Origin of the sequence: Staphylococcus simulans (genome assembly GCF_003043455.1) — a bacterium.
In the GTDB taxonomy this organism is placed as follows: domain Bacteria; phylum Bacillota; class Bacilli; order Staphylococcales; family Staphylococcaceae; genus Staphylococcus; species Staphylococcus simulans_A.
Map to the genome: position 1 here is coordinate 1 of NZ_PZGG01000005.1, position 57,671 is coordinate 57,671.

Genomic DNA, 57,671 nt, shown 5'->3' on the forward strand with positions numbered 1-57,671 from the left:
TAACAAAACTTACCTTAAATATAAGAAAAGAACTGAAATCAGTGTTCATTTTCTGATTCCAGTTCTTGTGATTTATTCTATTTATTTATCTTTTTTACTGAGCCCCATTGTTTTAATGATTTCATCAGATAATGCTTTAACACCTGGATACTCTAAATGAATACCATCATATGCAAAGTACTCAGGATGTCCTGCTGAACGTTTATACCAATCGACGAGTTTAACGTTTTTATGTTCTTTAGCCGCTTCTTTCATCAATTGATTCACGTGTCCTTCATAAGAACGTGGTACACGTGTATTGACTAAATAGATGTCAGCTTTACCAAATGAAGCAATAACATCATCTAATTGTTCTTTATTGAAGTCACCGTTGGTACCTAATTCAATAATGACTTGGTCACCTTTTTTATTATAGTGACTGTAATTTTGTTCAATTAATGGTTTCGCTTGATACATATTACGTCCAACTTTACCATCTATGACTGAATGCGGTACTTGTTCTTTAAAGCGTTCACCGATATCTACCATGACAGAGTCACCGATTAATAAAGGTTTCACTTTATTGTAAACTTCAACTTGTTCTTCTGGCTGCTTACCGCCGCCATTGCCTAAGAAGTCAATTTTGCCATATGGAACAGGACGTACCACATATTTATCAATCGCATTTGTATTGAATTGAGTGGCTTTATCCGCTGTTTTATCTTTACCATAATGATCAAAGACACCGGCTAAAATCACCGCAAATGGAATCGCAATGACTAATAATGCCAGCCAATGAACCCAAATACGTTTTGATTTCGTTCTAAATGACAACATTTTGAAGCCTTGCTTTCTAAATGGTGTCTCAACATAACGATAAGACACTTCGGCCATAATGAACGTTAAAACTACATCTACGACATACACCCACACTGGAATTTGCCCAGCTACAAAGTAGCGGTGCAATAAGACGATAATTGGGAAATGCCATAAATATAAACTATATGAGCGTTGTCCAATATATACAAATAATGGATTTCCCATAAAGCGTGCTAATAATCCGCTTGGATGCACAACACTCGCAATTAAGAAGAGTGTAATCCCTGAAATCAAGTAGAAACCACCATTGTAAATCCAATAACTTTGGTCTTCTACTACTACAAATAAAGTCATTAAAATCGCTAATGAGATTACTCCCATTAAATCAACTGACATACGTACCGCTAGCGGCGGGTCTTTTCTCAAACGGTTCGGCGGCCATAAGAATGCGAGAATCACACCGAGTAATAACGTTTGTAAACGTGTATCTGTACCGAAGTACACACGAGAAAAATTCATGCCGGGATGTGTTATTAAGACCATTGCTAATAATGAAGCTAATGAGATAATCCAAAATATCAATACAATTTGTTTATGTTTCTTAACTTTAGCCAGTAATAAAATCAGAACTAAAGGAAAGAATAAATAGAATTGTTCTTCAATCGCAAGAGACCATAAATGTTTCAAAGGTTCAAATGAAAATTGGTCGAAATAATTGACGTCTTTAGCAATATACCACCAGTTAGAGACGTAAAAAATTGCCGCAATCGCATCTTGTTTAACACGAAGTATTTCATCTCTTTGGAATAACAACGTAAATATCGTAGTTACACTGACCACAAACAACATGGCTGGAATTAAACGTTTAACACGTCTATACCAGAAGCGTTTTAAACTGATCGTTCCTGTTTGATGATGTTCTATTAATAAAAGACTTGTGATTAAATATCCAGAAATAACAAAGAACGTATCTACACCAAGAAATCCGCCTGATAGCCATTGTTTATTTAAATGATAGATAAGAATACCGAGCACCGCGATTGCTCTTAATCCATCTAAACCAGGCATATAGTTCATTTTTTTAGGTTTTACAGGTGATGCACTGTTCTGAGTTGAACTGCGTTTCAAATTAGTCATGCATATACCTTTCTTTCTGATTTAAGATTTTGCGTGGTTCATTGTGCTCTATGTATATGACAGAACACGTGAGTGTCATAATTACCAATTGTAATATTAATGTAATAATCTTGCAATATCAAGATATTTTATAGTAATTTGAATAAATCTTTTATTTAGCATGAGTCGCACAACTCATTTGTAACAATTTTGTGAACAAGTACAATTAGAACAAAAAAACGACTTACCGTCTTCAGCTATTTTTCATAAGCTTTAAACAGATAAGTCGTTTCTCTTCTTATATCATTGGCATGATATCTCTTAGCTCACGCCTAAAGCGATTTTCGCGTAGCGTGACATCATATCTTTATTCCATGGCGGATTCCAAACAACATTCACTTCAGTATCTTGAATTTCTGGAATTTCTGCAAGCGCCATTTTGATTTGTTCAATAATTTGCGGTCCTAAAGGACAACCCATTGATGTTAATGTCATCTCTACTTTACATAAACCATCGTCTTCGAGATTGACTTTATATACTAAACCTAAGTTGACGATATCAATGCCGAGCTCAGGGTCAATTACGTTCTCTAATGCACCTAAGATATTATCTTTTAATGCTTCATCCATTTTTTTCACCTCTTTATGCAATTATGGTTATTATCAATATATCAAATATCCGACAAAACTCCAATAAAATGCTATTATAGGAATACATTCACGAAAAATGAATCAGCCTATTTATAGACAATGTTTCATATAAGAAGATTGAGTCGTTTAACTACTCAATCATCCATTTTATGCGTGTACACGCATTCAGATTTAATTATCAACTTAAGCACAAGGAGATTTTATTATGGAACCTTATTTAATTTGTTTAGATTTAGACGGAACATTATTAAATGACGAAAAAGAAATTTCACCTTATACATTCAAAGTTTTACAAACATTAAAAGAACAAGGTCACCATATCATGATTGCGACAGGCAGACCTTTCAGAGCGAGCCGCCCTTATTATGACCAATTGGGTTTAGATACTCCGATTGTCAATTTCAATGGTGCCTATGTGCATAATCCTACAGATGCAGACTTCCCAGTCACACACGAAACGTTGGATCCGGATTTAGCTTCAAGCATTATTGAAGCGCTACGTAATATGCATGTTAAAAATATTATTGCTGAAGTGAAAGACCATGTCTTTATCGATACGTACGATGAACACTTATTCGAAGGTTTCTCTATGGGTAATCCTAAAATCGAAACTGGAGATATTGTCAGCCAATTAAATGAATCACCCACTTCTATTTTAATTGAAGCAGAAGAACACATGATTCCAAGAGTAAAACAAATGCTGTCACGTTTCTTCGCAGAAAGTATCGAACATCGCCGCTGGGGCGCACCGTTTCCAGTTATAGAGATTGTTAAACGGGGTATAAGTAAAGCAAGAGGTATAGATAGTGTGAAAGACGTACTTGGTGTCGACCGTAATCACATTATTGCCTTTGGAGATGAAGATAACGATACCGAAATGATTAAATATGCCAAACACGGTGTAGCCATGGACAATGGCTTAGAAGAACTTAAACACATTGCAAAAGAAACGACGCATTCTAACAACCAAGACGGTATCGGTCGCTATTTAAATGACTTTTTCAGTTTAAATATTCCTTATCAAGAAAGCGCAAATGTGCATTCTTGTTAATATAAATCTTATCAATTCAAGGTTTGCAAGTGTTTTAAAGACAATCTATTATGACACTTTGTATGAACCTTGTTTTTTTATATAACACAACAATGGAGGTAAATTCATGACGCATATTATTATTGTCGGCGGTGTCGCTGGCGGCGCAACAGTCGCAAGCCAATTACGTCGATTAAATTCAGAGTATAAGATAACAGTGTACGAGAAAGACCGCGATGTAACATTTGCGAACTGTGGTTTGCCTTATTATTTAGGCGGCATTATTCCAGATCGTTCTCAATTGCTCAATTACACACCTCAAGCCTTGAAAGACCAAAAAGACATCGATGCACATGTCTATCATGAAGTCACACATGTTGACCCTTCTAAAAAAGAAGTGACAGTCAAAAATAGAGAGACCGGCGAAACATTTACAGATGCTTACGACAAATTAATTTTAAGCCCAGGTTGTCGTGCTAATTCTCTTGATCTTGATACAGACATGGCATTCACATTACGTAACTTAGAAGACACAGATGCCATTGAGAACTACATTAAACAAAACAACGTTAAAAAGGTATTGATTGTCGGTGCTGGTTACATTTCATTAGAAGTGTTAGAAAATCTACATCATCATGGTTTAGAAACCGTATTGATTCATCGTTCAGATAAAGTGAATAAGTTCATGGACCAAGATATGAACCAAGTCATCTTTGATGCAATGGATGAACGCCAAATTGACTATCGTCTTAACGAAGAAATTAAAGACGTCAATGGCAAAACAGTCCACTTCAAATCAGGGAAACAAGAAGACTTCGATATGATCATTGAAGGACTAGGTATTGTACCGAACAATGAATCATTTAAAGATACTGACATCCAATTAGATGACGATGGTTATGTTCCTGTCAATAAATACTTCCAAACTAATTTTAGTGATATTTATGCCATCGGCGATATTGCTTCTTACTATTATCGTCATGTTGACTTACCGACACGCGTACCATTAGCTTGGGGTGCACATCGTGCTGCCAGCATTGTAGCGCAACACATCGCTTTAGACAGCGCACCACCATTTAAAGGTTTCCTAGGTGCAAACGCGGTGAAATTCTTTGATTACACTTTAACAAGTGTCGGCATCTCACCAAATGAACTGGAGCACTTTAACTACGATATGACTGAAAATGAACAATACAACCATGCCAGCTACTTCCCTGGCGCAGAACGTGTTCATTTACGTGTGTATTTCGACAAAGATACGCGCCGTATTTTACGTGCTGCCGCAGTCGGTAAAGCAGGCGCAGATAAACGTATTGATGTTCTATCAATGGCCATGCAAAACAATATGACGATTGATGAATTAACTGAATTTGAACCTGCTTATGCCCCACCTTACAGTTCACCCAAAGATATTATCAATATGGTGGGTTATAAAGCACAATCTAAATAATATATATTATTTAGATAAAAACCATAAAACCATCAAGTATTCAAAAATAATTTCAAAATAATTATAATCATTATAATTAAGCTAAGGTTATATGTTATCATAGATACGGAATATTGAAGAAATGGGGAAATTACATGTTACATTTACACATTTTCAGCTGGGTCATCGGGATTATTTTATTTATCGCAGCTTATTTCAGTTTTAAATCACCCGGTGCACCTAAGAAAGCTTACAAACCGTTGCACATGGCATTACGTTTGTTCTTAGTACTGATTTTATTCAGTGGTGTGTGGCAAGTTGTTGTAGAGTTCGCTACTGCAACAGGTAGTGCACATATGTTACTCACATTAAAAATGATTTGTGGTATCGCAGTTGTCGCTTTAATGGAAGTGACATTAATCCGCAAAGAACGTTCAGTTTCACACACAGGTTTATTCTGGGGTACGATTATCCTAATCATTATCACAATGGCATTAGGTATTATCTTACCAGAAGGACCAATTTCAAGCCTATTCGGCATTGGTAATTAATAAGATAATCAAAGCTCGTCACACTGTGTGATGAGCTTTTTTTATTGCATTTTAACTTTAAGTGAAAATTAATTATTCTTTTTTATATACGAAAAGACCCGAGTTGAAACATCATCATTTCAACTCGGGCTTTATTACAATTATATGCTTAATTAAAAGCTTTTAAATCATTTATTACTCTTCTTCTTTAGCAATAAAGTTAGTTAAAGTACCGATATTATCAATTGTAACTTTAACTTCATCACCAGGTTGTAAATATTGAGGTGGATTCATACCTGCCCCAACACCTGATGGTGTACCTGTCGCAATGATATCACCAGGATGTAGTGCGACATATTTAGAGATTTCTGCGATTAATTCATCAATTTTAAGAATCATTTGGCTTGTATTGCCATCTTGACGAATTTCATTATTTACTTTTGTGACGATATTTACGTCTTCAGGTGTCGGTAATTCATCTTTAGTAACGATATAAGGACCCATTGGGCAACCGCCAGTTAAGCTTTTAGATAAAAAGGCTTGGTCTTGTTGGCGTTGTGCTGTACGGTCTGTGATATCGTTGATGATTGTATAACCGTAAACATAGTCTAATGCTAAACCTTTAGGAATTTTTTCACCTGATTTACCGATAACAACTCCTAATTCACCTTCATAATCGAGTGTATCTGTAATATCTTTGTGATTAGGGATTGTCGCTTCATCACCTGTTAAAGATGATGCTGCTTTTGTGAACACGTATAAGCGTTCTACACTATGATTCAATTCATCCGCATGTTCTTTATAGTTACGTCCAAATGCGATCACATTGTTTGGCGGTGTCACAGGCGGTAAGAATTCTAAATCCGCAAATTGTACTTTATAGTCTTCAGAATTTGGACTATCTATCGCTGCGACAACTGCTTTACGCACTTGTTCTTGGAAATCTAATGTATGGTTTTGTTCTAAACCTTCTAATAATGTCTTAGGATGGAAGTCGCCTTCACCAAAATCTGCGAAAACTTTTCTTAAATCCCAAGCTGCTTCTTCACGTTTTACTTTCACACCATACGATGTTTCATCATTATATTTGAATGATAAAAATTTCATTCAATATCAGCTCCTCATCTCAATCTTAATTTACATTATAACTGTATTTTCAGAAAAATAACAAATATTTAATAAACACTTCCAAATATAGGGAGTGATAATATGAAAATACAAACTAAACGTTTAATCCTCTTAATTATCTCTACCCTGTCCATTTGGAATTAATGCGATGGATCATCTAATCTTAATTCACCATATTGGAAGAAATAAAGTGAACCTTTGACTTTCGTCTTTAAAATGGTCTCAAGTGCTGCTTGATAGTAGTACATCTGCACTTTATAACGCGCCTTTAACCTTTCACCAACTTCTTCATCTGTCTCACTTTTACGTTGGTTAAAGGCATCTGTTTTATAGTCCACAAAGTAATACTGCCCATCTTGTCGATAAATCAAGTCAATCATCCCTTGGATAATAGAAACATCCTCATTTTGATCCATGTCATGATCGACTTTACTTTGGTTGACCACAAAGGGCACTTCACGCATAATTTGATCACTTTGCGCAATCTTCATATAAAGCTCACTATTAATAAAGTCCATGACTTGTTTCATACGAATATCTTGTTTCGCATCATCTTCAATAATATTTTTCTCAATCAGACGATCAATATATTGATCTAGTTCATCTTCAGTCATACGTTCAGGTTTAAATGGTAAATGCTGCATTACTGTATGCATCAATGTCCCGATTTCATTGGCTTTACGCTTTTGATGCTGACGTAAAAATTGCGGACGCTCATAAGTCGACGCACCTAAACGATATTGACGGACACGTTCATAACTCGTGCCGCTTTCTTCTGTTTCTAGTTGACGTTTCAACTCAGATACAGATTGTTTTGTCGGTTTAACCATGTCTTTTTGATACGGATATTCAAACGCTAATTGACGTTCAATTTGACGTTCAACTTCTGGTTGACCAGATTGATAATGAATAATGTCAGATACTGTACGATATTCTTCTTTATTATCTTCTGCTTCATCAGGTTTGATATCACTATAATCATCAATCTGTATTTCTACTTTAGGTTGAAGTGGTAATGCTAAATCTTCAATGTCCTGTTCGAATTTCAAATCATTAGTAATGCTGTGAGATTGATATTTCGCATAAATAGGATAAATCAATTCAAATGGCGTTTTCGCACTTAAACGATAGCTGACAGGCAACTTATCCCCAGCGATTGATGTCCCGACCATTTTATCTAATGCTTGCTCACTCTTCACGCGTCCAATTAAGAATAATTGTTCTTTGGCTCTGGTTAATGCCACATACATCAAACGCATTTCTTCAGAAATAATTTCATTTTCATTAATGGCTTTAAGCGTCACAGAAGCAAGTGATGGGAACGTAATATCTAGTTCAGTATCAAAGTAAGTTAAGCCTAACCCGTATTTCTGATTTAAAATGACTGGCTGACTTAAATCTTGCTTATTAAACTGTTTACTCAAACCAGAATAAATCACAAACGGGAACTCTAAACCTTTACTTGAGTGAATGGTCATCATGCGCACTACATCATCATTTGGACCAACAACATTCTCTTCACCGAAATCTTGACCTCTTTCGATTAATTCATCGATAAATCGAATGAATTGGAAGAGCCCTCTGAAGCTGGATTTCTCAAACTCTACGGCTTTGTTGAATAAACCATAAAGGTTTGCACGTCGACCTTTACCACCGATCAAACCACTGAAATATTGAATCACAAAGCGGTTGTTGTAGAAGCGGTCAATCAATTGATAGACCGGATGTTTTAAACTGAACGCTTGATAAAACGCTAAATCATCTAAAAAGTCTTGAAGTTTTTGAACTAAGCCTGCATCCGCTTCTTCACTCTGCATATAATGTTGAATCGATTGATAGAAATAATCATCATTCGGGCTGACAATACGAATACTTGCGAGCTCATCTTCTGTAAATTGATAAATGACAGAGCGCATCAGACCGACTAAGTAGATGTCTTGAAGCGGATTATCTACTGTTCTTAAGAAAGACAAGACCAGTCTGACTTCGGTTTGTTCGAAGTATCCTTCCTTACTATTTACATGAAACGGTATATCTCGGTCTTTAAACACTTGCTGTAAGGCACGAGAACGACTATACCCACGTTCTAAAATTACAATATCTTTATACGTCGGTTTGCGATAAGTCTTGTTTTTAATATCATAAACTTCATGTTCATTTAAAATGGTTTCAACTTGATTCACAATATATTCCGCTTCTTGTTCATCACCTGTCAGTTCCGACTCTGCTTCCTCTACTAAAACATTTAAATGTAATGGATGCGGTCTATCATCAAATGGTGCCCCGAAATACAATTGCGCGGCTTCATCATAAACAATTTCACCTACTGCCTCATCCATCATATGTTTGAATAAATAGTTAGTCGTTGAAAGCACTTCGGGTCTAGAACGGAAGTTTTGTGATAAATCGATACGCATACCTGAACTACCGTCTATATTAAATCGATTGTATTTTTCAATAAACAAACTAGGATCCGCTTGTCTGAACTTATAAATCGATTGTTTCACGTCACCTACCATAAAGAGGTTGCCGTTTGTTTCATCACCGCGTTTTAAACAGCTTAAAATCTGTTCTTGGACTCGGTTTGTATCTTGATATTCATCGACTAAGATTTCGTCGAAGCGGTCACGGTAATGACGGGCAATTTCAGTAGGATTCCCTGCTTCATCCATCAAGATTTGTAACGCAAAGTGTTCATAGTCAGAGAAGTCCAGTATATTACGACTGCGCTTTTTCACACTGAATTGTTCAATCACATCTTGTGTAATCTGCGCTAATACGGCTACTCTAGGTGCCAAAGTCTGCATATCTGCTTTTAAATCTTCAGCTGAACGTGAGAAATAATCTTTTTTCACTTTCTCAACGGCTGCTTTATAATCGTCATAATAAGATTTCGCAAGTTTCAGTCCTTCTTCAAAGCCCTCATTCGCTTCTTTAAGCTTCTTAGTAATACTTGGAAAACGTTTTGGCAATTGATGTTCACTGATTAATTCAGTATTTAAAACATCACCTTCCATAGCACGTGCTAAGAAAGCACGCTCACTTTCAACCACTTCTAAATGCTTTTCGACACCGGCGAATTCATGATATAAGTCGTAACTCTTATTTAAGTTTTCAAGTGCGGTATGCATATAGACTTTCGCAATGTTAGTTAATAATGCTAAGTATTCCTCTTGTGTCTCTGTATTATCATAAGGCTCTACTAGTGAAGATAACCATGCCATCGGTTGCGGATTCGCGACTGAGAAATAATACAAGTTCTTAATGATTTTTCTGAACTTATCATCACTTCTGTCTGATGATAAATGTTCTGTTAAATCAATAAAGGCTGGATCTAACGCATCATAATAATCCTCTAACACTTCATCAATGGTCTGTTCTAAGAGTAAGATGTTTTCAGCTTCACTGCTGGTTCTGAAATTCGGGTCAATTTCTAAGACATCATAATGCTGTTGAATGAGTTTCAAACAAAAACTATGCAACGTAGAAATTTGTGCTTGATGAATTTTGACACGTTGGTTTTTTAAGTGTGTATTGCTTGAATCTTCTAACGATGCTTGTTGGATACGTTGCTCGACTCTGTGCTTCATCTCACGTGCACTTAAGTTCGTAAACGTCACAACAAGCAGGCGGTCGACATCAATTTCATCACGCAATATACGTTGAATAATTCTTTCAACCAGTACAGCCGTTTTACCAGAACCCGCTGCAGCTGCTACTAAAGTATCTTGACCTTTGGCATAAATACTTTTCCATTGGCCATCTGTCCAAATCACATCATTCGGTTTTTCTGGTATCATGCGTCATCCTCCTCTTCTTCTGATGTTTGTTTTAATAACTCGATTGGATTAATCGTTTCATCTACTGTACGATAACGTTTACTGTCAATCATGCCGTCCACATGACATACAGAACGATAATTACAAAAACGACATGGTAGTTTCTGATCATATTTCATCGGTGCTACTTCAGTATGACCATCCATAATATCAGACGCAATTTGTGTAAAGTTCTGCTTATTATGTTCAATAAATTTATAAATCGTATCCGTATCTGCGACAGGATTGCCTTTACCTAATGCGCCGCTCTTCAGCATGTTCAACGGTACAATATCAGAAGTGAATTGCGGTTCTAAGCGTGAATCTTCCGCTTCAATCACATCTGGATCATTATTGACTAAACCACTTAATCTAAAGGATTTCAATAATTCTTTTTGACGTTTTTCCTCATCAATATCTGCCCAATTTGAAAACTTAACTCTTGGTTCATGAACATGGAAGTAAAGTAAGCCGCCCGGCTCTGTTTGTGCTGCTAGATTGAGTCTCTCTTTATTTTGAAGCACAACATCCATATAAGTCATCATTTGCATTTGAAGTCCATAATACACTTTGGTCAAGTCTAATTCTGAACTGCCTTCTGATGATTTGTAGTCGATAATATTCACAAAGCTGCGGTCTTGGTTTGTATACGTGTCGATTCGGTCGATCTGACCACGAATATTAATCGGAATGCCTTGTGTTGTATATAGTGCTTCGGCTTGAAGCTGATCTGCATTTTTCGGCTTTCTTCTAAATGATTTTTCAAACGCTTGGGGTCTGAATTTAGAGAAGCTGCCTTGGTATTTCAACGCAGTCAATGTGGATTGAACAATGGCACCGATGCGTTGAGACATATAACGATAATGCGCTGTAGAATTTAATAAATTATATTGCACTGTCGGTAAAATCTGTTCTAACGCTTCTGTTGTCAGTTTACGTATCTGTTGATTCGTCAGATTTTTGAAATCACCTTGAACTTTATCCGCAATATATTTTAAAACCGCATGGAAGATATCGCCTAAATCAAAGTTTTCCAACTTATATTTCGTACGTTCATTTAAACGTAAACCATGAGATGCATAGTGCTTGAACGGGCAATTTTGGTAACCTTCAAAGCGCGATACACTGGCATTAATCGTTGAACCATATAAATCTTTTGTTTGTGTTTCACTCAGTTGTACGGTTTTATTGTCATACGTCAACGCAGATGTCAGATAGTTCAAGCCTTGTTTCAGCTTATCGTGATTTAGCATTGCTTGATACGCATCCAACCATGATTCAGCAGTTAATTCATGATGCAGCCAACTTTGAAGTGCTTCAAATAAATTGATTTTTGTTTGATGCGGATGTTCCATTAATGTCAATGGATTTTGTTGTGCAGTAAAGGCAACGTTTTGTACCTCTAAATCCGTATATAAATCTTTGATACTTTGAATAAATGGACTTGCTTCTTTTTCATCATTATTTAAGCCCATTAAGCTATATGAAAATGTGACATAAGTTTTCGCACGTGTCATCGCAATATAACATACAAAGGCTTCATCCATTTGTAAGACATCAGCTGTCGGACTCAGTTCTAATTGCGTTTCTTCTTGGAAATATTTTTTCTCTTCATCACTGATTAAACTTGAATTAGAAATCGCTTGCGGCATAATACCGTCATTCATACCGACGATATAAACATGCGTTTTATTATCCACTTTCGCTAAGTCCATCGTACCGATAGACACTTGGTCTAAAGTTTGTGGAATCATCACAAATTCTAATTGTTCTAAACCGACATCAAATAATTCTAAGAAACGTTTTTGTGACATCTCGGTATCACCGAAGACTGTCGCAAGATCATCCAGTGTTTGAATCAAACCATTCCAAACTTGGTCTAGTTCTTCAGCTTGTTGATGTTTGCCTGCTAAATCTAATTCATCACGCTCTGTCATTAATTGACTTGGTAAATTGAAGGCTTCACATACTTTATAGAAAGCAGCCGCAAATTCAACTGCGGTATTCGCTTCACTTAAAGCTTGTTCAAATTTTAAAATGTGATGCATCACAAAGTCTTTTAAGTCAATGACACGACGATACACTTCTTCCGTTTCTTCTGTCATCGGTTGACGTTTTAAGCCCATTTGATTAAATTGTTCGATTTTGAAGTAGTTGTCATCTATCCAACGTTTACCGTAAATGCCTCTTTCTAAGACAAAGTTTTCTAAGATGTCCGTAAGATAACGACTATCTTCGTATTTACGTGTCAGCACTTGTGTTTTGAATAAGCGCATCAACGGTTCAAAACTCCATTTTGTTTCGATGACTTCAATTAATGAACGTAACATTTCCATCACTGGATGATGTGTCATAGATTGTTTTGTATCAATATTAAATGGAATGTCGTATTCAGGCATAACACTTTCCATTAAATGCGCGTAGGCTTCGTCACGATAGAGAATAGCGACGTCTTGGAAGCGGATATTTTCTTCACGTGCTTTACGAATGATGTCTCGCGCAATCGCATTCACTTCTTCACGTACATTAGAAGCTTCTAAAATATTAACGTGTCCGTTGTTGGGTTGCGGAATGACTTGAAGCGCATCAAACTGTGTTTCTAATTGATTCAAATCTGAGTTGTCAAAACGGTGTTGTGTCGTAAATTGTCGTTGATTCAATTTAATGTTTAATTGGTCCGCAATCTCTTCTAAATGCGTTAATACAGATGAGGTCTTTCTAAATAAACTAAACGGATCTTTATTACCATCAGTTGTCAGTAAGACATTCACAGACTTCGCATATTTTACTAATGTTTCAATAATTAAATACTCTAGTGTTGAGAAGTTATGGAAACCATCTATGTATATCTCAGCGCGTTTTAACCACTCTGAATTTTCCATACATTCTACAAACTTATAAAGTGTATCTTCTGATGAAACAAAGTTGCCTTTTAAGCGTTCTTCTAAATGATGATAAACTAACGCAATATCATGCAGCTTATCTTGTGTTCTTGGTTGGAGTTGATTTTCAGCAATAAATAAATCTAATTGGTCAGGTGTGACCGCATACTTTTTAAAGTCTTGAATTTGTTCTGTCAATTTTGAACTGAAACCATAATATTTAACTTGTGATTGGTATAAATTTAATGATTTACGTTGGTCTTGTAAAATATCAAAGACCATCATTTCCATGGCACCTTTTGAAACGTAATCTTCTGTCAGACCCCCGATTTCTTGAAAGATTCTGTGACTGAGTCGCTCAAAGTGAAGGACTTCAGCACGTAAACTCCCATTTAACTCTGGGTCTTTCACAAAGTCTTGTTCAATTTGGAAAGTACTTTGTGTCGGCGCAATAATAATAATCGGATCACCTAAAGGATCTTGTTTCATTTTTTGTTTGATTTCGTCTAACATCGCATGGGACTTTCCAGTTCCAGCGCGACCGATATATGCGTTAAATTCAGTCACCTTTCTCACCTCTTTGTCATTTATTGTAGCACATATGTTCTCATAGTTTCGTGCTTCTTCCCTTATAAATATGAAAAGAGTTGATACTTATTTTTGAATGAAAGTATCAACTCTTTTCGTCATATCTATCTTAACATTTAGTTTTCTGCTGGATTGAAGTTCACTTTGAATTTCGTTAAAGGCCAGTAACGTAAGCTGACTTTACCGACAACTTGATCTTCTTTAATTAAACCGAATGAACGGCTATCTTTACTCACTTCACGGTTATCCCCAAGGACTAATAATTTACCTTTTGGAATTTTGTTTGTGCCATCTGAGTTTGGCAAGTTTTTAACTTGAAGCGTACCTGTGATTTCATCATAACTCTTATGTTTTTCATTATAATCTAAGTACGGTTCTTTCACTTTTTTACCATTTACATATAATACGTCATGTTTATATTCTACGCTGTCACCAGGTGTTCCGATGACACGTTTCACATAGTCGCTTTTTTTATCTGCATGGAAGACAATCACATTACCTTTATCAAGACCGCCCATTTTAAAGCCGATCACATTGACGATTACTTTTTCACCATCTTTTAACGTCGGAAACATAGAATCTCCGCGTACAGTATAAGATTTAGCAACAAAATTATAAATCAATAAGATTAACACCAGCGCTATAGCTATGGCTATAATCCACTCTTTTAATTCTTTTTTCACTGTAAAAACACCTCAATTATTCATTAAATGAAATTTTAAAATCACGCCATGGATAATATCTTAAGAACACCGTACCTATAATATCTTGTTGATGTATCGTTCCGAACTTTCTCGAATCACGCAAATCAGAGCGATCATCGTTCAATATTAAATAGTGTTTAGGTGCTAAGATATCTCCTTCTGAATGTTTAATATTGCGTAATGCTAAAGTTTGAATAGGATGTTGTACCTGATAACTTTCATTTACTTGTTGGTCATCTCGATACAATTGACCCGCTTTTATTTCGACAGACTCACCAGGTGTCCCAATGACCCGTCCAAAATAGATACGTCCTTGATGACGATACATGATGATATCACTATTATGTATTTGGTTGAAAGTTGTTTGTACTTTACTGACCAAAATACGATCATCCTGATGCAATGCAGGTGACATCTGATTAGAATGTACCACTGCACCGATTAAGATAAAAGCTTGAATCAACATTACAATAATAATCGCAATTATCAAGGAAAGCAAATATTTTACAATTTTTCTCACTATTTATCTCCTTCGTTATTTTATGAAACGACGCTCCAACTTTCTGCTGACCACCCAAAGAGCTGCTAAAATCACAATCACTAACACAACACGAATCGGGCTCTCTAAAATGCTATGCATTTCCCTGCCTAAAATACCTGTTAATGCCATCGCAATCAAGTTTGAAACAGCTAATACAATAAAGAAAGTTTGACGTTTCATTTGAGACAAGCCAGCTACAACATTCATTAAAGAACTAGGAGTGAACGGAAAGCACAACAAAATAAAAATAGGTGTCACACCTTGATGATTAACAAAGCCCAAAAACTTTTGCACTTCTTTTCGTTCTTTCACTTTATCCATGAATTTAGAGTTCGCAAAATAACGTATGATTAAAAAGACAACGAAACTCCCTAAAAATGTGCCGAGCCACGAGATAATAATCCCTAAAAATAGTCCGAACGTATCCACATTAACAAACACAAATACAAACATCGGCAAAATAGGAATAAACGATTCTAAAAATGGCAATAAGAATCCAAGTAAATCCCCATAGTCCCCCATTGCTCGCATCCACTGTTCAATTTGATCTGCTGACATAACTTCACCTGTCTCTCACTCTTCTTCGATTACTACTATTATATAAGGAACAGGTGTATTTTGAAACTAAAAAAAGAACTCCCATATTACTAATCAGCAATATGAGAGTCTTACATTTATTTCAGAATTATAAACGTTCTTCTAATTCTTGTTTTTTATCTTCGTAACCTGGTTTACCAAGTAATGCGAACATATTTTGTTTATATGCTTCTACACCTGGTTGGTTGAATGGGTTAACGCCTAATTGGTAACCGCTCATCGCACAAGCTAATTCGAAGAAGTATACTAAATAACCGAATGTTTCTGGGTCAATACTTGGTACTTTAACAACTAAGTTTGGTACTTCGCCGTCAGTGTGCGCAAGCAATGTACCTTCGAATGCTTTAGTATTTACTTCATCAATTGTTTTACCAGCAAGGTAGTTCAAGCCATCTAAGTCATCTGCATCTTCTTCGATTGTAATATCGAATTTAGGATTTTCAACTTTAACCACTGTTTCAAATAAGAAACGACGGCCTTCTTGTACGTATTGTCCTAATGAGTGCAAGTCAGTTGTGTAGTTAGCACTTGAAGGATAGATACCTTTGAAGTCTTTACCTTCAGATTCGCCGTATAATTGTTTCCACCATTCATTGAAGTATTGTAATGATGGTTCGTAGTTGATCAACATTTCAGTTGTATAACCTTTAGCGTATAAGATGTTACGTAATGTCGCATATTGGTATGCGATGTTTTCAGATAAATCATCTGATTTCAATTCTTCACGTGCTTTAGCAGCACCATCCATCATCGCTTGGATATCAATACCTGCAGCTGCAATCGGTAATAAACCTACAGCTGTTAATACTGAATAACGGCCGCCTACATCATCAGGCACTACGAATGTTTCGTAACCTTCGTTTGTTGCTAATTGTTTTAAAGCACCTTTTTCTTTATCTGTAGTCGCAAAGATACGTGATTTTGCTTCTTCTTTACCGTATTTATCTTCTAATAACTGTTTAAAGAGTCTGAAAGCAACAGCCGGTTCAGTTGTAGTACCTGATTTAGAAATAACGTTGACTGAATAATCTTTACCGTCAAGGTATTCAATTAAATCATGTAAGTAAGTTGATGATAAATGGTTACCCGCAAATACGATTTCAGGGTATTCATCACTTGTTCTGAATGCTGAACTTAACATTTCAATCGCAGCACGCGCACCTAAATAAGAACCACCGATACCGATGACAACTAATACATCAGAATGTTCTTTGATGCGTTTAGCTGCTTCTAAGATACGAGAGAATTCTTCTTTATCATAATCTACTGGTAAATCTAACCAGCCTAAAAAGTCATTGCCTGCGCCTGTACCTTCATGAATAACGCGATGAATTGTTTTTACGATTTCTTGTTGTTGTGTTAATTCGTGTTCGTCAACGAATTTTAAAGCTTTACTATAGTCTAGCTCAATATGTGTCATTTGAACTGCCTCCTGCTTTTTGATTTCACTCACATTTTACTAAATTTCTGATAATACAATCAATAAAACTGTCTATGAAATTGAAGGACTCGCCTTAATTGTGAAAAAATCGTCATTTTTTACTATTTTGCTAGGAAATTAAGTGGTTTACATTCTATAGTTTTTATGAATTTTGCATACATTTGGAACCAGCCCTGCTGTCACAGGGTATAAATGAGTGAGATTTCATCTTTTTGTATATTTATGTAAAATAATGGTTTATTTCTCATCTTCAATCTGCTATGATAATAACATGTTAAAAAATTCAAACTATTCTAACGAGGTGTAAAGATTATGAAGGATAAAATCGTATTAGCCTATTCAGGCGGATTAGATACTAGTGTGGCAGTAAAGTGGCTGATCGATAAAGGTTACGATGTAGTTGCTTGTTGTTTAGACGTCGGCGAAGGAAAAGATTTAGATCAAGTTTATCAAAAAGCATTAGATATGGGCGCAGTAGAATGCTATATCATTGATGCGACGAAAGAATTCAGCGATGACTATGTTGCTTATGCAATTAAAGGTAATTTAATGTATGAAAACACATACCCAGTGGTTTCAGCATTATCTCGCCCATTAATCTCTAAAAAATTAGTTGAAATTGCTGAAAAAACAGATGCAGTAGGTATTGCACATGGCTGTACTGGTAAAGGTAACGACCAAGTACGTTTTGAAGTAGCCATCAAAGCGTTGAACCCTAAATTGAAAGTATTTGCACCGGTACGTTCATGGGGTTGGAGTCGTGAAGAGGAAATTGATTATGCAATCAAAAATAATATTCCAGTACCTATCAACCATGACTCTCCTTACTCTATCGACCAAAACTTATGGGGCCGTGCTAACGAATGTGGAATTTTAGAAGATCCTTACGCAGCACCGCCTGCAGATGCATTTGATTTAACTCGAGAAATCGAAGATACACCAGATACACCTGATGAAATCGTTTTGAAGTTTGAAAAAGGAATTCCAGTAGAAGTCGATGGAAAAGCATATCCATTAGATGATTTAATTCTTTATTTAAACGACTTAGCAGGTAAACATGGTATCGGACGTATTGACCATGTTGAAAACAGATTAGTCGGTATTAAATCACGTGAAGTCTACGAAACACCAGGCGCTGAAGTCATTCTTAAAGCACATAAAGCTTTAGAAACTATCACATTGACAAAAGATGTGGCACACTTCAAACCTGTGATTGAAAAACAATTCGCAGAACAAACCTACAATGGTTTATGGTTCTCACCTTTAACTGATTCATTAAAAGCATTCATCGATTCGACACAAGAACATGTCAGCGGTGAAGTACGTGTGAAATTATTTAAAGGTAATGCGGTTGTAAATGGCAGAAAATCTCCATATTCTCTTTACAACAAAGAGCTTGCGACATATACAAAAGAAGATGCCTTCAACCAAGAAGCAGCAGTAGGATTTATTGAAATTTACGGCTTGCCGACTGAAGTCAATTCTATGTTGCATGGAGGTTATTCACATGAGTAAAAAAGCCTGGGGCGGTCGCTTCCAAGCAGAACCTGAAGCGTGGGTAGATGCTTTTAACGCCTCTATTCACTTTGACCACCTATTAATAGATGAAGATATTCAAGGAAGTATTGCACATGCGACGATGCTGGCACAACAAGGCATCCTTACTTCTGAAGAAAGCGAAACCATTATTAAGGGACTCCAGGACATCCAACAAGATTACCACGATGGTAAAGTTGAATTCACAGAAGCTTTAGAAGATATTCACTTGAACATCGAACATGAATTAATCGAACGTATCGGACCAGTCGGCGGTAAACTGCACACTGGCCGTAGTCGTAATGATCAAGTCGCAACAGACATGCATCTCTATACAAAGAAAGCAGTCAAAGAAATTATTGACTTGATTCATTCCTTACAAGATACGATTGTTTCACTTGCAGATAAACATGTCGACACAATCATGCCAGGTTATACGCATTTACAACGTGCACAGCCCATTTCTTTTGCACATCATGTCATGACCTACTTCTGGATGTTAGAGCGTGATAAAGCGCGCTTTAACGATGCATTAAAACGTATCGATATCAATCCTTTAGGCGCTGCCGCTTTAAGTGGTACAACGCATCCGATTGATCGTCAAAAAACACAAGAACTTTTAGATTTTGCATCACTTTACGAAAATAGTTTAGATGCTGTCAGTGACCGTGATTATATCGTAGAAACACTTAACGCGATTTCGCTTGCCATGATTCATTTATCACGTTTTTCTGAAGAAATTATTTTCTGGTCAACAGATGAAGCTAAATTTATTACGTTGTCAGATGCCTTTTCAACAGGTTCATCTATCATGCCGCAGAAAAAGAATCCAGATATGGCAGAATTAATTCGTGGTAAAACAGGACGTACGACAGGTCATTTAGTCAGTATGTTAATGACATTAAAAGGATTGCCATTAGCATACAATAAAGATATGCAAGAAGATAAAGAAGGTTTATTTGATGCGGTGCATACAGTCACAGGATCACTACGTATCTTTGAAGGCATGCTCGCAACACTAACTGTGAATACAGATCGTTTAAACGAAACGGTGCATAAAGACTTCTCTAACGCGACAGAACTTGCGGATTATTTAGTAGAAAAAGATATTCCATTCAGAGAAGCACATGCGATTGTAGGTCAAATCGTTTACTGGTGTATCCAACACGATTGTTATTTACTCGATGTGCCACTTGAAAAATATCAAGAATTCTCACCTACTATTGATGAAACCATTTATAGTTATCTAAAACCTGAAAACTGTTTGAAACGTAGAAAAAGCTATGGTTCAACAGGACAAGAATCTGTACGTCATCAAATTGAAGTCGCCAAAGCTTTATTGTAATGCTATATAGCCATTATCTGAAACACATCAGATAATGGCTTTTTCATTATTTATGAATTTAAAAATTAACGAAAAAAAGACCCTATCAGATTTCACTGATAAGGTCTTGATTTCGTTATGAGCTGTAAACTTAAGCCCAACCACGATAGCGTGCTGCTTCTGCAGTACGTTTAATACCGATAATGTATGCTGCTAAACGCATATCAATTTTACGGTTTTGTGCTAATTCATAAATATCATTGAATGCTGTGATTAATTTATCACGCATTTTTTCGTTTACTTCATCTTCTGTCCAGTAGTAACCTTGGTTATTTTGAACCCACTCGAAGTAAGACACAGTTACACCGCCAGCACTCGCAAGTACGTCAGGTACTAATAAGATGCCGCGTTCGTGTAAGATACGTGTTGCTTCTAAAGTTGTAGGTCCGTTTGCTGCTTCTACTAAGATATCCGCTTTAATATTTGGCGCGTTATCTTTAGTAATTTGGTTTTCAATTGCAGCTGGAATTAAGATGTCGCAATCTAATTCAAAGAGTTCTTTGTTAGAAATTGTTTCTTCGAATAAGTTTGTTACTGTACCAAAGCTGTCTCTACGGTCTAATAGGTAATCGATATCTAAACCTTCTGGATCAGATAATGCACCGTATGCATCTGAGATACCGACAATCTTAGCGCCTTTATCAAATAAGAATTTCGCTAAGAAGCTACCTGCGTTACCGAAACCTTGAATTACAATTCTTGCCCCGTTTAAATCAAGGTTTTTAATTTTAGCCGCTTGTTCAATCGCAATAACTACCCCTAATGCTGTTGAACGGTCGCGTCCTTCAGAACCGCCAAGTACAATCGGTTTACCAGTGATAAATCCAGGTGAGTTGAATTTATCTAATGCACTGTACTCATCCATCATCCAAGCCATAATTTGTGAGTTTGTCATTACGTCTGGTGCTGGAATATCTTTAGAAGGTCCAACAATTTGTGAAATTGCACGTACATAACCACGAGATAAACGTTCTACTTCATGAATACTCATTTCACGTGGGTCACAGATGATACCGCCTTTACCGCCGCCGTATGGTAAGTCGACAATACCGCACTTCATTGTCATCCACATTGATAATGCTTTTACTTCATCTACGTTAACGTTCGGATGGAAACGAACGCCACCTTTAGTAGGTCCGACTGCGTCATTATGTTGTGCACGATAGCCAGTGAAAGTTTTAACAGTACCGTCATCCATTCTTACTGGAATACGAACTTCTAAAAATCTTAAAGGTTCTTTCACTAAATCATACATACCGTCATCAAAACCTAATTTATGCAAAGCTTCTTTGATAATTTGTTGTGTCGATGCCACTAAATTATTGTTCTCAGTCATAATCCTTCTCGCCTCTTTTTCCTAACAATGATTTCGCTTTCATTTGTATTGTAACATAAGCGCTACCTTTTTAAAGGGTTTTCATTCCTTTTGTTACAACTTTTTGAACTCAGCTGAAAACCTTCTTAATTCTGTCTAATGCGTCATCAATTTCTTCCTTAGAAATAATCAATGGCGGCGCAAATCGGATAACTGTTTCGTGTGTTTCTTTGCACAATAATCCCTGCTCTTTTAATGCTTCCGCGTATGGTCTCGCATTCTCGTTCAGTTCTAAACCGATGAATAAGCCACGTCCACGTACTTCTTTAATTGCTGGATGATCAATTTTTCTTAATTCCTCTTGGAAATAGTCACCAAGTTCTCTTGAACGTTCAGCAAGCTTTTCATCTACTAAAACATCTAGCGCCGCAATAGAGACTGCTGCAGCTAATGGATTACCACCGAATGTAGAACCATGTGAACCTGGTGTGAAGACATCTAATACTTCGTGATCCGCTGCTACTGCTGAAATCGGCAGCACACCGCCGCCAAGTGCTTTACCTAAGATGTACACATCTGGTTTTACATCGTCCCAGTCCGTCGCAAACATTTTACCTGAACGTCCTAAACCAGATTGAATTTCATCTGCGATAAATAAAACATTGTGCTCATCCGCAAGTTCACGAATCGCCTTCATATAACCTTCAGGCGGCACATTAATACCCGCTTCACCTTGAATCGGTTCTACTAAAATCGCAGCTGTATTTTCATTGATTGCTGCTTTTAATGCATCGACATCTCCGAAATCTACTTTTTTGAACCCTTCTAGTAAAGGACCATAGCCTCGTTGATATTCCGCTTCAGAAGACAATGATACCGGCGCCATCGTACGTCCATGGAAGTTGCCATTAAACGCGATGATTTCAGCTTTATCTGGGTCAATGCCTTTAACTTCATAAGACCAACGACGTGCGGCTTTAACCGCTGTTTCAACCGCTTCTGCACCTGTATTCATTGGTAAGATTTTTTCTTTTCCAGTTAATTCGCTGACTTTTTCGTACCAATCCCCTAAATTATCACTATTGAATGCACGAGAAACGAGTGTCACTTTATCCGCTTGATCTTTCAGCGCTTGAATAATTTTAGGATGACGGTGGCCTTGGTTGACTGCTGAATACGCAGCTAACATGTCCATATATTTGTTACCTTCTGGATCTGTTACCCAAATACCGTCTGCCTCAGAAATGACAATTGGAAGTGGCGTATAGTTGCGCGCCCCGTAGTGTTCTGTTTTTTTGATAATATCTTCTGTTCTTGTCATAAATGATTCCTCCTCTATATTACTTTGTTTTTATTTTTCTTATAGAATGTCACTCCATTGTATATTTTCAATACGTTAAAATAATTTTGAAAAAAATCACATTATAGGTATCGCAATCTGCGATGAGAGCTATAATGTGATTTGTATTGCTTACTTCCATCATGTTTCAAATTGGTTATATTGTTTTCGCTTATAAGTGTTCAGAAACTGTACGACCTTGTAGGTGAAGCACTAGATAGTCTGGGCCACCTGCTTTAGAGTCTGTACCTGACATTTTGAAGCCGCCGAATGGTTGGTATCCGACAACCGCACCTGTGCAACCACGGTTGAAGTAAAGGTTGCCGACCATAAAGTCGCGGCGTGCTTGTTCGAGTTTGAAGCGGTTATTCGAAATAACTGCACCTGTTAAGCCGTATTCAGTTGCGTTCGCATATTCAATCGCTTGATCGAAGTCTTTCGCTTTACTGAAACCAACAACAGGTCCGAAAATTTCTTCTTGCATCACGCGACTATCATAAGCTAAGTCTGCAAATACTGTCGGATATACAAAGTTTCCGACTTCATCATCAACTTTACCGCCAGTTACTAAACGACCTTCATCTTCACCGACTTTCAAGTAACTTTTGATTTTCTTCAATGCTTTCTCATCGATAACTGGTCCCATAAAGTTATTATAATCTGAAGCATCTCCGACCGTTAAAGCTTCAGTTGCTTTTTGAACACGTTCTAATAAGTCATCGTAAATATCTTCTACTGCGATAACACGTGAACATGCTGAACATTTTTGTCCAGAGAAACCGAATGCTGAGTAAACAATCGCATCAGTCGCCACATCTAAATCCGCTTCACTATCAACCACAATTGTATCTTTACCGCCCATTTCTGCAATGACACGTTTTAAATGGTTTTGACCTTCTTGGATTTTAGACGCTTTCTGCATAATGCTTGTACCGACATTTTTAGAACCAGTAAATGAAATTAAGCCGACATCTTTGTTTTCTACTAAGAAGTCACCGATATCACTAGAATCACCAGGAATCCAGTTCACTACCCCTTTTGGAAGTCCTGCTTCTTCTAATACTTCCATAAATTTGTATGAAATAACCGGTGTATTTGATGATGGTTTTAATAATACTGTATTACCTGTTACAACAGGTGCTACTGTTGTTCCTGCCATAATCGCATACGCAAAGTTCCATGGAGAGATAACGACAGAAACCCCGATTGGTAAATAATCAAATTGGTTATATTCTCCTGGACGAGAATTAACAGGTTTACCGTCTTTCAGCTCTAACATTTGACGCCCATAGTATTCCATGAAGTCAATAGCTTCTGCAGTATCAGCATCCGCTTCTTTCCAAGGCTTACCGCCTTCTTTTGTAAGCAATGCTGAAAATTCATGTTTACGGCGACGCGTAATCGCAGCAGCTCTGAATAAAATGTCTGCCCTTACTTCAGGTGCTACTGTGCGCCATGTTTTAAACGCTTCTTTCGCCGCTTCTAATGCTTTTTCCGCTAATTCTTTATTCGCCTTTGAGACATAACCGATTGTCTCTTCTCTATTTGACGGGTTGAATGATCTTACTTTATCGTCTGTATAGATACGTTCACCATTAATAATGAGCGGATACTCTTTACCTAAGTCTTCTTCGACTTTTTTGAGTGCTTTTTCATAAGCCTCTCTGTTCTCTGCTTTTTGGAAATCTGTAAATGGTTCATGTTTGTACGGAATCATTTTTAATCCCCCTTTGTTTAATATTAAAAATGGTATAAGAAAGCCCTTACATTTCTAATAATTACATAAAACTCCTATGATGTAAAAGGAAAAATGCTTAAAATTACGAAAATTTAAAATAGTGTGATTGCGCAAGACTGTCACGACAGGAAAAAGAAGATTCTACACAAAAATTTAAAAAAGACCACACGTTCAAATACGTGCAGTCTTTATACAACATCAACATATTGTTTTTAAATGATTTAATTTCAATGCCAAGCCGATTAATGTTCACCTTTTTTAGGCAGAGGATAGAAACCATTATCAAATTGTTTCCATAAGTTTGGCGGCAAGTTATGATTATCTTCACGAGTCGGATCAAAGTAAGAAATAATATCTTCTGTACGTCCTTCTTTAATCTTCTCAATAAAGTGAGCGTCTAATAAGATTTCTCGACCTAGCGCAATAAACTGTACACCTGTATTTAAAGCATCTAGCGCCTCATCAGCGTTAAAGATTGAACCGATACCTACTAGTGGGATTTTATCATCAATCCATTCACGAATAAGCGCAATACGCGTTTTACCTTCATAAGTGCCTCCCCTAGTCTCAGAGTGGATATCCATAAGAGAAGCATGAAGATAATCTAATGGTCTGCTAGATAAGTAACCTAAAAGTTCTTTAGTTTGTTCCATTTTAATACCGTCTTCTTCTGGATCTTCAGGTGAAAAACGATAACCTACAATAAAGTCTTTATCTGCGAATTTACGAACTGTGTCCAATACTTCATCTACTACTTCAAGTGGATATTTATACGGTTTACTCCATTCGTCTTGACGACGGTTATAGTGACGTGAAACGAATTGGTGAATTAAATAATGGTTCGCGCCATGGATTTCTACACCATCAAAGCCAGCTTCAATGACACGACGTGTGGCTTCACCGAAAGCTTTAATTGTATCTTCTATTTCATCAGGTGTCATCTCACGAGCATGATGTTCTTCTTGTTGACCAAAACTCTTCAATGAAATTGGACTTGGCGCAACTACATCTCCTTCTGGTGTTAAGTTAGGTAAGGATTGTGCACCGGCATGATGTATTTGTACAAGTGCTTTCGCACCATTTTTCTTCATAACATCTGCTAATTTTTTTAATCCTTCAATATCTGAGTCATGCGCTACTGAAGGCTGACCTGGGAAACCTTTACCAATATCTGTCACATTACTCGCAGCACTGACACTGATGCCTACATCTTTAGAGCGTAACTCCATATGCTTAAGCTCGTCATCTGAGATTGTGCCATCTTCATTTGAAGATACATGCGTCAGAGGTGCAAGCACAAAACGATTTCTGATTTCTACACCATTTGGCAAAGTATATGATTCAAACAATGGCTCATATTTTTTATCCATCTTTACGTGCCTCCTAATTTAACTTTGTGCATTCATTTTAAAGCACCTATAAATAAATTAAAAAAGAATCGCTCAAATTGTTTTGAAGATAAAATAAATAAAAGGCCAACATACCACATGCTTATCATGTCGTATATTGACCTTTATATGAGATTAGAGTTTATTTTCTCTAATCATTCTCTTAGACTGCGCAATCCAAACCGGTAAACGTTCTTCTAATGTTTGAAACCCGTATTTTTCATTTTCTTTGATCTCATCCAAAACAGATTTTTTCTCTTTCTTACGTTCATAATTTTTAAAATAGTCATTATCCTTTAATGACAAATTGAGTTTACCTTCTTCATCTATAGACAATATCTTGGCTCTGACAATTTGTCCTTCAGATAAGAACCGATTTAAATTATGGACATAATCATTCATGATTTCTGATATATGAATGAGTCCTTCCGTGTTGTCAGGGGTTTCTACAAATGCGCCATAAGGTTGAATACCAGTCACTTTCACTTTTACGTGTTGTCCTGATTTATAGTGATTATTCAACTTAATAACCCCTTAATTTCGTATTATTTCTAACAATAACATCATAGCATAAAATAAAGAGGCTCACTAACCGTAACGGTATGATATTTTCGAATTTTTTGATTTATAGCGCAAATTTCAACGTAATGAATATGATAAATCAATATCTTTAAACCGCAACAACTCACTTCTAAAAACATAAAAGCACCTCTACTACCGATATCAAATCTATAATAGAGGTGCAACACTTACTTATTTAAATGTTCTTTTGAAAGAACGCTTATTTTTCAGTGTTATCTTTGTCTTCATTTTTACGTTTTCTGAAGAACATCATTAAACCACCAATCGCAAACATTAATGAAGCGTATTGTGGGTCAATAGATGATACATCTTGACCTGTTTCTGGTAATGCTTTCGCTTTGTTTTTGCCTGCTTTGCCAGCTTTAGCTTTATTTTCGCCAGCTTTTGTAACTTTTGTAGCTTTAGATGTTTGTTTATCTTGTGCTTTCGCATCAGATTTCACATCAGTTTTAACTGTTTCTGATTTAGGTTCAGTTGTTTTTCCTGTTTCTTTCGCAGGAGCTTTAACTTTTTCTAAACCATTTAATGCAGTTTCAACAGCTTTAGTTGCCTCTTTAATAGCTTGGACAGAAACATTATCTACTTTTTCAACAATGACTTTTCCATCTACAACTGCTTCATCTAATTTTTCAACAGATTCAGTAGTGTATTTAGATTTATCAACGGCTTTAGCTTCATCTAATGCTTTTTCAAGTTCAGCTAACGCATCTGCTTTGGCTTTCGCAACTGCATCTGCTTTATCTTGAGCAGCTTTAGTTTCAAGTGCTTTAGCTAAATCAGATTGTGCTTTGTCCACAGATTCTTGAGTCGCATTTTGATCTGCTTCAACAGTTACCGCTGTATCTAACGCATCTTTCACTGCTTTGTCTTCTTTATCAGTTACGTTCAAGTCTAAGTCTTCGGCAGTTTTGATCATTTTTTCAAGTTCTGTTTTATCTGCTTTTGTGATTAAGCTTGATTGTGTTGATTTCAACACTTCAGTTGCTTTCACAACTTGTTCTACTGTTACTGATTCTGGGTTGTTCACGATACCTTGGGCTACCGCTTGTGCTTCTTCGAATGGAACAACACTGTTTGGTGTGAAGTTATCTTTCACCACTGTTCTTGATTTTGCAAGTTGTGCTTTCAATGCTTCTAACGCTTTGTTGAACGCATCGACTTTATCTTGAGCCACTTTATTTTGGATGGCTTTTTCTAATTCAGAAGTTGCTTTATTCACAGACTCTTGAGTTACGTTTTGATCTTTTTGAACTGTCACAGCTGTATCTAACGCATCTTTCACTGCTTTGTCTTTCTTATCAGTTACATTCAAGTCTAAGCCTTCAGCAGTTTTAATCACTTTTTCAAGTTCTGATTTATCTGCTTTTGAAACTAAACTTGATTGTGTTGATTTCAACACTTCAGTTGCTTTCACAACTTGTTCTACTGTTACTGATTCTGGATTGTTCACGATACCTTGAGCTACCGCTTGTGCTTCTTCGAATGGAGCAACACTGTTCGGAGTGAAGTTATCTTTAACCACTGTTCTTGATTTTGCAAGTTGTGCTTTCAATGCTTCAAGTGCTTTATTGAATGCTTGTACTTTTTCTTGATCAGCTTTGTCTTGTGCAGCTTTATTTTCAAGTGCTTTAGCTAAATCAGATTGTGCTTTATCTACTTCTTCTTGTGTTGCGTTGAAGTCTTCTTGAACTGTGATAGCTTTGTCTAAAGCATCTTTAACTGCTTTATCTTCTTTATCGTTAACGTTCAAGTCAGTATTTTCTGCTGTGTCGATGACTTTATCAAGTTCAACTTTGTCAGCTTTTTCTACTAAGTGTTTTTGAGCTTCTTTCAAGTCTTGTGTTGCTTTATTGATTTCTTCAACTGTTTTATCAGTAGAATTATTCACAATAGTTTGACCTGCTGTTTCAGCTTTAGTTAATGGCTCTACGCTGTTTGGAGTATAAGCATATTTGTCAATTGAAGCTACTTTTTCAAGTTCTTTTTTCAACACTTCTAATGCAGCGTTTACTTGATCTGCTTTATCTTGAGTCGCTTTAGTTTCAAGCGCTTTAGCTAAGTCAGATTGTGCTTTATCCACTTCTTCTTGTGTTGCGTTAAAGTCTTCTTGAACTGTGATAGCTTTGTCTAAAGCGTCTTTGACTGCTTTATCTTCTTTATCGTTAACGTTCAAGTCAGTATTTTCTGCTGTGTCGATGACTTTATCAAGTTCAACTTTGTCAGCTTTTTCTACTAAGTGTTTTTGCGCTTCTTTCAAGTCTTGTGTTGCTTTATTGATTTCTTCAACTGTTTTATCAGTAGAATTATTTACAATAGTTTGACCTGCTGTTTCAGCTTTAGTTAATGGCTCTACGCTGTTTGGAGTATAAGCATATTTATCAATTGAAGCTACTTTTTCAAGTTCTTTTTTCAACACTTCTAATGCAGCGTTTACTTGATCTGCTTTATCTTGAGTCGCTTTAGTTTCAAGCGCTTTAGCTAAGTCAGATTGTGCTTTGTCCACTTCTTCTTGTGTAGCATTATAGTCTTCTTGAACTGTGATAGCTTTTTCTAAAGCGTCTTTGACTGCTTTATCTTCTTTATCGTTAACGTTCAAGTCAGTATTTTCTGCTGTGTCGATGACTTTATCAAGTTCAACTTTGTCAGCTTTTTCTACTAAGTGTTTTTGAGCTTCTTTCAAGTCTTGTGTTGCTTTATTGATTTCTTCAACTGTTTTACCAGTAGAATTATTCACAATAGTTTGACCTGCTGTTTCAGCATCATTAACTGGTTTAACACTATTAGGAGTGTAGAAGTCTTTATCGATAGTTTTGACTTTTTCAAGTTCTGCTTTCAATGCGTCAAGCGCTTTGTTGAAGGCGTCTACTTTATCTTGAGTTGTTTTAGCATTTACTGCATTTTCAAGATCAGTTTTAGCTTTATCGACTGTTTCTTGTGATGCGTTTTGATCTGCTTGAACTTCTTTAGCAGTATTTAATGCATCTTGAACGGCTTTGTCTTCTTTATCAGCTGGGTTAAGCTCTAAAGCTTCTGTAGTTTTAACAACTTTGTTCAACTCTTCTTTATTTGCTTTAAGTTCAAGTTTATTTTGAGCATCAGTGATTGCTTTTGTTGCTGCTTTGATTTCTTCAACTGATTTAGTTGCGTCATCTTTAGTAGTTTCACCCGCTGTGACTGCTGCATCAAATGGTGTAACTGTGTTTGGTTTATAGTCATCTTTCTTAACTGTTTTAGCATCATCAATTGCTTTTTGTAATTCATCTAAAGCATCTTGATGTACTTTTGCAGCAACTGCATCATTGATAGCTTTTGTTGCATCTGCCACTTGTTGTGGTGTTGCATTGTCATCTTTATTGACTGTTTGTGCAGCATTGATAGCATCTTGAACAGCTTTGTCCTCTTTATCAGTTGGTTCTAAACCAGTAATAGCAGTTGCAGTATCAAGCGCTTTTTGTAAATCAGTTTTGTCTGCTTTTGGCACTAAAGCATCTTTGGCGTCTTTCAATGCTTTTGTCGCATTAATGATTTCTTCAGTTGTTTTAGTATCCGGTGCATCTGCAATAGCTTGTGCTGCTGTTTGTTTTTCAGTTAATGGTGTTACTGTATCTGGTGTGAACGTTGCTTTATCTAAAGCTTTAACTTTATTCAATTCATCATTTAATGCATCAAGTGCTGCTTGTTTTGCGGCTGCATCTTGAGCATCTTTAGCATCTTGGTCTTTTTTAGTATTCACTGCATTATCCAAATTAGTTTGAGCTGTATTTACCGCATCTTGTGTTGCGTTGTCATCAGCTTGAACTGTTTTCGCTTTATCTAATGCATCTTGAACAGCTTTGTCTTCAGTATCAGCTGGATTTAATGGTAATGTTTCAGCTGTTTTAACTGAATTATTTAAATCAGCTTTATTAGCTTTTGGAACTAAAGCATCTTGAGCATCTTTCAATGCTTTTGTTGCGGCATTGATTTCTTCAGTTGTTTTAGTATCTGGTGCATCTGCAATGGCTTGTGCTGCTGTTTGTTTTTCAGTTAATGGTGTTACAGTGTTTGGTGTATAAGTTGCTTTGTCTAAACCTTGAACTTTTTTCAATTCATTATTTAATGCATCAAGTGCTGCTTTTTTAGCCGCTGCATCTTTAGCAATTTGATCATCTTGAGCTTTTTTAGCTGTAATCGCATTATTCAAATCATCTGTAGCTGTTTTAACTTGATCAGCTGTTGCATCACCATTCGCATCAACCGCATTTGCTGCTGCTAATTTATCTTGTAATGTTTTATCTACAGGATTATTTGGATTTAAATTGTTATAACCATTAGCTGTATTAATTGCTGTTTTAAGTGTTGTTTTATCTGCTTGAGGAACTAATACTTCTTGTGCATCCTCTAATGCATTTGTAGCTGCTTTAATCTCAGCAATTGTTTTAGAACCTGGTGAACCTAAAATAGTTTTAGCATTTGTCACAGCTTCAGCTAACGCTTTATTACTACTTGTTGTATAAAGAGTTGGATTTAAAGCTTCAGCATACTCTAATGTTTGTCTTAATTCCTCTAAAGCGTCTTCTTTATCTGTTTCATCTTGTGAATTTTTGACTGCTATCGCATTATCTAAATCAGTTTTTGCTTTATTAACTGCAGGTTGATCTGCATTTAAATCACCTTGAACAGTTTTAGCAGTTGCTAAAGCTGTTTTAAGCGCATCATCTTCAGGATCTCCAGCTTCTAAAGGTTGAAGCGCTTCTGCTGTTGTAATAGATTGATTCAACCCTGCTTTATCTGCTCTTGGAACTAATGCATTTTTAGCATCTTTAATAGCTTTTGATGCATCAGTAAATTGTGCATTTGAACCATTTTCAGGTTGACCTGCTAATGTGTCACCCGCTGTTACTTTTGCTTCATATGCTTCAACACTTTTTGGTGTATAACTATCTTTATTTACAGTAGCTGCATCTGCTACTGCTGCTTTCAATTCTTTAAGTGCAGCATTAGGTTGCACAGTAATACTAAATGTAGAAGTACCTGGTTCGCTCTTTTCTTGTTTTGCAGTTACAGTGACATTAAATGTTCCTTCAGCTGTAGGTGTACCTGTAATTTGTTTTGTTGCCGCATCAAATGATAAACCTGCTGGTAGACCCGTTACTGTTACAGTAGGAGCTGGGTTTAAATCTCCTTCAACATTTACAGCGATTGGAGTAATTGGTGTATAAGCTTCTCCTGTTTGTGCATTGATTGGTGTGATTGTAGGCGCTTGAGCACCTGCTACAGAAATTTTAAATGTTTTAGTAGTTGTATTTCCAGCCATATCTGTTGCTGTTACTTCAACAGTTGCATCTCCAGGTGTTGTTGGGGTACCTGTAATTTGTTTTGTTGTTTCATTAAATGATAAACCAGTTGGTAAACCTGTAACTGTTATTGTGTCAAAGTGTCCACTATTATCGGTAATATCTAAAGCGATAGGTGCAATAGCTTCTGAAACATTTGTAGTAACATCTGTAACGTCTGCAATTTTAGGAGCTTGAATATCAACAACTGTATACACAAGTTGTTGCGCATCATTTTCTAAAGTGACAGTTCCAGCGCCTTCGTCGAAACCATTTGCATTATTATCATTTCTAACTTTTATATCACCAAATTCATAACCTTTCTCAGCTAAATATTCAGTGTGATCTTTTAATGTAATTGTTTCTTTAACATCTCCCGCAGAGCGAAGAGGTTTATCGATTGCTTCTTCAGTATCATCGTCTATAAAGTATTCATCTAATATAGCTGATGCTGTAAATCTGAACTCATCTAATTTGACTTGTTGTAAATTATAATGATCTGTAGTTGAAGCTACAATTGAAAAAGCAAATGAATCTTTATGTGAATAATTAATATAGTCTGTCATGTTTTGAGTCCATGTTTGAGTACCATACGTAATTGTCATCACTTTAGTTGTACCATTATAATTAAATTTAAAAGGTACTAATTGATTATTTGGTTGTTCTTTTAATAAAGCCGCATCTCCTGTACCATTTGTAGTTAATAATACAGTATTAACTTGACCTGTATCTGTAGTGTAAATAAATGAGCCAAATGCACCTTTATTCTCAAATATATTAATATCCGAATATGCTTTGTTTACATCATCATTAGTCATGTTAACAAATGTGTCTAATTTAAAACCAAAACTAAATGATTCGCCACCAATACCAAACCCTTGGCCTGTTAGCCCAATGGTATCAGTCTTGCCTGGGTTGAATGTAATCGCTAGACCTTCTCCACCGGTTACCCCATCTTTTGGATGACCTTCATATTTATCACCAAGATTAACCGCTCCAGAAAAGCTGAAATCTTTAGTTAAATTTAGTTTAACATCTAAAGACATAGCTCCACTTTTGTTCGCTTCATTAGTCGTTAATGTTACAACACCGTTTTGAGAATCATAAGTTGCATCTTTTAACATTTTAAAATATTCATCAAAATTTTCTTTAGTTACAACAATTTCTTGGCTTGCAACTTCTTCCAGGTCAAATGCTCTTGTTGAATAACCTGAAGCTTCTTCACCTGTTCTAGGTAAAGTTGCTTGAGGGCTAAATAAATCTTTTTGAGCTGATGCTTCTTCAAGTAAGAGTCTTAGTACTTCTGATTTTAATTGTTCTGGAGTTAAGTCAGTTGTGTCAATAACTGCTAGAACTGCATCCACTTTAGCGCTGTCATAGTCATTACTCAAGTCTGCTTTGACTTTTTCAACTTTTTGTTCTGGAGACAATAAAGGTGTTTCAGTTACTGTTTCAACCGCTTTTTCCACTGCTGGCTCAGTTGCAGGAGTGACTACTGATTCAGTAGCTTCTTTTTTATTTTCAGTAACAGGTTCTGATGCTTTCTCAACAGTTGCTTCTGATTTCACTGGTTCAGCTTCAGTAGAAGGTGTTTCTTTTGTTTTTTCAAGTGACGTTTTGTTGTTTTCCACGGGTGCTTGTTGTGTCGAACTACTATCATTAGAAGCCTCTACAACTGTATTGTTATCGTTTATATTCTCTGCTGCTTTGGCTTCGCCGCTATGACCTAAGAATAATAGAGATCCGATTAGAATAGATGCTGTACCTACAGTAAATCTTCTAATAGAGTATCTATTTCTTAAGTTAGGCAAAAAGTCCAATTTTTTCATATGATGTCCTCCGATACTAGTATATTTCTACTACACTTTTATTATAATATTGTGTTGCCCAATTGTATATTATATAAATTTTATGTTTTAATAGTCATTATTAGGTATATTCATTTTTTTATAATCAATATTTATATGTAGATTTCATATACTTTATTGATATCAAAGCACTTATACACATCACCGTATATAAAACTGACTATTCTACTCACATTTATTGTTGATATATGTTACTAAGACTCAAAATTTTAATTTCTATTTTACAATTACGTAATCATAACTTAACAAGAATATAAGCTTCTAAAGGCTGAAACGAAGAAAATTATTTCTTATCATACTGTTCTAACATATTTTTTCAATACTTATTTACCTTTATAAATAGCAAACACCCCTAGCTGGAGTTCATTCCAACTAGGGGTGAATACTATCTCAATTCTTTTATTGTTTAGTGCTCAAAAGATGATTCGATTATTTTTCTGTATTATCTTTATCTTCTTTTTTGCGTCTGCCGAACAATGCCATTAATCCACCAATCGCAAACATTAATGTAGCGTATTTAGGATCTGCTGGTGTTTCTTGACCTGTGTTTGGTAAAACTTTAGCTTTATTGGCTTTAGTTTGTTCTTTTGAACCTTCTGATTGCTTAACTGCTTTATCAGATTTTCTTTCAACTGATTTACCTGTTGGTGATTTAACTTCCTCAGTTTCTTTTTCAGTTTTAGGCGCTTTAACAACTTCTAAAGCTTTTAGTGAATCTTCGATAGCATTTGTCGCATCTTGAATATCTTTGATTGATACCTCTTTAGAATTTTCAACAATCGCTTTACCATTATTCACTGAGTTATCTAAGTTTTTCACTGATTCAGGTGTGTATTGAGTTCGGTCAGTTGATTGTGCTTTATCAATAGCTTTTTGTAATTCAGCTAATGCATCTACTTTATCTTGAGCAGCTTTCGCTTCAATTGCTTTGTTCAATGCATCTTTAGCCGCATCAACTTCTGCTTGTGTTGCGTTTGGATTTTCTTGAACCGCAATCGCTTTGTCTAATGCGTCTTGAACAGCTTTATCTTCTTTGTCAGTCGGATCTAATGTTAAATCTTCTGCGTTATTGATTGCTTGATCAAGTTCTGTTTTATCAGCTTTTTCAACTAATCCAGCTTGGGCATCTTTCAATGCTTGCGTAGCTGCGTTGATTTGATCAACAGTTACAGATTCTGGATTATTTACGATGCCTTGAGCGACTGCCATTGCGTCTACTAATGGTTCAACGCTATTTGGAGTATAAGCATCTTGGTTGATAGCTTGTGCTTTTTCAAGTTCTGCTTTCAACGCTTCAAGGGCTGCATTGACAGCATCAGCTTTATCTTGAGCTGTTTTCGCTTCGATTGCTTTGTTCAATGCATCTTTAGCCGCATCAACTTCTGCTTGTGTTGCGTTTGGATTTTCTTGAACCGCAATTGCTTTGTCTAATGCGTCTTGAACCGCTTTATCTTCTTTATCAGTTGGATTTAAAGTTAATCCTTCTGCGTTATTGATTGCTTGATCAAGTTCTGTTTTATCAGCTTTTTCAACTAATCCAGCTTGGGCATCTTTCAATGCTTGAGTTGCTGCGTTGATTTGATCAACAGATACAGATTCAGGATTGTTCACAATACCTTGTGCGACTGCCATTGCGTCTATTAATGGTTCAACGCTGTTTGGAGTATAAACATCTTTGTTGATAGCTTTCGCTTTTTCAAGTTCTGCTTTCAACGCTTCAAGAGCCGCATTCACTGCGTCTGCTTTATCTTGAGCTGTTTTCGCTACGATTGCTTTGTTTAACGCATCTTTAGCAGCATCAACTTCTGCTTGTGTTGCGTTTGGATTTTCTTGAACCGCAATCGCTTTGTCTAATGCGTCTTGAACCGCTTTATCTTCTTTATCAGTTGGATTTAAAGTTAATCCTTCTGCGTTATTGATTGCTTGATCAAGTTCCACTTTATCTGCTTTTTCAACTAAACCAGCTTGAGCATCTTTCAATGCTTGCGTAGCTGCGTTGATTTGATCAACAGTTACAGATTCAGGATTGTTCACAATACCTTGAGCGACTGCCATTGCGTCTACTAATGTTTCAACGCTGTTTGGTGTAAAGTTATCTTGATTGATAGCTTGTGCTTTTTCAAGTTCTGCTTTCAACGCTTCAAGGGCTGCATTGACAGCGTCTGCTTTATCTTGAGCTGTTTTCGCTTCAATTGCTTTATTCAACGCATCTTTTGCTGCGTCAACTTCTGCTTGTGTCGCATTCGGATTTTCTTGAACAGCTTTCGCTTTATCTAATGCATCTTGAACCGCTTTATCTTCTTTGTCTGTTGGGTCTAATGTTAAACCTTCTGCATTGTCGATTGCTTTTTCAAGTTCCGCTTTATCTGCTTTCGCGACTAAACCAACTTGAGCATCTTTCAATGCTTGTGTTGCTTCTTTAATTTGGTCAACAGTAACTGATTCTGGGTTGTTCACAATACCTTGTGCGACTGCCATTGCGTCTACTAATGGTTCAACGCTGTTTGGAGTATAAACATCTTTGTTGATAGCTTTCGCTTTTTCAAGTTCTGCTTTCAATGCTTCAAGTGCCGCATTCACTGCGTCTGCTTTATCTTGAGCAACTTTCGCTTCGATTGCTTTGTTCAATGCATCTTTAGCCGCATCTACTTCTGCTTGTGTTGCGTTTGGATTTTCTTGAACCGCAATCGCTTTGTCTAATGCATCTTGAACCGCTTTGTCTTCTTTGTCAGCTGGGTCTAAAGTTAAACCTTCTGCTTTATCAATTGCTTGATCAAGTTCTGTTTTGTCCGCTTTTTCAACTAAGCCTGCTTGCGCATCTTTCAATGCTTGTGTAGCTGCGTTAATTTCTTCAACAGTTTTATCACCAGCATTATCAATAATATTTTGACCAGTTGTTTCAGCATCAGTCAATGGTTTCACACTGTTTGGTGTATATGCATCTTTATCCACTGCTTTCGCTTTTTCAAGTTCTGCTTTCAAAGCATCAAGTGCTGCTTGTTTTTCAGCTGCTTCTTTCGCATCTTGTGCTTTTTTAGCATCAACAGCTTTGTTCAAAGCATCTTTTGCTGCATCCACTGCTTCTTGTGTCGCATTTGGATCTTCTAGAACAGTTTTTGCTTTATCCAATGCATCTTGAACAGCTTTATCTTCTTTATCTGTAGGGTCTAATGTTAAGCCTTCAGCTTCATTAACAGCTTTGTTCAATTCGTCTTTATTAGCTTTCGCTTCAAGATTGTTTTTAGCATCGTTAATTGCTTTAGCAGCTTCTTTCAACTCTTCTGGAGTCTTAGTCGCGTCTGCTTTAGCTGCTTCACCTGCTGCAACTGCATCATCTAAAGGTTTCACTGTATTTGGTTTGAAGTCATCTTTATTAACAGCTTTCGCATCTTTAATCGCTTTATTTAATTCATCTAAAGCATCTTGATGTTCTTTCGCTGCAATCGCATCATTAATTGCTTTCGTAGCATCTGCCACTTCTTGTGGAGTTGCGTTACCGTCAGCGTTCACTTTTTCACCTGCTGCTACTGCATCTAAGATTGCTTTATCTTCTTTATCAGTCGCTTCAAGGTTATTAATTGCGTTAGCTTTATCGATAGCGTTTTGCAACTCAGATTTATCAGCTTTTGCTACTAAACCTGCTTGCGCATCTTTCAATGCTTGTGTTGCTGCTTCGATTTCTTCAACAGTTTTACCTGTCGGTGCATCAACGATGGCTTGACCTGCTGTTTCAGCTTCAGTTAATGGTTTCACACTGTTTGGTGTGTATGCATCTTTGTTGATTGTTTTTGCTTTTTCAAGCTCTGCTTTCAATGCATCAAGTGCTGCATTAACCGCGTCTGCTTTATCTTGAGCAGTTTTCGCTTCGATAGCTTTGTTTAAAGCATCTTTCGCTGCATTAACCTCATCTTGAGTTGCATTAGGATTTCCTTGTACTTCTTTAGCTTTTTCTAACGCGTCTTGGACTGCTTTGTCTTCTTTGTCAGCTGGATTTAATGTTAATGCTTCTGCGTTATTGATTGCTTTATCAAGTTCAGCTTTATCTGCTTTTGCGACTAAACCAGCTTGCGCATCTTTTAATGCTTGTGTTGCTGCTTCGATTTCTTCAGTAGTTTTGCCTTCAGCATTATCAATAATGTTTTGACCTGTTGTTTCTGCATCAGTCAATGGTTTCACACTGTTTGGTGTGTAATCGTCTTTATTGATTGCTTTCGCTTTTTCAAGCTCTGCTTTCAATGCGTCTAATGCCGCTTGTTTAGCATCTGCTGCTTCTTTCGCTTCTTTGGCATCTTGAGCAGTTTTAGCATTAATCGCTTCTTCTAATGCTGCTTTCGCCGCATCTACATCTGCTTGTGAAGCATTTGTATCTGCTTGAACTTCTTTTGCTTTAGCTAATGCATCTTGGACAGCTTTGTCTTCTTTATCAGCTGGATCTAAAGTTAATCCTTCTGCAGTATTGATTACTTTATTCAACTCATCTTTATTAGCTTTTGCTTCTAAAGCTTTTTGAGCATCTGTGATAGCTTTAGCCGCTTCTTTCAACTCTTCTGGAGTCTTAGTCGCGTCTGCTTTTGCTGCTTCGCCCGCTGCTACTGCATCTTCTAAAGGTTTCACTGTATTTGGTTTGTAATCATCTTTATTAATTGCATTCGCTGTGTCGATTGCTTTTTGTAATTCATCTAAAGCATCTTGGTGTGCTTTTGCTGCAATGGCATCGTTAATAGCTTTCGTAGCATCAGCCACTTGTTGAGGAGTAGCATTACCATCAGCTTTAACTGTTTCACCAGCTGCAACTGCGTCTTGAACGGCTTTATCTTCTTTATCTGTAGCATCAAGGTTACCTAAAGCATTTGCCGCATCGATTGCTTTTTGTAATTCAGATTTATCAGCTTTTTGAACTAAACCAGCTTGGGCATCTTTTAATGCCTGTGTTACAGCTTTGATTTCTTCTGTAGTTTTTGCATCTGGAATAGCTACAATTGCATTACCCTCAACTTCTTTATCTGTTAAAGGTTTAACACTATCTGGTGTGTATTGATTAAGATCGATTTTTGCGACTTTCGCAAGTTCTGCTTTCAACTCATCAAGCGCTGCTTGTTTAGCATCTGCTTGATCTTGAGCAGTTTTTGCTTCGATTGCTTTATTTAAAGCATCTTTTGCTGCATTTACTTCATCTTGAGTCGCATTTGGATTTGCTTGAACTTCTTTCGCTTTTTCTAAAGCGTCTTGAACAGCTTTATCTTCTTTATCAGCTGGATCTAAAGTCAATCCTTCTGCAGCTGTGATAGCTTTATCAAGTTCTGATTTATCAGCTTTCGCAACTAAACCTGCTTGTGCATCTTTCAATGCTTGTGTAGCAGCTTCAATTTCTGCTGTTGTTTTATTGTCTGGTGCATCGACAATTGCTTGTCCTGTTGTTTGTGCATCAGTTAACGGTTTAACACTATCTGGAGTGAATTTATCCGTTTGAATAGCTTTTGCTTTTTCGAGTTCAGCTTTCAATGCGTCTAATGCTGCTTGTTTAGCGTCTGCTGCTTCTTTTGCTTCTTTCGCATCTTGGGCATTTTTAGCATTAATTGCATCTTCTAATGCTGATTTCGCTGCATCTACTTCGTCTTGTGAAGCGTTAGGGTCTGCTTGAACTTCTTTTGCTTTAGCTAATGCATCTTGAACAGCTTTATCTTCTTTGTCAGCTGGGTCTAAAGTTAAACCTTCTGCATTTGTAATAGCTTTGTTTAACTCATCTTTATTAGCTTTTGCTTCTAAAGCTTTTTGAGCATCTGTGATTGCTTTCGCTGCTTCTTTCAACTCTTGTGGAGTCTTAGTCGCATCCGCTTTTGCAGCTTCACCTGCTTTAACCGCATCTTCTAAAGGTTTCACTGTATTTGGTTTAAAGTCAGCTTTATTAACAGCGTTTGCAGCTTCGATTGCTTTATTTAATTCATCTAAAGCATCTTGATGTTCTTTTGCTGCGATGGCATCGTTAATAGCTTTTGTAGCATCTGCCACTTCTTGTGGAGTTGCGTTGCCGTCAGCGTTCACTTTTTCACCTGCTGCTACTGCATCTTGAAGTGCTTTGTCTTCAGCATCTGCAGGATTTAATTCACCTAAACCATTCGCTTTATCAATTGCTGCTTGTAAAGCGGCTTTATCCGACTTAGCTTGTAATGCATTTTCTGCATCAATTAATGCTTGCGTTGCTTCTTTGATTTCTTCAGTTGTTTTCGCATCTGGATTTGCAACAATCGCTTTACCAGCTTCCTCTTTGTCAGTTAATGGTGCAACTGTGTTTGGAGTGAAGTTGTCTTTGTTGATTTTAGCAACTTTTTCAAGTTCTGCTTTCAATGCATCTAAAGCGTCTTGTTTAGCTTGCGCTGCTGCTTGAGCTTCTTTTGCATCTTGAGCATTTTTAGCATTTACAGCATTTTCTAAAGCTTCTTTTGCCGCATCGACATCTGCTTGTGAAGCATTAGGATCAGCTTGAACTTCTTTCGCTTTGTTTAAAGCATCTTGAACAGCTTTATCTTCTGCATCTGTCGGATCTAATGTTAAACCATCAGCATTTGTAATAGCTTTGTTTAACTCATCTTTATTAGCTTTTGCTTCTAAAGCTTTTTGTGCATCTGTGATTGCTTTCGCAGCTTCTTTCAACTCTTCTGGAGTTTTAGTCGCATCTGCTTTCGCTGCTTCGCCCGCTTTAACCGCATCTTCTAAAGGTTTCACCGTATTTGGTTTATAGTCTTCTTTATTGACTGCGTTTGCTGCGTCAATTGCTTTATTTAATTCATCCAAAGCATCTTGGCGTTCTTTCGCTGCGATGGCATCATTTAACGCTTTTGTTGCTTCTGCTACTTGTTGTGGCGTTGCATTATCATCAGCTTTAACTCTTTCAGCATCTGCTAATTTGTCTTGAACCGCTTTGTCTTCTGGATCATTCGCATCAAGATTACCTAAAGCATTCGCTTTATCAATCGCTTTTTGCAACTCAGCTTTCTCTGCTTTTTGAACTAAATCTTTTTGCGCATCTTTTAATGCTTGAGTTGCTGCTTCAATTTCTGCAGTTGTTTTATTATCTGGTGCATCAACAATTGCTTGTCCTGTTGTTTGTGCATCAGTTAATGGTTTCACACTGTCTGGTGTGTACTCATCTTTATTGACTGCTTTCGCTTTTTCAAGCTCTGCTTTCAACGCATCTAATGCTGCTTGTTTTGCGTCAGCTGCTGCTTGAGCTTCTTTCGCATCTTGTGCTTTTTTAGCGTTAATTGCTTCATCTAACGCTGCTTTTGCATTATCAACTTCAGTTTGTGTCGCATTAGGGTTTTGTTCTACTGCTTTAGCAGCTGCTAAGGCATCTTGAACAGCTTTATCTTCTTTATCTGCTGGGTCTAATTGACCTAAACCTTCTGCTGTTGCAATTGATTTTTCAAGTTCTGCTTTATCTGCTTTTGCAACTAAGCCCGCTTGTGCATCTTTCAAGTCTTGTGTTGCTTTGTTAATTTCTTCAACAGTTTTTCCAGTCGGTGCATCAACAATCGCTTGTCCTGCTGTTTCAGCATCAGTTAATGGTTTTACACTGTCTGGAGTGTAATTATCTTTTTGAACAGCTTTCGCTTTTTCGAGCTCTGCTTTCAATGCATCAAGTGCTGCTTTGACTGCATCTGCTTGGTCTTGAGCAGTTTTTGCTTCGATTGCTTTATTTAAAGCATCTCTCGCTGCATTCACTTCATCTTGAGTTGCATTTGGATTTGCTTGAACTTCTTTTGCTTTAGCTAATGCATCTTGGACTGCTTTGTCTTCTTTGTCGTTCGGATCTAAAGTTAAACCTTCTGCTGCAGTGATTGCTTTATCAAGTTCTGCTTTATCCGCTTTTGCAACTAAACCTGCTTGTGCATCTTTCAATGCTTGTGTTGCTTTTTCAATTTCTTCAGTTGTTTTATTTTCAGGTGCGTCAACAATCGCTTGTCCTGCTGTTTGTGAATCAGTCAATGGTTTTACACTGTCTGGTGTGTAGTTGTTTTTATCAACTTGTGCTGCTTTAGCCAACTCTTGTTTCAATGCATCTAACGCTGCTTGTTTTGCGTCAGCCGCTTCTTTAGCTTCTTTCGCATCTTGTGCATTTTTAGCATTTACAGCATTTTCTAAAGCTTCTTTTGCCGCATCAACATCTGCTTGTGAAGCATTAGGATCAGCTTGAACTTCTTTCGCTTTGTTTAAAGCATCTTGAACAGCTTTATCTTCTTTATCATTCGGATCTAAAGTTAAGCCTTCTGCAGTAGTAATTGCTTTATTCAACTCATCTTTGTTAGCTTTCTCTTCAAGATTGTTTTTAGCGTCAGTGATTGCTTTTGCTGCTGCTTTCAACTCTTCTGGAGTTTTAGTCGCATCTGCTTTTGCTGCTTCACCTGCTGTAATTGCTGCTTCGAATGGTGCTACAGTATTTGGTTTGTAGTCATCTTTGTTAACAGTTTTCGCATCGTCTAAAGCTTTTTGTAATTCATCTAATGCATCTTGACGTTCTTTTGCTGCAATGGCATCAGTGATTGCTTTTGTAGCTTCTTGAACTTGTTGTGGTGTTGCATTGCCATCCGCTTTAACCGCTTCACCTGCAGTAACTGCATCTTGAAGTGCTTTGTCTTCTTTATCTGCTGGATCAAGTTGACCTAAACCATTTGCTTTATCGATTGCTGCTTGTAGCGCCGCTTTGTCTGATTTAGCTTGTAACGCTGCTTCTGCATCTTTCAATGCTTGTGTTGCTTCTTTGATTTCTTCAGTTGTTTTCGCATCTGGTGCTGCAACGATTGCTTTACCTGCATCCTCTTTTTCAGTTAAAGGTGCAACTGTATGAGGCATAAAGTTATCTTTATCGATTTTAGCAACTTTCGCTAACTCTGCTTTCAATGCATCTAATGCTGCTTGTTTAGCGTCAGCCGCTTCTTTAGCTTCTTTCGCATCTTGTGCTTTTTTAGCATTAATCGCATCATCTAACGCTTTTTTCGCTGCATCTACAGCATCTTGTGAAGCATTAGGATCAGCTTGAACTTCTTTTGCTTTGTTTAAAGCGTCTTGAACTGCTTTATCTTCAGTATCAGTTGGATCTAATTGACCTAAACCTTCAGCTGTTGCGATTGATTTTTCAAGTTCAGCTTTATTCGCTTTCGCTTGTAATGCATTTTGCGCATCTTTAATTGCTTGTGCTGCTTCTTTTAACTGTTCTGGAGTTTTAGTCGCATCTGCTTTAGCTGCTTCACCAGCTTGAACTGCTGTTTCGAATGGTGTTACAGAACTTGGTTTATAATCATCTTTCTTAACCGCTTTTGCATCGTCCAATGCTTTTTGTAATTCATCTAATACATCTTGACGTTCTTTCGCAGCAATCGCATTATTTAATGCTTCTGTTGCTTGTTGAACTTCTTGAGGTGTCGCATTTTGATTGTCATTAACTGTATTAGCTGTTGCTAAAGCGTCTTGAACTGCTTTGTCTTCTTTATCTGCTGGGTCAAGTTGACCTAAACCATTTGCTTTATCGATTGCTTTTTGCAACTCAGCTTTATCAGCTTTTTGAACTAAATTATTTTGTGCGTCTTTCAATGCTTGAGTAGCCGCTTCAATTTCTTGAGTTGTTTTACCATCTGGTGCATCAACAATCGCTTGTCCAGAAGTTTCTGCATCTGTTAAAGGTTTTACACTGTCTGGAGTGTAATTATCTTTTTGAACAGCTTTCGCTTTTTCAAGCTCTGCTTTCAATGCATCTAATGCTGCTTGTTTTGCTGCCGCAGCATCTTGTGCTTCTTTAGCATCTTGAGCTTTCTTAGCATTAATTGCGTCATCTAAAGCTTTTTTCGCTGCATCTACAGCATCTTGTGAAGCATTAGGATCTGCTTCAACTGCTTTAGCTGCTGTTAAAGCATCTTGAACAGCTTTATCTTCTTTATCTGCTGGGTTTAATTCACCTAAACCTTCAGCTGTTGCGATTGACTTTTCAAGTTCAGCTTTATTCGCTTTCGCTTGTAATGCATTTTGCGCATCTTTGATTGCTTGTGCTGCTTCTTTTAACTCTTGTGGAGTTTTAGAAGTATCAGTTTTAGCTGCTTCACCGGCTTGAATTGCCGCTTCGAACGGTGTTACAGAACTTGGTTTGTAATCTTCTTTCTTAACAGTTTTCGCATCATCTAATGCTTTTTGTAACTCGTCTAAAGCATCTTGACGTTCTTTCGCTGCAATAGCATCGTTAATAGCTTTAGTAGCTTCTGCCACTTGTTGTGGTGTTGCATTATCATTAACTTTAACCGCTTCACCTGCAGCAACTGCATCTTGAAGTGCTTTGTCTTCTTTATCCGCTGGGTCAAGTTGACCTAAAGTTTTTGCTTTATCGATGGCTTTTTGTAATTCTGCTTTATCAGCTTTTGCAACTAATCCTGCTTCCGCATCTTTCAATGCTTGCGTTGCTGCTTTAATATCTTCAGTTGTTTTCGTATCTGGCGCTGCAACGATAGCTTTACCTGCATCTTCTTTGTTAGTTAAAGATGTCACTGTATCAGGCGTAAAGTTGTTTTTATCGATTTTAGCTACTTTCGCAAGTTCTGCTTTCAATTCATCAAGCGCTGCTTGTTTTGCATCAGCTGCTTCTTTTGCTTCTTTCGCATCTTGTGCTTTCTTAGCATTAATCGCGTCATCTAATGCTTTTTTCGCTGCATCGACTGCTGCTTGATCCGCATTTTGATCTGCTTCAACAGCTTTTGCATTATTTAAAGCATCTTGAACAGCTTTATCTTCAGCATCTGCTGGATTTAATGTACCTAAACCTTCAGCTGCTGCAATTGATTTTTCAAGTTCAGCTTTATCCGCTTTAGCTTGTAATGCATTTTGCGCATCTTTGATTGCTTGTGCTGCTTCTTTTAACTCTTGTGGAGTTTTAGAAGTATCAGTTTTAGCTGCTTCACCGGCTTGAATTGCCGCTTCGAACGGTGTTACAGAACTTGGTTTGTAATCTTCTTTCTTAACAGCGTTAGCTGCATCTAAGGCTTTTTGTAATTCATCTAATGCATCTTGGCGTTCTTTCGCTGCTAAAGCATCAGTTAAAGTTTTAGTTGCTTGTGCAACTTGATCAGGTGTTGCATTGGCATTATCATTTACTACTTTAGCTGCTGCTAAGGCGTCTTGAACGGCTTTATCTTCTTTATCTGCTGGATTTAAGTCTTTAAGTGCTTCTGCTTTGGCAATTGCTGCTTGTAAAGCTGCTTTATCAGCTACAGGTTGTAATTGGTTTTGTGCATCAGTAATTGCTTTGGCAGCCGCTTTTAATTCAGCAGGTGTTGCATTGGCATCTGCTGCTTTTGCTTTACCATCATTTAATGCTGTAGTAAATGGTGCTACTGAATCTGGAGTAAAGCTATCTTTGTTAACAGCTTCTGCTGCTTTAATTGCTTTATTCAATTCATCTAACGCATCTTGACGTTCTTTTGCAGCTACGGCATCGTTTAATGCTTTTGTTGCTGCTTGAACTGCTTGAGGTGTTGCATTGGCATCTTCTTTAACAGTTTTTGCTGTTGCTAAAGCATCTTGAACAGCTTTATCTTCTTTATCTGCTGCATTTAAGTTTGGTAATGCTTCTGCTTTTTCAATCGCAGTTTGCAATGCAGTTTTATCCGCTCTATCTACTAAACCAGCTTCCGCTTCTTTAAGTGCTTGTGTTGCTGCTTTAATTTCTTCAGTTGTTTTAGCTTCTGGTGCTGCAACAATAGCTTTACCATCTGCTTCTTTTGTATTTAAAGGCGCAACACTATTTGGTGTGTATTGATCTTTATTAAGACCAGCCACTTTTGCAAGTTCTGCTTTTAAAGCATCTAATGCATCTGCGTGTTCTTTGGCTGCTACCGCATCATTTAATGTTTTTGTAGCTGCTTGAACTTCAGCTTGTGATGCATTTGGATTATCATTTACATTTTTAGCTGCCGCTAAAGCATCTTGGACTGCTTTATCTTCAGCATCTGCAGGGTTTAAGCCTGTTAATGCTTCTGCTTTATCAATCGCCGCTTGTAATGCTGCTTTATCAGATTTAGCTTGTAAACCTTTTTCAGCATCTTTCAATGCTTGTGTTGCTGTTTTAATTTCATCAACTGTTTTATTTTCAGGGTTAGCAACTATCGCATTACCGGCTGTTTCTTTTTCAGTTAATGGTGCCACACTGTCAGGCGTAAAGTTGTTTTTATCAATTTTAGCGACTTTCGCAAGTTCTGCTTTCAACTCATCAAGCGCTGCTTGTTTTAATGCATCTGCAGCATCTTGTGTTTGTTTTGCTTTAATTGCATTGTCTAATTCAACTTTCGCTGCATCTACTGCTGCTTGGTCAGCGTTTTGATTTGCCTCAACTTGCTTTGCTTTGTCTAAAGCTGCTTTAACCGCGTCATCTTCAGGATCTCCTGCTTTTAACGGTTGTAATGCTTCAGCTGTTGCGATTGATTTTTCAAGTTCTGCTTTATTTGCTTTTTGTTTTAACGCATCTTTCGCAGTTTTAATTGCTTGGGCAGCTGCTTTAAGTTGTTCTGGTGTTGCATTTGTATCTGCTGCTTTTGCTTTACCATCTGTAATTGCTGTTTCAAATGGTGTCACAGTTTCAGGTGTGTAATTAGCTTTTGTAACTGCTTCTGCATCTTTAATTGCTGCATTTAATTCGTCCAAAGCATCATGGTAAAGTTTTTTATCGATTGCTTTATTTAAAGCATCTGTTGCTTGAGCAACTTGTTCTTTTGTCGCATTGCCATCTGTTTTGACTTCATTTGCTTTTGCTAAAGCGTCTTGAACTGCTTTGTCTTCAGTATCAGCTGCATTAAGTTGACCTAAAGTACCCGCTTTTGCAATAGCTTTTTCTAGTTCTGTTTTATCTGCTTGTTTCACAAGTGTATTTTGTGCATCTGTTAACGCTTTTGTCGCTGCTTTGATTTCTTCTGTTGTTTTAGATTTTTCAGCCGCAACCACTGCATCTCCAGCTGTCACTTGTGCATTTAAAGCATTCACACTGTCAGGTGTAAACGGTGCTTTATCTAACGCTTTGACTTCTGCTAATTTCGCTTTCAAAGCATCTAATGCATCTGCATGTTCTTTGGCTGCGACGGCATCATTAATTGCTTTAGTCGCATCAGCCACTTGTTGTGTTGTTGCGTTCGCATTGTCTTTAACACCTTCACCTGCTGTTAAAGCATCTTTAACTGCTTTATCTTCAGCATCCGCTTCATTTAATGCACCTAAGGCTTTGGCTTTATTAATTGCTGCTTCTAATGCTGATTTATCTGCATTGTGTTGTAATTGTGCTTTTGCATCAGTGATTGCTTTTGCTGCTGCATCTAATTGTTCAGGTGTAGCTGCTTTATCTGCTGCTTTTGCTTCACCTGCTTTGATTGCTGCATCAAATGGTGTCACTGAAGCTGGTGTGTAATCTGCTTGGTTCACACCTTTCGCATCAGTTATGGCCGCATTCAAACGATCTAAAGCATCTTGGTAAAGTTTTTGATCAATCGCTTTATTTAAATCAGCAGTTGCTTGATCAACTTGCGCTTTTGTCGCATTGCCATCAGCTTTCACTGTGTTTGCTGCTGCCAACTTATCTTGAACAGCTTTATCTTCAGTATCTGCTGGATTTAATGTACCTAAAGTGCCTGCCTTATCAATGGCTTTTTGTAATTCTGTTTTATCTGCTTGGCGTACTAAACCAGAAATACTGTCATTAATGGCTTTTGTCGCTTGTTCGATTTGTTCAACAGTGTATTGTTTACGTACTGTTGGATCATCTGACATAGACGCTGTTACTAATGGATTCACTTTTTGAATCATATCTTTAACAGCTTGTAAACTGTTTGGTGTATAACCGTCTGCACTTGCGACTTGTACACCTCTCATCACAGCTTGTTGTAGTTTTTCATATGCATCCGCTCTCAATTTTTCTTGGATAGCGTTATTTAAACTATTTTTACTGTCATCTACAGCTTTTTGAGTCGCATTTTGATCTGCATCTGTATTTTTCGCATTAGCTAAAGCTGTAATTAATTGTTGATCCATTGGTTTAGTTGGATCTAAGTTTGTATATTTACTTGCTTCCGCAATAGCTTTTTCTAAGTCTGTTTTATCTGCTTTACGCACTAATTGATTTTTAGCTTGTGTAACTTCTTGAGTTTTCGCATTAAATTGATCTGTTGAACCATTTTCAGGATGAGCAATTAATGCTTCTGCCTCAGTTAACTTCGCATCTAATGCTGCCACACTATTTGGTGTGTAGTCATTTTTGTTTACAGTTTTCGCATCTGCGACTGCTGCTTTTAATGCTTCAAGCGCTTTATTAGGTGTTACCACAATGTTAAATGTTGAAGTACCTACATTCGTTGAACCATCTGTTGCGGTAACTGTTACTGTTGATGTACCTACAGTAGTTGGTGTACCTGTAATTTGTTTTGTTGTTGGGTCAAATGATAAACCATTTGGTAAACCGTTTACTGCTAATGTCGGAGCAACTTTAGAGTTATCTTCAGCATTTACAGTAATTGGTGTCATCGGTGTATATGCTTCAGTTGTTTGATCTACAACCATAGTAACATCAGGTGCTTTTGTATCTACAACTGTGTACGTAAATGTTTTAGTAGTACTTAAACCAGCGTGGTCGGTAGCAGTTACAGTTACTGTCGATGTACCTACTGCAGTTGGTGTACCAGAAATTGTATTCGTTGCTTCATCAAACGTTACGCCTGCAGGTAAACCTGTCACTGTTTTCGTTTTAAGATGCTTACTATTATCCGTAATATCTAAAACTAACGGTGTCATTGCTGTATTAACATCGACTGTTGGCGCTGCAATATCTCCAATTTTCGGTGCTTCAATATCTTTAACATCGTAAATAATGAATTGACTCGCATTTGTTAATTTAATTGTCTTTTTAGATGCATCATAAGTTGGCGCATATAATGTATCTTCACTTACAAGCTTATAACCTTTTTCAGCTAAATAAGCGCTATGATCTTGTACAGTAATAATCTTATCAACATCACCTGATGTACGAAGAGGACGATCGATTAATTCCTGTAAATCTGTATCTACAAAATCTTCTTCTAGTAATGCAGCTGCAGTGTGTGTGAATTGTTCAAGTTTAACTTGTTGTAGGTTATATGCGCCACCTGTTGTAGCTGCAATCGATAAAGCATATTCATTTTTATGTGTATATTTAAAGTAATTGTTCATATTTTGTTTCCAAGTTTGACCTGCATACGTGATGGTCATATCTTTCGTATCACCATTATAGTCAATAGTAAATCGTTGGAATTGGTTATTTTCTGGTTGAACATCTAACAACGCTGCTTTCCATCCAGTTAAACCTGGTTGTGTTGTTACTACACCTGTTGAATCTGCAAATACAAACGCACCAAAGGCACCTACTTTATTAAATTGTGCTGGGTCAGGTTTAGCTTTACCTTTTGGGTCATACTGAGTATTTACATAAGTATCTAATTTGAAACCAAAAGCATATTTAAGTCCGCCAATACCTAATGCTGAACCATATAATCCTAACTCATGAGTGTTACCAGGATTGAAGATAAAGGCAATTCCGTCACCACCTGGTGCACCTTCCTTAGGATGTCCTTCATATTTATCGCCAAGATTAACCCATCCAGAAAAATGAAAATCTTTATTAACATTCATTTTTGTATCTAGAGAGATTGATCCTTTTTGGCTTGGCCAGTTTTGTGTAAGTGTCGCAATACCTGAAGATGGATCATAGTACGCGTCATCCACTAAAAAGAAATATTGATTAAAGTTTTCTGGTGTAACCACTACATCATTTTTTATAGATGTATCAACTGAAAATGTACGTTCTGCAGTTGTTGGTGCTTCTACTGCTGATCTTAATTTTATCGCTTGTGGGCTGTATAAGTCTTTTTGTGCTGAACCTTGTTCAAGTAAAAGTTTTAACACTTCTGCTTTGATTTGGTCCTGTGTTAAATCTGTAGTATCGATAACAGCTAATGCTGCATCTACTTTTGAACTGTCATAATCTGATGCAAGTTCAGTTTTTACTTTATCTACCTTTTGTTCGGTAGATAACGGTGTTGCTTCAATTGTTGGTGTTGCTTGGTCTGTTGAAGTCACTGTTTTAGCTTCTGAAGTATTGTTTGTTTCAGAAGTTGTTGCTGATGTTGTATCAGCTTTAGTTTCTTCTTTGACTGACTCAGTTGTTGATTTAGGAACTTCAGTAGTAGTTGCTGATTGTTCCTTTGTAGAATCAACTGCTTTGGCTTGTTCGGCTTTGGCTTGTTCGGCTTCAGCTTGTTTCACCGCTTCAGCTTCTGCTTTTTGTGCTTTGTCAACAACTGCATGAACGTCAGCTTCAGTTTGAGCTTGTTTGACTTCAGCAGTATATTGTTTAACTGTTTCTTCAGTTAAATGTGTAAATGTAGAAAGTTTAGACAATGCGTCTGTCTTAACTGTTTCCAATACATTTTGTGTAGTTTGAGTATTTCCAGCTTGTTGAGTAGTGTCTGTTGTTTTATCTTGTGGCACTGTGTTCTCTACCGGTTCTTGTTGGGATGTACTTGTATCTTTAGATGCCTCTACAACTGTGTTATCGTTTGTGTTCTCCGCTGCTTTGGCTTCACCATTGTGTCCTAAGAATAAAAGTGATCCAATAAGAATAGATGCTGTACCTACAGTAAATCTTCTAATTGAATAGCGATTTCTTAAGTTAGGCAAAAAATCCAACTTCTTCATTTGATGTCCTCCGATATATTAAATTTTGAACTACTTTATAATTATAAAACGGATTGACACAATTGTATATAAAATAGGTTCCATGAAAGTTAAATGGTATTTTATAGTATTCAGTTATGCATTCTAAAAATAATGGTGCATAATACATATAAACATTGACTGTGCCTAGTATTATCTGTATTTTTTAATGTGTACAATAAGACTTTTGTAAATATAGTTTATAGGTGTTAATAAAATTTTTACATCAAAAATTTACAAAATTGTAACGCAAACGTAATAAAATAAAGCGAGATTATAGTATACTTTAAGGGTTGAACCTTATAGCACTCTATAATCTCGCTCACTTTTTAATACATATTACATTTTTTTAGTTTAATCTTACTTTCTATTTATAACCCACATGTACCTTCTAATGATAATGCTGCTTCAGCATGTTTCTGACATTCTTCTATAGGAAGTTTTTCTTCAAATGAATACATAAAGATATCTTGGAATTTTTGTGCTAGTGCCTGTGTATCATCAATTTGATGAACCGCATCCATCATTTCATACACTTCAGCATCCCCCATCGTTTGATCTTGGAAGTTCATCGGATTCCAATCTGCGAGTTGTTGATATAAGGCTATATTTACCTCGTTCTTTTCCACTTTGAAATAACCTCCTTCATTTTTTCTTAAAATAAGCCCGATTTGCGTTACCACAAATCGAGCTGTGTTATCTATTCTAAATGTTAAGTTCTTATTTATCTTCAACGTCAATTGATTCAATAACTACATCGTAAACTGGTTTATCTTGAGGTCCTACTTTAGTGTTTGCGATATCTTCTAAAGTATTTTCACCTTCAATTAATTGACCAAACACTGTGTGTTTTTGGTCTAACCAAGGCGTACCACCTTTTTCACCGTAAGCTTCTACGATTGGTTTTGGCCAACCGCCATCAGCTAATTGGTTCAACATATTTTCAGGTACTTCTTTCATTTGTACGATAAAGAACTGTGAACCATTTGTGTTAGGACCAGCGTTCGCCATTGATAATGCACCATATAAGTTAAATGCTTCCATAGAGAATTCATCTTCAAATGCACCACCGTAAATACTTTCGCCGCCCATACCAGTTGCTGTTGGGTCTCCGCCTTGTACCATAAAGTCATTAATAACACGGTGGAAAGTAATGCCGTCATAATAACCATTTTTAGCATGTGTCACAAAGTTTTCAACAGTCTTTGGTGCTAAATCAGGAAATAATTTAAAAGTCATGTCACCTTTATTTGTGTGCATTACAACTTTAATTTCATTATCTTGGATTTCTTTATTTAATTGAGGATAGTTTGCCATAATTAATACTCCATTCATGTTAAGATTGATGTATCTCAATATTAACATATACCACAGAAAGGAAGTATTAAAATGTTATATCGTTTTTCACATAAAACAGGAAGCTATGGTGTTTCAATTGTAGAAGAGAAAGACAACGGCGAAGTGTTAGTTCAAGTTGAACAAGTTATTAAACACCCTAAACAAGGTGATTTGCATGATCCAACAGCAACAGAAGGTGTCTTCTTCCATGAACGTCGTGCACTCAGCCATTACGAAAAAAGATTCACTCCTAAGTCAAAACTACGTGAATTCAATGTTGAACCTTTAGATTATGTCGATTCTTTACAACAAGCGATTACAAATTATGAAGAACAATTAAAACAAGAAAATACTGAACATGCGAAAATGTCTTTACACAATTTAAATACGCTAAAGAATGATTATGGCATTCAGTACAAACAAAATTTTAAATAATTTATTATGGGTTTCTTCTTATTTAAAAGACCCCTGAAATGTAAGCGTGTTACCGGAAAACAAGGTTTTTACACACTACACATTGATGTATAATGAGGTTATCTTATATTCAAAGGAGGACAAATAATGAGTTGGTTACATGCAGCGGTATTGTTGCCGTTCATTTTTGCACTCATTATCCCTATTGTTTATCGTTTCATTAAGCGTATACATATAGGATGGTTCACATTACCTGTCCCCGTCGTTTTATTTATTTATTTCTTAACTTATATTTCGACAACGATGTCAGGTAAAACACGTTTTGCGGAATTACCATGGATGCCGCAAATCGGTATGAACTACAATTTATATGTTGATGGATTAAGCTTACTATTCAGCTTATTGATTACAGGTATCGGTGCTTTAGTTACCTTCTATTCAATTAGCTATTTAAGCAAAAAAGAACAATTGGGTAATTTCTATTGTTATTTATTACTCTTTATGGGTGCAATGCTAGGCGTCGTTTTATCAGATAACGTCTTTATGCTGTATTTATTCTGGGAAATGACATCATTTTCTAGTTTCTTATTAATTTCATTTTGGCGCACAAGAGAGGCTTCACTCTATGGTGCTCAAAAGTCATTATTAATTACAGTATTTGGCGGCTTATCTTTACTCGGCGGCTTTATCTTAATGACACTTTCAGGACATTCAACAAGTATTCGCCATCTTATTGCACATGCCTCTGAGATTCAATCAAGCCCGTTCTTTATCTTGGCTATGATTTTAATACTCTTTGGTGCAATGACAAAATCAGCGCAATTTCCATTCTATATCTGGTTACCAGATGCAATGGAAGCACCTACGCCAGTCAGTGCTTATCTGCACTCTGCAACAATGGTCAAAGCGGGCATTTACTTAGTTGCACGACTTACACCAATCTTTGCTTTATCACAAGGTTGGATTTGGACAGTCACTGCAATTGGATTAGTCACATTATTCTGGGCATCTTTAAATGCGACAAAACAGTCAGATTTGAAAGGTATCTTAGCTTTCTCAACTGTTTCACAACTCGGTATGGTGATGTCAATGCTTGGTATCGGAGCAGTCAGCTTCCACTTCCAAGGTGCACAAAGCCAATTTTATGCAGCCGCATTTATCGCAGCAGTCTTTCATTTAATCAACCATGCCACATTTAAATGTGCACTCTTCATGGTTGCAGGTATTATCGATCACGAAACCGGAACACGTGACGTACGTAAACTCGGTGGTTTAATGACAATCATGCCGATTTCATTTACGATTACAGTCATTTCAGCGTTAAGTATGGCTGGGGTACCGCCATTTAACGGTTTCTTATCAAAAGAGAGCTTCCTTGAAGCAATGATTAATGTTACTCAAGCACCTCTTTTCAGCTTGAATACTTTAGGTGTCTTGATTCCAATTGTTGCGATTTTAGGTAGTATCTTTACATTCGTATATTCAGTCAGATTTATCGGTCAAATTTTCTGGGGTTCATACAAACCTGAAGACTTACCACATAAACCACATGAACCATCAGTGTTAATGTGGATTGCACCTGCTTTCTTAGCAGTACTTGTGGTTGTATTCGGTTTATTCCCAACATTATTAGCAAAACCGATTATTGATCCGGCAAGCCAAGCAATTCGTAATGCGAAGTTGCCAGATGCAGAGTTCCATTTATTCCATGGTTTCACACCTGCATTCTTCTCAACATTAGTTATTTACGCAATTGGTATTCTATTAATCTTCACTTATCATAAGTGGGTTAAAGTTCTAGAGAATATTCCAGAACGTCTTGAATTGAATCATTTCTATGATCGTTCAGCAGACACCTTACCGGTATTCTCTAAACAAGTGACACATACTTATATGAGCGGATTTATCCGTAATAAGCTTGTAGTCATTATGGGCAGTTTAATCGTGTTAACAGCTGTTACTGTGATTGCATTGCCATTTGCATTTGATTTCAGTCATGTCAGTCGCGTGCGTTCATATGAAGTCATCATCGTTGTGATGATTTTAGCAGCAGCGATTATGTTAGTCTTTGCACGTTCAAGACTGTTCAGTATTATCATGCTGAGTGCTGTGGGTTATTCTATGGCGATATTCTATATCTTCTTTAACGCACCAGACTTAGCATTAACACAATTCGTAGTTGAAACTATTTCAACCGCATTATTCTTATTATGTTTCTACCATTTACCAAACTTGAACCGTTATAACGAAACGACTTCGTTCAAAGTGACAAACGCTGTAATTGCGGCTGGTGTCGGTATTGCAGTCACAATCCTTGGTTTGATCGCGTATGGTAATAAACATTTCGATTCTATTGCGGCTTACTACAAAGAAAATGTCCATAGTTTAGCGCATGGTAACAACATGGTTAACGTTATCCTCGTTGACTTCCGTGGTACCGATACTTTATTCGAATCATCTGTATTAGGTATTGCAGGTCTAGCAGTTTATACGTTAATTAAATTGCGTTCTAAACATAAAAATGGTTATGAAAGGGTGGATGAAAATGAACAAACAGAAAAATGATATTATCTTTCAATATTCAACCGTAGTCATTTTCTTCTTAATTGTCATGTTCGCCTTTTCACTATTCTTAAATGGACACTATCAACCCGGCGGCGGGTTCATCGGAGGTTTACTTGTTTCCAGTTCATTAGTACTCGTAGCAGTTGCCTTTGATGTAAAAACGATGCGTAAAATTTTCCCATGGGATTTTAAAAAGCTGATTGCGATTGGTCTTACATTTTGTGTTATGACACCTGTTGCAAGCTGGTTCTATCACAAAAACTTCTTTACACATAAAGTATTCGAAGTACCGCTTCCACTCTTAAAACCTATGGAAATCCATACAGCATTATTCTTTGACCTTGGCGTATTATTAGCCGTTGTCGGTACAGTAATGACAATAATTTTAGCGATTGGAGAGAATGAGTAATGGAAATAATTATGATTATTGTTTGCGGTATCTTAACATCAATCAGTATCTATCTCATTTTGTCTAAGAGCTTGATTCGAATCATTATCGGTACCGCAGTTCAAACACATGCTGCAAACTTGTTTTTAATTACAATGGGCGGCTTAGGTGAAGGTTCTGTTCCAATCTTTAAATATGGAACTAAGAGTTACGTCGACCCTATCCCGCAAGCGTTAATCTTAACTGCGATTGTTATTTCATTCGCGGTCACAGCGTTCTTCTTAGTACTTGCTTTCAGAAGCTATAAGGAACTTGGAACTGACAACGTAGAACAAATGAAGGGAGTGCCAGAAGATGATGATGCTAGATAACTTAATCGCTGCGATGTTGATTGCACCTATGATTACTGCAGTGATTCTTGTATTTATCGGCAAGCGTCCTTTCATTAAACGTTATGTCGCTTTAGGCGGATCTTTAATCGCATTAGGTCTTGCCATTTGGAACTTTATCAACGTATGGCACCACGGGCCTTTAAAATTAGAATTAGGTTCTTGGAAAGCACCATACAGTATCGTATTTGTACTTGATTTATTCAGTGCAACTTTAGTGATTACTAGTTTAATTGTAACCATATTGATTATTTTGTTCTCATATCAATCAATCGGTTTACACCGTGAAACATATTATTATTATTTCGCAGTTATGTTCATGGAAACAGGTATTATCGGTGCATTTATCACAGGTGATATCTTCAACATGTTCGTATTCTTTGAAGTGTTCTTGATTTCTTCATACTCCCTACTTGTTATCGGTGGTACGAAGATACAATTACAAGAAACCATCAAATACTTACTCGTGAACGTTGCATCTTCAGCCTTCTTCGTAGTGGCCGTTGGTATCTTGTACTCAGTTGTCGGAACATTGAACATGGCAGACATCAGTCAAAAGTTAGGACACTTATCTGATACACAAAGCGGACTTGTCAGCATTGTATTCGTGATGTTCCTCTTTGTATTCGCAACAAAAGCCGGTGCCTTCCCAATGTATGTATGGTTACCTGGTGCTTACTACGCACCTCCATTTGCGATTATCGCATTCTTTGGTGCCTTGCTTACGAAAGTCGGCGTTTATGCGATTGCTAGAACATTAAGTTTATTCTTTGCGCATACACTGACATTCTCGCATTACACTGTACTTGTCTTAGCGTTATTGACGATTATCTTCGGATCTATCGGCGCAATCAGCTTCAATGATACGAAGAAAATCATTTTATATAACATTATGATTGCTGTAGGTATCATCCTAGTTGGTGTGGCAATGATGAATGAAGCTGGTATCATCGGTGCCTTATATTACACAGTTAATGATATGTTGATTAAAGCAGCATTGTTCTTCTTGATCGGTGTCATGCTTAAAATCACTGGTACCACAGATATCAGAAAGTTCGGTGGATTGATAAAACATTATCCTGTTCTAGGATGGACATTCTTTATCGCATGTTTAAACCTTGCAGGTATTCCACCATTCAGCGGTTTCTACGGTAAAATGTATATCGTTCGTGCCGCATTTGAACAAGGCTTTTATATCAGCGGGATTATCGTCTTATTATCTAGTCTCTTGATTTTATATTCTGTTATGAAGATTTTCATCAGAGGATTCTTTGGTGAATCAAGAGGTTATAAATTTAATCCGCATTTACACTACCGCGGCCTATTAAGTGTCGCAATTCTAGCTGTTGCTCTATGTGTGGTCTTTAGTTTTGCAGCAGAATGGTTATATCCATTCGTTAAAGAAGCAGCTGTTACATTCTATGACCCTAAAGCATATATCGACAGCGTACTGGGGGTGAAATAATATGGCAATTCAAGTACTCGTGAATCTATTGCTTGCTATATTTTGGCTGTTCGTCAATGACAGCTACACTCTTAATAACTTTGTATTAGGATATGTTTTCGGGTTATTACTCGTATTCTTAATGCGTAAATTATTACCTGGACGTTTCTATATGGTGACACTCTATTACGTGATTAAATTGATGATTATCTTCTTAGTAGAACTCATCAAAGCGAATATTGATGTAATCCGCATTGTCATCAAACCGAAAATGGATAACGAACCTGCATTCTTTGTTTATGATACAGATTTAAAAGAACCGTGGGAAGTTGTCGTATTAAGTACACTCATCACCCTTACACCAGGGACTATCGTTCTTGGCGTCAGTGATGATAATAAGAAAATCTATATTCATTGTTTAGATTTCAGCACTAAGGAAGAGGAAATTGAAGGTATTAAATCTTCCTTAGAAAAAGCTGTCAGAGAGGTGGGAGAAGCATAATGTTTGCCTATAATGTCGTTATTATAATCGCATTGATTGTCGTTGCACTTTCGATACTCGGTATGTTGGTACGCGTGATTCTCGGCCCTTCTCTTGCCGACAGAGTCGTAGCTTTAGATGCGATAGGTATTCAATTTATGGCGATTGTT

At 36.9% G+C, this 57,671-nt stretch carries 30 protein-coding genes (1 of these 30 running past the window's edge); 12 read left to right on the forward strand and 18 right to left on the reverse strand.

The genetic code is table 11. From position 1 onward, the window contains the following. Nucleotides 1–81 precede the first annotated feature (81 nt). Nucleotides 82–1,935 carry an acyltransferase family protein gene (locus BU038_RS01630; RefSeq protein ID WP_107604516.1) on the reverse strand — a complete coding sequence of 618 codons (1,854 nt, stop codon included), beginning with the start codon at nucleotides 1,933–1,935 and terminating at the stop codon, nucleotides 82–84. A 300-nt stretch (nucleotides 1,936–2,235) separates the two neighbouring features. Further along, nucleotides 2,236–2,544, reverse strand: coding sequence for a metal-sulfur cluster assembly factor (locus BU038_RS01635; RefSeq protein ID WP_002481879.1), 309 nt, complete (start codon nucleotides 2,542–2,544; stop codon nucleotides 2,236–2,238). Nucleotides 2,545–2,770: 226 nt separating this feature from the next. Between BU038_RS01635 and BU038_RS01640 the strand changes: the two genes are divergently transcribed. The 3 genes from BU038_RS01640 to BU038_RS01650 all read left to right on the forward strand — a co-directional run bounded on the left by BU038_RS01640 (nucleotide 2,771) and on the right by BU038_RS01650 (nucleotide 5,575). Beyond that, on the forward strand, nucleotides 2,771–3,616 hold the full coding sequence (locus BU038_RS01640; RefSeq protein ID WP_107604517.1) for a Cof-type HAD-IIB family hydrolase: 846 nt from the start codon (nucleotides 2,771–2,773) through the stop codon (nucleotides 3,614–3,616). Between the two features lie 106 nt (nucleotides 3,617–3,722). Beyond that, entirely contained in the window at nucleotides 3,723–5,045 is a 1,323-nt protein-coding gene (locus tag BU038_RS01645; RefSeq protein ID WP_107604518.1) for a CoA-disulfide reductase, read from the forward strand. Nucleotides 5,046–5,179: 134 nt separating this feature from the next. Then, complete coding sequence (locus BU038_RS01650; protein ID WP_107604519.1) at nucleotides 5,180–5,575, forward strand: YisL family protein; 396 nt, start codon at nucleotides 5,180–5,182, stop codon at nucleotides 5,573–5,575. Nucleotides 5,576–5,749: 174 nt separating this feature from the next. Here the strand turns inward: BU038_RS01650 and BU038_RS01655 are convergent, their stop codons facing one another. The 7 genes from BU038_RS01655 to BU038_RS01685 all read right to left on the reverse strand — a co-directional run bounded on the left by BU038_RS01655 (nucleotide 5,750) and on the right by BU038_RS01685 (nucleotide 17,232). Next, nucleotides 5,750–6,661 carry a fumarylacetoacetate hydrolase family protein gene (locus BU038_RS01655; protein ID WP_107604520.1) on the reverse strand — a complete coding sequence of 304 codons (912 nt, stop codon included), beginning with the start codon at nucleotides 6,659–6,661 and terminating at the stop codon, nucleotides 5,750–5,752. Between the two features lie 161 nt (nucleotides 6,662–6,822). Continuing rightward, nucleotides 6,823–10,482, reverse strand: a complete 3,660-nt coding sequence (addA, locus tag BU038_RS01660) for a helicase-exonuclease AddAB subunit AddA (protein WP_107604521.1) — start codon at nucleotides 10,480–10,482, stop codon at nucleotides 6,823–6,825. Next, entirely contained in the window at nucleotides 10,479–13,949 is a 3,471-nt protein-coding gene (gene addB / locus BU038_RS01665; RefSeq protein WP_107604522.1) for a helicase-exonuclease AddAB subunit AddB, read from the reverse strand. The genes addA and addB overlap by 4 nt, the downstream gene beginning before the upstream one ends. Nucleotides 13,950–14,086: 137 nt before the next feature. Next, nucleotides 14,087–14,653, reverse strand: a complete 567-nt coding sequence (gene lepB / locus BU038_RS01670) for a signal peptidase I (protein ID WP_107604523.1) — start codon at nucleotides 14,651–14,653, stop codon at nucleotides 14,087–14,089. Between the two features lie 16 nt (nucleotides 14,654–14,669). Beyond that, nucleotides 14,670–15,194 carry a signal peptidase I gene (gene lepB, locus BU038_RS01675; RefSeq protein WP_107604524.1) on the reverse strand — a complete coding sequence of 175 codons (525 nt, stop codon included), beginning with the start codon at nucleotides 15,192–15,194 and terminating at the stop codon, nucleotides 14,670–14,672. Between the two features lie 15 nt (nucleotides 15,195–15,209). Further along, on the reverse strand, nucleotides 15,210–15,773 hold the full coding sequence (locus BU038_RS01680) for a TVP38/TMEM64 family protein (RefSeq protein WP_107604525.1): 564 nt from the start codon (nucleotides 15,771–15,773) through the stop codon (nucleotides 15,210–15,212). Nucleotides 15,774–15,900: 127 nt separating this feature from the next. After that, on the reverse strand, nucleotides 15,901–17,232 hold the full coding sequence (locus BU038_RS01685) for a glucose-6-phosphate isomerase (RefSeq protein WP_002481869.1): 1,332 nt from the start codon (nucleotides 17,230–17,232) through the stop codon (nucleotides 15,901–15,903). A 333-nt stretch (nucleotides 17,233–17,565) separates the two neighbouring features. On the opposite strand from BU038_RS01685, the gene BU038_RS01690 reads away from it, so the two are divergent. After that, nucleotides 17,566–18,768, forward strand: coding sequence for an argininosuccinate synthase (locus BU038_RS01690; RefSeq protein ID WP_002481868.1), 1,203 nt, complete (start codon nucleotides 17,566–17,568; stop codon nucleotides 18,766–18,768). Further along, nucleotides 18,761–20,134: an argininosuccinate lyase gene (gene argH, locus BU038_RS01695; RefSeq protein ID WP_107604526.1), complete on the forward strand. Its 1,374-nt coding sequence runs from the start codon at nucleotides 18,761–18,763 to the stop codon at nucleotides 20,132–20,134. Before BU038_RS01690 ends, argH begins: the two co-directional genes overlap by 8 nt. A 130-nt stretch (nucleotides 20,135–20,264) precedes the next feature. Here argH and BU038_RS01700 read toward each other — a convergent pair whose 3' ends face one another. From BU038_RS01700 to BU038_RS01740, 9 genes are all read right to left on the reverse strand, one after another. After that, nucleotides 20,265–21,509 (reverse strand): Glu/Leu/Phe/Val family dehydrogenase, encoded by a 1,245-nt coding sequence (locus tag BU038_RS01700; RefSeq protein WP_002481866.1) that lies wholly within the window; start codon nucleotides 21,507–21,509, stop codon nucleotides 20,265–20,267. Nucleotides 21,510–21,618: 109 nt separating this feature from the next. Then, complete coding sequence (locus tag BU038_RS01705; protein WP_107604527.1) at nucleotides 21,619–22,809, reverse strand: ornithine--oxo-acid transaminase; 1,191 nt, start codon at nucleotides 22,807–22,809, stop codon at nucleotides 21,619–21,621. A gap of 190 nt (nucleotides 22,810–22,999) precedes the next feature. Next, nucleotides 23,000–24,544: an L-glutamate gamma-semialdehyde dehydrogenase gene (gene pruA / locus BU038_RS01710; RefSeq protein ID WP_002481864.1), complete on the reverse strand. Its 1,545-nt coding sequence runs from the start codon at nucleotides 24,542–24,544 to the stop codon at nucleotides 23,000–23,002. Between the two features lie 263 nt (nucleotides 24,545–24,807). Then, entirely contained in the window at nucleotides 24,808–25,935 is a 1,128-nt protein-coding gene (locus tag BU038_RS01715) for an NADH-dependent flavin oxidoreductase (protein ID WP_107604528.1), read from the reverse strand. A 153-nt stretch (nucleotides 25,936–26,088) separates the two neighbouring features. Continuing rightward, entirely contained in the window at nucleotides 26,089–26,475 is a 387-nt protein-coding gene (ygs, locus tag BU038_RS01720; protein WP_107604529.1) for a S1 domain-containing post-transcriptional regulator Ygs, read from the reverse strand. Nucleotides 26,476–26,734: 259 nt separating this feature from the next. After that, nucleotides 26,735–33,679, reverse strand: coding sequence for a lectin-like domain-containing protein (locus tag BU038_RS01725; protein ID WP_107604530.1), 6,945 nt, complete (start codon nucleotides 33,677–33,679; stop codon nucleotides 26,735–26,737). A gap of 468 nt (nucleotides 33,680–34,147) precedes the next feature. Continuing rightward, nucleotides 34,148–50,464 carry a lectin-like domain-containing protein gene (locus BU038_RS01730; RefSeq protein WP_107604531.1) on the reverse strand — a complete coding sequence of 5,439 codons (16,317 nt, stop codon included), beginning with the start codon at nucleotides 50,462–50,464 and terminating at the stop codon, nucleotides 34,148–34,150. Nucleotides 50,465–50,853: 389 nt separating this feature from the next. Then, nucleotides 50,854–51,111, reverse strand: coding sequence for a DUF1871 family protein (locus BU038_RS01735; protein WP_107604532.1), 258 nt, complete (start codon nucleotides 51,109–51,111; stop codon nucleotides 50,854–50,856). A gap of 91 nt (nucleotides 51,112–51,202) precedes the next feature. Continuing rightward, entirely contained in the window at nucleotides 51,203–51,799 is a 597-nt protein-coding gene (locus BU038_RS01740) for a peptidylprolyl isomerase (protein ID WP_107604533.1), read from the reverse strand. 72 nt (nucleotides 51,800–51,871) lie between these two features. Here BU038_RS01740 and kapB point away from each other — a divergent pair, with 72 nt between their 5' ends. From kapB to BU038_RS01775, 7 genes are all read left to right on the forward strand, one after another. Beyond that, nucleotides 51,872–52,255 carry a sporulation phosphorelay system protein KapB gene (gene kapB, locus BU038_RS01745; protein ID WP_002481857.1) on the forward strand — a complete coding sequence of 128 codons (384 nt, stop codon included), beginning with the start codon at nucleotides 51,872–51,874 and terminating at the stop codon, nucleotides 52,253–52,255. Nucleotides 52,256–52,381: 126 nt separating this feature from the next. After that, entirely contained in the window at nucleotides 52,382–54,799 is a 2,418-nt protein-coding gene (locus BU038_RS01750; RefSeq protein WP_107604534.1) for a Na+/H+ antiporter subunit A, read from the forward strand. Further along, nucleotides 54,780–55,208, forward strand: a complete 429-nt coding sequence (locus BU038_RS01755; protein ID WP_002481855.1) for a Na(+)/H(+) antiporter subunit B — start codon at nucleotides 54,780–54,782, stop codon at nucleotides 55,206–55,208. Before BU038_RS01750 ends, BU038_RS01755 begins: the two co-directional genes overlap by 20 nt. Further along, a complete protein-coding gene (gene mnhC1 / locus BU038_RS01760) occupies nucleotides 55,208–55,558 on the forward strand; it encodes a Na+/H+ antiporter Mnh1 subunit C (RefSeq protein ID WP_002481854.1) in 351 nt (116 codons plus the stop codon). The genes BU038_RS01755 and mnhC1 overlap by 1 nt, the downstream gene beginning before the upstream one ends. Next, a complete protein-coding gene (locus tag BU038_RS01765; protein ID WP_107604554.1) occupies nucleotides 55,545–57,041 on the forward strand; it encodes a Na+/H+ antiporter subunit D in 1,497 nt (498 codons plus the stop codon). Before mnhC1 ends, BU038_RS01765 begins: the two co-directional genes overlap by 14 nt. Nucleotide 57,042: 1 nt before the next feature. Next, complete coding sequence (locus BU038_RS01770) at nucleotides 57,043–57,522, forward strand: Na+/H+ antiporter subunit E (protein WP_107604535.1); 480 nt, start codon at nucleotides 57,043–57,045, stop codon at nucleotides 57,520–57,522. Beyond that, a protein-coding gene (locus BU038_RS01775) for a Na(+)/H(+) antiporter subunit F1 (protein WP_107604536.1) crosses the window boundary here: on the forward strand, nucleotides 57,522–57,671 show its 5' portion. Its footprint extends 147 nt past the window's final position; the window shows 150 of its 297 coding nt (coding positions 1–150); its start codon is at nucleotides 57,522–57,524; its stop codon lies off the right edge, out of view. The genes BU038_RS01770 and BU038_RS01775 overlap by 1 nt, the downstream gene beginning before the upstream one ends.

Coding starts and splice junctions, on each gene's coding strand:
- BU038_RS01750 (WP_107604534.1), top strand. CDS start 52,382: ATGAGTTGGTTACATGCAGCGGTATTGTTGCCGTTCATTTTTGCACTC.
- BU038_RS01705 (WP_107604527.1), bottom strand. CDS start 22,809: ATGACAAGAACAGAAGATATTATCAAAAAAACAGAACACTACGGGGCG.
- pruA (WP_002481864.1), bottom strand. CDS start 24,544: ATGATTCCGTACAAACATGAACCATTTACAGATTTCCAAAAAGCAGAG.
- BU038_RS01630 (WP_107604516.1), bottom strand. CDS start 1,935: ATGACTAATTTGAAACGCAGTTCAACTCAGAACAGTGCATCACCTGTA.
- BU038_RS01755 (WP_002481855.1), top strand. CDS start 54,780: ATGAACAAACAGAAAAATGATATTATCTTTCAATATTCAACCGTAGTC.
- BU038_RS01640 (WP_107604517.1), top strand. CDS start 2,771: ATGGAACCTTATTTAATTTGTTTAGATTTAGACGGAACATTATTAAAT.
- BU038_RS01740 (WP_107604533.1), bottom strand. CDS start 51,799: ATGGCAAACTATCCTCAATTAAATAAAGAAATCCAAGATAATGAAATT.
- BU038_RS01680 (WP_107604525.1), bottom strand. CDS start 15,773: ATGTCAGCAGATCAAATTGAACAGTGGATGCGAGCAATGGGGGACTAT.
- addA (WP_107604521.1), bottom strand. CDS start 10,482: ATGATACCAGAAAAACCGAATGATGTGATTTGGACAGATGGCCAATGG.
- mnhC1 (WP_002481854.1), top strand. CDS start 55,208: ATGGAAATAATTATGATTATTGTTTGCGGTATCTTAACATCAATCAGT.
- BU038_RS01765 (WP_107604554.1), top strand. CDS start 55,545: ATGATGCTAGATAACTTAATCGCTGCGATGTTGATTGCACCTATGATT.
- BU038_RS01690 (WP_002481868.1), top strand. CDS start 17,566: ATGAAGGATAAAATCGTATTAGCCTATTCAGGCGGATTAGATACTAGT.
- BU038_RS01645 (WP_107604518.1), top strand. CDS start 3,723: ATGACGCATATTATTATTGTCGGCGGTGTCGCTGGCGGCGCAACAGTC.
- argH (WP_107604526.1), top strand. CDS start 18,761: ATGAGTAAAAAAGCCTGGGGCGGTCGCTTCCAAGCAGAACCTGAAGCG.
- BU038_RS01725 (WP_107604530.1), bottom strand. CDS start 33,679: ATGAAAAAATTGGACTTTTTGCCTAACTTAAGAAATAGATACTCTATT.
- BU038_RS01700 (WP_002481866.1), bottom strand. CDS start 21,509: ATGACTGAGAACAATAATTTAGTGGCATCGACACAACAAATTATCAAA.
- BU038_RS01770 (WP_107604535.1), top strand. CDS start 57,043: ATGGCAATTCAAGTACTCGTGAATCTATTGCTTGCTATATTTTGGCTG.
- BU038_RS01650 (WP_107604519.1), top strand. CDS start 5,180: ATGTTACATTTACACATTTTCAGCTGGGTCATCGGGATTATTTTATTT.
- kapB (WP_002481857.1), top strand. CDS start 51,872: ATGTTATATCGTTTTTCACATAAAACAGGAAGCTATGGTGTTTCAATT.
- BU038_RS01655 (WP_107604520.1), bottom strand. CDS start 6,661: ATGAAATTTTTATCATTCAAATATAATGATGAAACATCGTATGGTGTG.
- BU038_RS01685 (WP_002481869.1), bottom strand. CDS start 17,232: ATGACACATATTGAGCTAGACTATAGTAAAGCTTTAAAATTCGTTGAC.
- BU038_RS01730 (WP_107604531.1), bottom strand. CDS start 50,464: ATGAAGAAGTTGGATTTTTTGCCTAACTTAAGAAATCGCTATTCAATT.
- BU038_RS01715 (WP_107604528.1), bottom strand. CDS start 25,935: ATGGATAAAAAATATGAGCCATTGTTTGAATCATATACTTTGCCAAAT.
- BU038_RS01635 (WP_002481879.1), bottom strand. CDS start 2,544: ATGGATGAAGCATTAAAAGATAATATCTTAGGTGCATTAGAGAACGTA.